The following is a 54,077-nucleotide window of genomic DNA, read 5'->3' on the forward strand; positions in this document are numbered from 1 at the left end:
GTCGATGGCCAGGTTTTCCTGGATCTCATCAATGATTTCGAAGGTGTCGCGGGCTTCCCGATCCATCTTGTTGCAGAAGGTCAGGATCGGCAGGTCGCGCATCCGGCAAACCTCGAACAGCTTGCGGGTCTGCGATTCGACGCCCTTGGCCCCATCGATGACCATGATCGCCGCATCCACAGCCGTCAGCGTGCGATAGGTGTCTTCCGAAAAGTCGCTGTGGCCCGGCGTATCGACCAGGTTGAAGCGGTAACGGTCGAAGTCGAAGGACATGGCGGACGCGCTGACCGAGATCCCGCGATCCTGTTCCATCTTCATGAAGTCGGACCGCGTGCGCCGCGCCTCGCCCTTGGCGCGCACCTGCCCGGCCATCTGGATCGCCCCGCCGAACAGCAGGAACTTTTCGGTCAGCGTGGTCTTGCCGGCATCCGGGTGCGCGATGATCGCGAAGGTGCGGCGGCGGGCGATTTCGGGGGGAAGATCGGGGCGGTTTGTCATGGGCGGCCTGTAGCCTGCAAAACGGAATTGCGCAATCGCCAAGGGCATTGCGTCAGGGTGCAGGCGTTCTGAAGGATGGTGCTGCGAGAGAGGATTGAACTCTCGACCTCACCCTTACCAAGGGTGTGCTCTACCACTGAGCTACCGCAGCGCCGTGAGGGGGCGTTTAGACAAAGCGGCTGCCCCGCGCAAGGGGGATCGGCAGAAAAATCGCCCGTGGCGGACCCTGCGGCGGCGCGGGCTTTGCTGGACTGTTGCCGCGACCGGCGCTAACAGGTTGCGGATGAACGACCGCCCGGACGACACCAAGAAAGGGAACAGCCGCGAGGAACGGCTGCGCGCCGCCCTGCGCGCCAACCTGCAACGCCGCAAGGCACAGGCGCGCGCGCGGGCGCTCGATGACACGGACGGGCAGCAGGACAGCGATACAGGCAAGGACGACACCTAGATGGACCAGATCATCGTGCGCGGGAACGGCCCGCTTCAGGGCGAAATCCCGATTGCGGGGGCCAAGAACGCCTGCCTGACGCTGATGCCCGCGACGCTGCTGACCGACCAGCCGCTGACGCTGACCAATGCGCCGCGCCTGTCCGACATTCGCACCATGACCGCGCTGCTGCAAAGCCTGGGGGCCGAGGCCGCCAGCCTGCAGGACGGACAGGTGCTGGCCATGTCCAGCCATGCGCTGACCAGCCACCGCGCGGATTACGACATCGTGCGCAAGATGCGCGCCTCGATCCTGGTGCTGGGACCGATGCTGGCCCGCGACGGCCGGGCCGAAGTGTCGCTGCCCGGCGGCTGCGCCATCGGTGCGCGGCCCGTGGACCTGCACCTGAGGGCGTTGGAGGCGATGGGTGCCGAACTGGACCTGCGAGACGGCTACGTCCACGCCAAGGCGCCGACTGGCGGCCTGCGCGGCGCTGTCGTGGAATTCCCGCTGGTCTCCGTCGGCGCGACCGAGAACGCCTTGATGGCCGCGACGCTTGCCAAGGGCACGACCGTCCTGAAGAACGCCGCGCGAGAGCCCGAGATCGTGGACCTGGCCCGCTGCCTGCGCGCCATGGGCGCCCAGATCGACGGCGAGGGCACCAGCACCATCACCATCCAGGGCGTTGCGGCCCTGCACGGCGCGACCCATCCCGTCGTGACCGACCGGATAGAGCTTGGCACCTATATGCTGGCTCCCGCCATCTGCGGCGGCGAGGTCGAGTGCCTGGGCGGCCGGATCGAGCTGCTGTCGGCCTTCTGCGAAAAGCTGGACGAGGCCGGGATCGACGTCACAGAGACCCCGCGCGGCATCAAGGTCAGCCGCAGGAACGGCATCCGCGCCGTCAATGTCACGACCGAACCCTTCCCCGGCTTCCCGACCGACCTTCAGGCGCAGTTCATGGCGCTGATGTGCGTGGCCGAAGGCACCAGCGTGCTGGAGGAAACGATCTTCGAGAACCGCTTCATGCACGCCCCGGAACTGACCCGCATGGGCGCCCGGATCGAGGTTCACGGCGGCCATGCAACCGTGACCGGGGTTGACGGGTTGCGGGGTGCACCGGTGATGGCCACGGATCTGCGCGCCTCGGTCAGCCTGATCCTTGCGGGGCTTGCCGCCGAAGGCCAGACCACGGTCAGCCGCGTCTATCACCTTGACCGGGGCTATGAACATGTCGTGCGCAAGCTGCGCGGCGTGGGCGCCCATATCGAACGCGTGAAAGAGGAATAAGCCATGCCACAGGATGCCCGCTTTGCCGATGCCGATCCCGCGCCCCTGGCGCTGATGGCCGAGGACGAGCAGGATCTGCGCATCCTCTCGGCCCTGCTTCAGGATGCTATCCTGCCCGCGTCCGAAATGTCCTATGACCATCGGGGACGGTCGCTGGCCCTGCTGCTGAACCGGTTCCGCTGGGAAGATGCCGAACAGGCCTCGACCGAGGGGCGCGACTATGAACGCGTCCGCTCGGTCCTGCTGATCCGCGACGTTCAGCGCGTCCTGTCGGACGGGATCAACCGGGATGCGGATACCGTCCTGGAACTGCTGGCGATTGTCTGGCAGCCGGGCCAGGACGGAACGGGGCGGCTGCTGCTGGAATTCGCGGGCGACGGCACCCTGGTCGCCGAGGTCGAATGCATCAACATCGACCTGCGCGACGTGACGCGCCCCTATCGCGCAGTGTCCGGCAAGGCGCCCGTCCACCCCGACTGAAGCGCGGCTTGAGGCGCCGTCGGCTTGCGGCTAACAAGGCGTGACGCCAGGGGAAACACCATGCCGGTAACGCTTCGCACATCGCAGCCTGATTTCGAATCTCGGTTTGCCGACATGCTGTCGGCCAAGCGCGAGGATTCGACCGATGTGAATGACGCGGTGGCCGCGATCATCGCCGATGTGCGCAAGCGGGGGGATGCGGCGCTGTGCGACCTGACCCGCCGCTTTGACAGGCTGGATCTGCCCGCCGACCGCCTTCGCTTCTCGCCCGAGGAGATTGCGGCCCATGTGGCTCATGTCCCGGCCCAGGATCGCGCGGCGCTGACGCTGGCCGCAGACCGCATCCGCGCCTATCACGAACGCCAGGTGCCCGAAGATGCCAGTTGGATCGACCCCCAGGGCGCGACGCTGGGCTGGCGCTGGACGCCGGTTTCGGCGGCGGGGCTGTATGTGCCGGGGGGCCAGGCGGCCTATCCGTCGTCCGTCCTGATGAACGCGATCCCGGCACGGGTCGCGGGGGTCGAGCGGCTGGTGATCTGCGTGCCGACGCCGGGCGGCCATGTCAACCCGCTGGTCCTGCTGGCAGCGCAACTGTCGGGCGTGGACGAGATCTATCGCATCGGCGGCGCGCAGGCCGTGGCGGCCATGGCTTACGGCACCGACACGATCGCGCCGGTAGACAAGATCACCGGACCGGGCAATGCCTATGTCGCGGCGGCGAAGCGGCAAGTCTTCGGCAAGGTGGGCATCGACATGATCGCCGGCCCCTCCGAGGTTCTTGTGATTGCCGAGGGCGACCAGCATCCTGACTGGCTTGCGCTGGACCTGCTGGCGCAGGCGGAACATGACGCGGACGCCCAGTCGATCCTGATTACCACCGACGCGGCTTTGGGCCATGCTGTCGCGGGCGCCGTGGACCGCATCCTGCCCACCCTGCCCCGTGCCGCCATCGCGGGCGCAAGCTGGCGCGACTATGGCACCATCATCGTGGTGCGGGACCTGGACGAGGCAGCAAGCCTGTCGAACCGGATCGCGCCCGAACATCTGGAACTCTGCGTGGACGACCCCGAGGCCCTGGCCGCGAAATGCGTCCACGCGGGCGCGATCTTCCTGGGTCCGCACACGCCCGAAGCCGTGGGCGACTACGTCAGCGGTCCCAACCATGTCCTGCCCACGGCGCGGTCGGCGCGGTTTTCCTCGGGACTGTCGGTGCTGGACTTCCTCAAGCGCACGACGGTGGCCCGCCTGACTCCGGGCGCGCTGAACGCCGTGGGCCACGCCGCCATGCGGCTGGCCGCGGCCGAGGGTTTGCAGGCGCATGGCGAATCCATCCGCGTCCGGCTGGAGCAGCTGAACGAAAGGGCGCCGGAATGACCCGGATCATCCATATCCAGATCGACGATTCCCAGGCTCCGCCGGCCACGCCGGAGATGGAGCAGGAACGCCGCGTCGCGATCTTCGACCTGATCGAGGACAACAGCTTCAGCGTGCCGGGCCGCGACGGTCAGCCCGCGCCCCAGGGGCCGTTCCAACTAGACCTGTGCATCCGCGAACGCCGCCTGGTTTTCGACCTGGCTAGCGAAGGGGGCGACAAGGTGGCCGAATTCCACCTGTCGCTTGGGCCGTTCAGGCAGGTGACCAAGGACTATTTCCAGATCTGCCAAAGCTATTTCGACGCCGTGAAACGCCTGCCACCCGCCCAGATCGAGGCAATCGACATGGCCCGGCGCGGCATCCACAACGAAGGCGCGCGGACATTGCAGGAACGGCTGGAAGGCAAGGCCGAGCTGGACATCGACACCGCCCGGCGCCTGTTCACCCTGATCTGCGCCCTGGTGCCCCAAGGCTGACGATGGTGCAGAACACGATCCCCGCCTCGGTCCTGTTCTGTTGTGATCACAACTCCATCCGTTCGCCCATTGCCGAAGGCATGATGAAGAAGTTCTATGGACGGGCGGCTTACGTGCAGTCGGCGGGCGTCAAGAACGACATGGAGGTGGACGGCTTCGCCATCGCGGTCTGCGACGAAATCGGCATCAGGATCGAAAACCACCGCAGCCGCAGCTTCGAGGAAATGAAGGACTGGGGGGATGATCTGGGCGGATTCGACCTGATCGTCGCGCTGTCCCCCGCCAGTCAGCGGCAAGCCCTGGAACTGACCCGCGTATTCCATCTGGATGTCGAATACTGGCCCATCATGGATCCCACTGGCCTTGCCGAGGGGCGCGAGGCCAGGCTGGCCGTCTATCGCCAGACGCGCGACCAGATCAAGGCCCGGATGATCGAACGCTTCGGCCCGCCCCTCCTTCCCGACGCCCAGGATGACGACCAGTCGTGACCCGGCGAAAAAACCGCGCCAGCCCATGATGGGCGGCGCGGCAGTTTGGCAATCCTGATGGGGTAAGATCAGCGACGCCAGTTCGCAGGCACGTCCCAGATCGGACGCGCAATTTCGGTCGCGACGTCGTCGCGGGTCAGCCCGATGTCGCGCAATTGTTCATCGCTGAGATGGGCAAGATCCAGGCGAGAGCGGCGCAGGCTCAGCATGGTCATGATACGCTTGCCCAGTGACGGGCGCGGAGAATGGCCGTGCCCGGCAACAAAGGGAAGCGAAGCGGCTGTCTTGGTGAACATCGTTCGTCTCCGGTGATGAAAAGCATCACCACGCGTGATGCTTTAAGAATTTCTAATTTCCATGATTGATAGATAGCTGACAGCGTTCTATCTTTGAAACGAATGTTTTTGATCCTTCCCATCAAGGGACGTGAATGATGCGCAACCTGGACATTTCCACCCTTCGTTCGCTTCAGGCAGTGGCAGAATACGGTGCCGTGACCCGCGCGGCCGAGGCGCTGAACATGACCCAAAGCGCGCTGTCGATGCAGATCAAGCGGCTGGACGACCTGTTTGGCGAATCGATGCTGCAAAAGCAGGGCCGTGGCGTGGTGCTGACGGATTTCGCGACCGAACTGTTGGTCGAGGCGCGCAAGCTGGTGGCCTTGAACGATGCCATCGTGTCCCGCTTTACCGGGGAACGGCCCGAATCGAGGCTGCGCGTCGGGCTGACCAGCGACTGGCTGTTCACCAAGGTGGCCCAGGCGGTGCGGGCCTTCCGCCAGGCGAATCCGCGCATCGAGTTGATCATCAACGATGGCCGCAGCAAGGACCTGCGCCAGCAGATGAAGCGCTGCGAACACGATGTCATCCTGACCACGGAATTCGAGACGCCGCCGGGCGCGATCCATCTGGCCAAGGTGGACCTGGCATGGTTCGGCGCGATCGGCGGCAATGCCTGGACCCAGCGTCCGCTGCCCTTGGCGAATTCGCCGCATTGCGCCTATTACCCGGTGGGACTGACGGCCTTGGATCGGGCGGGCATCGAATGGGTGCAGGCCGTGGCCGACGGCGGAAGCGATACATGGCGGGTCAGCGCGGCGGCCGACCTGGGCATCACCATCCTGCCGCGCGGCATCGCGCAGGCGGGGCTGGAACCGGTGGAACACGGCGGCGCACTGCCGCCCCTACCGCCCACATGGCTGAACGTCTATGTCGCCGACAGTCCGGCGCGGCGCGAAGCGACCGAGTTTGCGGGATATCTCCGACGGGCGGTCTGCGAAGTGGCCGCAATGGCCGCGTGATGGCTGACCCGCATTCCTGCGGATCAGCCGGGTTCTTCACGCCTGGGCCTTCTGGCGGCGGCGCATGACGCCCATGGCGCCGATCCCGGCACCCAGCAGCAGCGCACTTGCCGGCAGCGGCACGGCGGCAGGATCGACCGGCGGGGTAATGATCACGTCGCCGATCTTGGCACCGGCAAAAGCCATTCCGCTATCGAATGCGGTATCGTTCCAGTTGGTCACCCCGAACTGCAACGTATAGCTGCCTGCCTCGGTGATGGTATAGGTGGACTTGACCCATCCCGTCGCGCCGCATCCCTCGCCAATGGCGATATAGCAGGTGCCGCTGCTGCTTCCCAGCACGTCCCAGAATGTCGCACCGTCCTGGATATCGACGGACACGGGATCCAGCGTGGCCGCCGGAGCGGGCATTCCAAAGCCCGGGACGCTGGACCCCGTGGGCGTGGTGCGTGCCGTGAACAACAGGGCGACCTCGTCACTGGTCGTGGCATCCAGAAGCCTGGACCAGCCGTAATCCGCAAAGCCGGCCCCGTCGCTGGTCACATAGTTGAAATAGAACTCCAGCACGTCGCCCACTGCAGCGGTGAAGGCTGCGGTGATGACATTGCTGCCATTCCGGGCGACGCCGGTTCCACCAACGCCCGGAAGCGAGCCGCCACCCGTCACGCCTCCGGCCGTCGAAACGTAGTAATAGCCGGGCCCTTGGGCAGGGGGCGCCGACACGACGCCGTTGGGGCTGCCGGTGCCGGCGTTGCCTTCCGCCGTCCAGCCGGACGGCAAGGTGGCGGCATGCGCCCCGACGGCCAGCAAGGCGGTCGCAGCCGCCGTTGTAAGAAAGGTTCTGATCATCACTCAAAACTCCACTATCAAAGGATCGTCGCAACAACGGTTGCCTTTGAACGAATAGCAGATTTTCCGATCGCGAAGAATTTATTCTTTAGTCCAAGGCATCTAACAATTTCCAGATGCCGATCCGGGGGATTGCTCTACCGCGAATTGCGCCCGGTCCTGTCGGGCGGGACACTTGATCCCGCTGCCGAACTGGGACACACAGACTGGCATTCGCAAGAGGATGACCATGACCCGGATCGACGACACCTTTCAGCGCCTTCAGGCCCAGGGGCGCAAGGCCTTCGTGACCTATATCATGGCCTCGGATCCTGACGACGCCACGACGCTGGACATCATGCGCGGCCTGCCGGGCGCCGGGGTGGACATCATCGAACTGGGGATGCCCTTCACCGATCCGATGGCCGACGGCCCGACCATCCAGTCGGCGGGACAGCGTGCCCTTGCCGCCGGGGGCAGCGTCACGCGGACGCTGGCGATCCTGCGCGAATTCCGCAAGACCGACGACACCACGCCCGTCGTGCTGATGGGCTATTACAACCCGATCTATGCCCGCAGCGGCGGCGTCGAGCGGTTCCTGGCCGACGCCAGGGACGCCGGCGTGGACGGGCTGATCGTCGTTGACCTGCCGCCCGAGGAAGACGACGAACTGTGCATTCCCGCCCAACGCGCGGGCCTGAACTTCATCCGCCTTGCGACACCCACGACCGACGACCGGCGGCTGCCTGCGGTGGTCAGGAATACATCGGGCTTCGTCTATTATGTCAGCGTGACCGGCATCACCGGCGGCCCCGCCGCCAATGCCGCCGAGGTCGCCCCCGAGGTCGCGCGCATCCGCAAGGCCGCCAACCTGCCGGTGGTCGTGGGCTTCGGCATCTCGACCCCCGAGGCGGCAGAGAAGATCGCAAGCGTCGCGGATGGCTGCGTGGTGGGCAGCGCCATCGTCAAGAAGATCAGCGAAGGCCGTCCCGTCCCCGAGGTGCTGGACTTCGTGCGCGATCTGGCCGCCGGGGCGCATCGCGGCTGATGGTACTGCTGCGCGACGCCCGGCCGGACGACGTGCCCGCAATCGCGGCGATCTGGAACCCGATCATCCGGGACACGGTCGTCACCTTCTGGCCGACCGAGCGAAGCGACGCCGAGATTGCGGCCCTGGTCCACGACCGACAGGCGGATGGCCGTCCCTTTCTGGTGGCCGCGGCCGAAGACAGGATCCTTGGCTTCGCCACCTACAGCCAGTTCCGCAACGGCGGCGGTTACGCCCGCAGCATGGAGCATACGATCTATCTTGCCCCCCAGGCCCGAAACGGCGGCACGGGCAGGCTGTTGCTGGGCGCCCTGGAAGATCACGCCCGCGCCTGCGGACACCGGCTCTTGATCGGCGGGATCACGGCATCCAACGAAGGATCGCTGCGTTTCCACGCCCGTGCGGGATATGCGGAATGGGGGCGCATCCCTTGTGCCGGATGGAAATTCGGTGCCTTTCACGACCTGATCCTGATGGGAAAGGATCTGGACAGATGCGAACAAGGCGCGACACCCTGACACTACCCATGCGCCGCGTTAGCGGATAACCTGGAGGCATGGACATGCGCGCGACCGATACCCCCTGCCCCAGCCTGCCGAAGCCCCGCAGCTTCTGGCAGCGCATTGGCGACCGCCTGGCGGCCTTTCTGGGCAGCGCCAGGCCAGCGATCCCGCCTGAACGCTCCGTGGCCTTTACCATCGCCGTGATCGCGCTTGGCGCGAAGCTTGCCAAATCCGACGGCGACGTGGCCCGGTCCGAGGTCGCGGCCTTTCGCCGTGTCTTCATCATCCCGCGGGCCGAGGAAAAGAACGCGGCGCGCGTCTTCGACCTGGCCCGCCAGGACGTGGCGGGTTTCGACGCCTGGGCGCGCCGCATCGCCGCCATGTTCCCGGCGGGGGATCCGGTCCTGGCCGATGTGATCGAGGGCCTGTGCATCATCGCCGTCGCCGATGGCGGGATGCACGAGAACGAGATCCTGTTCATCGACGAGGTGGGGCGCATCTTCGGCCTGCCCGCCGAGCGCGTGGCCGCCATCCGCCTGCGCCATGACCGCCAGACCGGCTGCCCGCCCTGCGACGTGCTGGGCATCCCGCTCGACACCCCCCTGCCCGAGGCGCGCAAGCGCTTCCGCGCCCTGATCCTGGAAGCCCATCCAGACCGCGCCATCGCACGCGGCCTTCCGCCCGAAGCCGTGCGCCTGGCCGAGGCCCGCACACGCCGCCTGAACGAGGCTTGGGAGAAGTTCCGCCAGATGCGTCGCGGCACTGTTCCGCAGCCCGCCGAATAGGTCCGGCCCTTGCCGCGCAGGGGCGCAGCGACTAGGTTCCCCCTGACCCTGTGACGGACCCCACGATGCCTCAAGACGCTGCACCTGCCTATCAGGTCCTGGCCCGAAAATACCGGCCCGAGACCTTTGCCGACCTGGTCGGCCAGGACCCGATGGTGCGCACGCTGAAGAACGCCTTTGCCGCCGACCGCATCGCGCAGGCCTTCATCATGACGGGCATCCGCGGCACCGGAAAAACCACCACCGCGCGGATCATCGCCAAGGGCATGAACTGCATCGGCCCCGACGGCCAAGGCGGCCCCACGACCGAACCCTGCGGTGTCTGCGAGCATTGCGTGGCGATCAGCGAAGGCCGCCATGTCGATGTGCTGGAAATGGACGCGGCATCCCGCACCGGCGTCAACGACATCCGCGATATCATCGAAAGCGTGCATTACCGGGCCGCATCTGCGCGCTACAAGATCTACATCATCGACGAAGTCCACATGCTGTCCACAAGCGCCTTCAACGCGCTGCTGAAGACGCTGGAGGAACCGCCCCCGCATGTGAAGTTCATCTTCGCCACGACCGAGATCCGCAAGGTTCCCGTCACGGTCCTGTCGCGCTGCCAGCGCTTCGACCTGCGCCGGATCGAGCCCGAGGTGATGATCGCCCTGCTGCGCCGCATCGCCACGGCCGAGGGCGCGCAGATCACCGACGACGCCCTGGCTCTGATCACCCGCGCGGCGGAAGGATCGGCCCGCGACGCGACCAGCCTTCTGGACCAGGCGATCAGCCACGGCGCGGGGGAAACCACCGCCGAACAGGTCCGCGCCATGCTGGGCCTTGCCGACCGTGGCCGCGTCATCGACCTGTTCGAGATGATCCTGCGCGGCGATGCGGCATCCGCGCTGACCGAACTGCAATCGCAATATGCCGACGGCGCCGATCCGGTGGCAGTGCTGCGCGATCTGGCCGAGATCACGCACTGGATTTCCGTCGTGAAGATCACGCCGGATGCGGGCGACGATCCGACCATCGCGCCGGACGAACGGGTGCGCGGCAAGGAACTGGCCGACAAGCTGGCGATGCGCGTGCTGACCCGGCTGTGGCAGATGCTGCTGAAGGCGCTTGAGGAGGTCTCGGCGGCGCCGAACGCCATGATGGCTGCCGAAATGGCGATCATCCGTTTGACCCATGTGGCTGACCTGCCCGACCCCGAGGCGCTGATCCGCCGCGTCCAGCAGGCCCAGGCGGCGGGCGATTTCGCCCGGTCCGCGGCACCTGCGGCGCCTTCGCAGGCGCCCCGCGCGGCACGGCCCGCGCCGGTGATCGCACAGCGGTCGGGCGCGGCAACCGCGCTTGCCGTCAGCCCCGACGCCTTCGCGGCCTGGCCCGACTTCGCCTCGGTCCTGGATCTGATCCGGCGCATGGGTGACATGCTTTTGCTGGTGCAGGTGGAACGCCATGTGGGCCTTGTCCGCTACAGCCCCGGCCGGATCGAGTTCGAGCCGAAGGGCAACGCGCCCCGCGACCTGGCGCAGAAACTGGCCGAACGCCTGCGCGGCTGGACGGGCGGGCAGCGGTGGGCCGTCACCGTTACGAACGACGGCGGCGCACCGACCATCGCCGAACAACAGGCGGCCGAGCAGCGCGAACGCGAGGAACGCGCCATGCAACTGCCGATCGTGCAGCAGGTGCTGGCGACGTTTCCGGGCGCGAAACTGCGCGACGTGCGCCGCATTGCCCCCGAGGTCGAGGCCGTCGAGGCGGAAGGCGCGGCCAACCCGCACGAGCTGACCCAAGGCCCCGTGGCAGAGGTCGAGGAATGGGATCCCTTCGAGGATGAGGAATAAGAGATGATCAAGGGTTTGGGCGGCTTTGGCGACATGGCCAAGATGATGAAGGCCGCAAAGGACATGCAGGACCGGATGGCTCAGGTGCAGGCCAGTCTGGATACGATCACCGTTACCGGCGAATCCGGTGCGGGGCTGGTCAAGGCAACGGCCACGGCCAAGGGCGAGTTGACCGCACTTGATATCGATCCGTCGATCTTCGTGCCGTCCGAAAAGGAAGTGGTCGAGGATCTGATCCTGGCCGCGATCAAGGACGCGCAACGCAAGGCGCAGGAAAAGATGCAGTCGGAAATGGCCCGCATCACCCAGGAACTGGGCCTGCCCGCCGACATGAAGCTGCCCTTCTGAATGGCTGCCAAAGGATGACTGGCGACAGCGACGACATCCAGGCGCTTGTCGGGCTGATGTCCCGGCTGCCGGGGCTTGGCCCCCGGTCGGCTCGGCGCATCGTTCTGCACCTGATCCGCAAGCGCAGCGGACAGATGTCGCAACTGGCCGGGCTGCTGGATCGGGTGGCGGTCAATTCCCGCGAATGCGTGACCTGCGGCAACATCACCGACCGCGATGAATGCGCGATCTGCACGGATCCTGCGCGTGCAACGGGGGAAATCTGCGTGGTACAGGATGTGGCCGACCTGTGGGCCATGGAACGTGGGCACGCTTTTGGCGGACGCTATCACGTCCTTGGCGGCACATTGTCGGCCTTGGATGAGGTCGGGCCGGACGACCTTGGCATCCCGACCCTGATCGACCGGGTCGAGCGCGAGAAGATCCGCGAGGTGATCCTGGCCCTGAACGCCACCGTCGATGGCCAGACCACGGCGCATTACATCGCCGATGCCCTGGCGGATTCGGGCGCGACTGTGACAGGCCTGGCGCAGGGCGTGCCGATTGGCGGGGAACTGGACTATCTCGACGACGGCACGATCAGCGCGGCGCTGCGCGCGCGGCGGAAGCTTTAGCAGACCTGTGGCCCTTGACTGGGCGGGATCAGGAAACGCATGCGTTTCCCCCGACCGCGTGAGCGGGTTCCATCAGAGACATTTCGGTTCCGTGACCACGAGAGGCCAGCGCCAACCCAATGGGCGTGAAGCGCCCGCCGGTGGCGGGTCGGGCGCCGGGCCTTTGAGGCCCGGCGGCGTTGGTGGTTATGGAGTCACGTGGCGAAGGCGATGGCCTTCGCCAGTCACGGCCTCAAGCTTCGGCCAGCTCCCCCGCCAAGGCCCTCTCAATCAGCGCCCGCGTCTCATCAATCCCATAGAGCGCAATGAACCCGCCAAAGCGCGGTCCTTGGTCAGCACCCAGCAGCACCTGATAAAGCGCCGCGAACCAGTCGCGCAGGGGTTCGAAGCCGTGGTCCTTGCCGATGGCGAAGACCATCGACTGCAAGGCCTCGGCATCGGCGGGCTGGTCCCAGGCGGCCAGGCGCCCGGCCAGATCCTCCATCGCGCGGCGTTCCACCTCGGTCGGTTCGCGGAACTGGCGGGTTGGCGCAACGAAGTCGGTGAAATAGCGCACGGCAAAGCCCGCCGCCTGGTCCAGCCCCGGATGCGTCTCGGGGCTGGCTTCGGGCGCATAGCGGCGGATGAAGCCCCAAAGCCCGTCCTTGTCCTTGGCCCCCGCGACCGATGCTAGGTTCAGCAGCATCTGGAACGGCACCACCATGTCGGAGGCGGGCACCTCGCCGCCGTGGATATGCCAGACAGGGTTTGCCAACTGCTGATCGACCGTCTGGTCGGGATAGGCGCGCAGCTGCTGGTGATATTCATCGACGGCCTTGGGAATGACATCGAAATACATCCGCTTGGCTGTCTTCGGCTTCTGATACATGAAATAGGACAGGCTTTCGGTCGCCGCATAGGTCAGCCATTCGTCGATGGACAGCCCGTTGCCCTTGGACTTCGAGATCTTCTGGCCGTGCTGGTCCAGGAACAGTTCATAGGTGAAATGCTCGGGCGCGCGGCCGCCAAGGATCCGGCAGATGCCGTCATAGATCGGCGTGTTGGTGGAATGGTCCTTGCCATACATCTCGAAGTCCACGTCCAGCGCGGCCCAGCGGGCGCCGAAATCGGGCTTCCATTGCAGCTTCACCTGGCCTCCCGTGACCGGCAGGGTCAGTTCCTGCCCGTCCTCGTCGTCGAAGGTGATCGTGCCGTTCTTCGCATCCACATGCTTGATCGGCACATACAGCACCTTGCCCGTCTTGGGGCTGATCGGCAGGAAGCAGCTATAGGTCTGCTGGCGTTCTTCCCGCAGGGACGCCAGCATCACCTCCATGATCGCGTCGTAACGCTCGGCGGCCAGCAGCAGCGTGTCGTCGAACTGGCCCGACTTGTAGAATTCCGTCGCGCTGATGAATTCGTATTCGAACCCAAAGGTGTCCAGGAAGCGGCGCAGCATGGCGTTGTTGTGGCCGCCGAAGCTGTCGTATTCGCCAAAAGGGTCGGGCACCGTGGTCAGCGGTTCCTGAAGGTGCTGGCGCAGCATGTCCTGGTTCGGGACGTTTTCCGGGACCTTGCGCATCCCGTCCATGTCGTCGGAAAAGCAGAACAGCCGCGTCGGGATGTCGCTGATGATCTGGAACGCGCGGCGGATCATCGTCGTCCGCGCCACCTCACCGAAGGTGCCGATATGCGGCAGGCCCGAGGGGCCATAGCCCGTCTCGAACAGGACATAGCCCTTTTCGGGGTCTTTCTTTTCATAACGTTTCAGCACCCGGCGCGCCTCCTCGAACGGCCAGGCCTTCGATTGCAGTGCGGCGTCGCGCAGGGTGGTCATCGCATACTTCTCCTGTTCCAAGGCTTGACGCCTTATTGAAAGCGGGCTGAATGGTCAATAATTTGCACCCCAAGCATTATCCAGGGACCAGACATGACCATCGACCTGCCCTCGTTCTCGCCCTGCGATGCCTTGGTGGCGGTGATGGTTGCCGTGTCGGCGTCCGACCAGACCTACCGCACGGCGGAACTGGTGGCGATCCAGCGCAGCGTGGACCACACGCCGGTCTTTGCCAGTTACGACGACGACCGCATCCGCGCTGTCAGCCAGACAGTGATGACCCTGTTCGAGCACGAGGACGGCATCGACGCCCTGTTCGGCCTGATCCGCGATGCGCTGCCGGAAAAGCTGTATGAAACCGCCTATGCCTTGGCCTGCGACGTGGGCGCGGCGGATGGGCGGCTTTATGAAGGCGAGGTGGCGATGCTGGCCGAGATCCGGCACCAGCTGAACATCCCCCGCCTGCACGCCGCCGCGATCGAACTGTCCGCCCAGGTCCGCCACCGCGTCCTGTAGTCAGCCCCAGATCGCCAGCACATCGCGCTGAAGCCGCTTGGCATCGCGCGTCCAGGTCAGCACGCCCGCCGGCAGTTCCTGTCCCGACGTATCGGCCTGCCGCGTTGGATCGGCGGCAAGGATCGCAAAAGCCGACTGGCTGCCGTCCGGGCGGGTCAGATAGCCCGCCAGATTGGACACGAAGTTCAGCGTTCCGGTCTTGGCCCGGACCTGTCCTGTCTGCGTGGGATCGCGGCCCAGATCCTCATCCAGCGGATCGGGCTTCAGCAGACCGGGCAATCCTGCCGACAGCCCCGGCCCGGCCAGCAGCCGGACCATGCCCTGCGCCGTCACACGGCTTTCGGACGACAGGCCGGAATGATCGGCAAGGGTGAAATCAGCACCATGCCCCTGCGCCGCCAACCACGCCATCATCGCACGCGCCGAACCCGCCGGATCGGCGGCGCCGCTGGCGTGCAGGCCCACGACCTCGGCCGTCAGGTTGGTCGAGAAAGTGAGCATCCCGCGCAGGATCTCCTCCAGCGGCGGGCTGGAATGGTTGGCGACCACCTCGCCTGCAGGCAGGTCGCGGATGACCTTGGGCGCGGGCAGGACCAGGCCCTGCGCACGGCACAAGGTCTGGAAGACGTCGCCAGCATAGAGTTCCGGCTTGCGAACGGGCAGCCAGCGGCTGCCGGGGCGGGCGGTGGCGCTGCGCGAAACGCTCCAGCTTTCGCGGTTGCCATTGTCGCGCCAGGAAAACAGGTCGGCCTGATCGGCAGGCGCCGCCGTGACCGTATAGGCGCGCGGGGAATGGGACGCGGCCCGCGCCTCCAGCGACATCTGTGTGCCGCCTTGCCGCCAGCCCAGATGCACGCGGTTGAAGTTCAGGATCATTCCCGACAGCGCGGGGTTATAGGCCAGGTGATCGGCCTGCGGGGGCGCGATTTCCTCGATCTGAGGCAGCGCGCCGCCCCAGACGGCAAAACGCGCGGGCGCAGGCTGGCCTGGCGCGGCAAGGTCGGCGGCCAGCCGCGCCAGATCGTCGGTGGACAGAACCGGATCGCCGCCCCCCGCCAGCACCAGCATGTCGCCCGAACGGATGACGCGGGTGGCAAAGCTGCGGCTGCGGCCCAGCTTGGCCAAGGCATAGAGCGCCGTCACCGCCTTCAGCGTGCTGGCAGGCATCATTGGCGCGGCGGCCAGCGCGGCATCGGCCAGCGTGTCGCCCGGCAGGTCCATGCGGGCGTAGGCGACGACGCCCGGCAGCCCGGCCGTGGCGACGACCCGACCGGCGGTGAAGCGCGGCTTTGCAGGCGGGCGGCCCCAAGATGCCGTGGGCAGCACAGCCAAGCCTGCCAGAAGGCTGCGCCGGTGCATCATGGCCGTGCCCTCAGCGCGGTTGAGGACTGGCGCGACATGGGCAGGTTGACCAGCACCCAGGCCGGCGGCTTGCGCAGGGCCAGCGTCCCCGCCTGGGACTGCGGCAGGCGCGCGCGCGCCATGACCTGCGCGGCCTTCGTGTGGCGGGCGGCGGTGCGCGATCCGGGTCGGGCCAGCACGCCGATGGGGACGGCGGCGGCGATCTCACTCCAGCGGTCCCAGCGGTGGAACTGGACCAGGTTGTCCGACCCCATCAGCCAGACAAAGCGCACGCCTGGATAAAGGCGCCTCAGGGCGGCAAGGGTATCCGCCGTCATCCGTGTGCCAAGACGCCGTTCGATGTCGGTCACGACGACGCGCGGGTCGGTCAGAAGCCGCCGGGCATGTGCGATGCGCTGCGCCATCGGCGCGGGCCCCCGCGCCTTCAGCGGATTGCCGGGCGATACCAGCCACCAGACACGATCAAGCCGGAACCGGCGCAATGCGGCCTGTGTGATGGCCAGATGGCCTTCATGCGCGGGATCGAAGGATCCCCCCAGAAGGCCGATGCGCATTCCCGGCGCGGCGACCGGAAGACCCGCCCGGGTCACAGCGTGATGGCCGAGATCAGCCTGCCGTAATCGGCCTTGCTCTCGTGCGTGGCGCGGCGATAGCTGAAGAACTTGTCGGGGTCTGAATAGGTGCAGTGGCCGGACCATTCGGCCTCGACCCCCGCATCGCGCAGCCGCATCAGGCCAAAGGACGGCAGGTCGAACATCGGGCGCCCGTTCGGCCCGCCGCTGAAGAAGCGGTCGTAAGCCGGATCCTCGGCCAGAAAGCTGTCCATGAAGTCAGGCCCGACCTCATAGGCCCGCTGGCTGATGGTGGGGCCGATCACCGCGCGGATGCTGGTGGCGCCAATGGCGCGCATGGCCTCGACCGTTGCCTCGATGATGCCGTCCAGCGCGCCGCGCCAGCCGGCATGGCAAGCACCGATCACGCCCGCCTGCGCATCGGCCAACAGGATCGGCTGGCAATCCGCCGTCAGCACCGCAAGGGCGACATCGCGGCGGGCGGTGACGATGCCGTCGGCCTCGGTGCCGGCAATGGTTGGGATGTCGTCGGCTTCGGTCAGGGTGACAACGTCCGCCGAATGGACCTGCTTCACCGTCGCCAGCGCATTCGCAGGCACGCCCATGGCAGTTGCGACGCGGGCGCGGTTCAAGGCCACCACCTCGGTCTGGTCGGTAGACCTGCGGCCGCAGTTCAGACCCGCGAACAGACCCGATGAAGCCCCGCCCTTGCGGGTGAAGAACCCATGGCGGACATCGCGAAGAAGGGGATGTGTCAGGATCTCAAGCGTGGTCTGCATGAAGCCTCAGCGCGTCAAATCCGGGCACCGGGGGCGCCCCTTTCGGCCAGATGGCCATGGCCTTGAACAGGTGACCCATTTCGTCCGGGTGGGTCAAGCGCCGAAGCGCCGCCATCGCGCCCCCGTCGCCCGCCGCAGCCAGCCGTTCCGCCCGCTGCGCCGCGCCCAGCGACAGAAGCCAGTCCCCCTGGTGGATGGGACGAGAGGCGACCGCCCCCGCCCGGATCGCCGCCGCGGCAAGCGGCGCGAAATCGACATGGGCGGTCAGGTCGGCCTCGCCCGGACATGCCAGCGGATCCTCGGGGGCGTGGTTGCGCAGGGCCTGGAAGGTGTCGCCATACCCGTTCCAGCCGCCGTAATCGACGAAGATCGCCGCCCCGCCATGGCCGGCGATGCGGCGGGCGATGCCCTCGACAATGGCGGGCGCGGCGGGACATTCCTCGACCACGTCGCCGGGCTGGCCATCGCGGGGCAACTGCACCACGGGGCCGAGGCCAAGGCGCAGGCCTTCATCCGCCAGGCCGACCATGCGTTCGCACCAGCCGTCGGGAATGCGCTGGTATTGCCGGATCGGCAGGGCGTCGAAAAACTCGTTCGCCATCAGGAACAAGGGCTTCTCTGGCAGTTCCTCGACAGTGTCGAGATGCGCTACTGCCCCAAGCCTGTCCCGCTGGATCTGCCGCAGATGCGGGGAAGCCTCGATCAGCGCGACTTCCACCGCCTCACCCATGCCGGGCGCCTTGCGGATCGCGCGCAGCATGTCGGCCATCAGCGTGCCGCGCCCCGGCCCGATCTCGGCCAGGGTGAAGGGCGCGGGGCTGCCCTGGTCCATCCAGGCCTGGGCCAGGGCCAGGCCGCACAGTTCCCCGAACATCTGGTGGATCTCGGGCGCGGTGGTGAAATCGCCCTGGACGCCGAAGGGATCGCGCGTGGCATAGTAGCCGTATCGCGGATGCAGCAGGCAGATTTCCATGTAATCGGCCAGCGTGATCGGCCCCGTGGCCCGAATGCGCACTGCGATGATTTCGGCCAGGGGCGTCATGCGGGGGCAGCCACGGCCGGGCGGCGCATCGCGCGCCCAATGAAGAACAGCCCGACCAGCACCATCGGCAGCGACAGAAGCTGGCCCATGGTCAGCCCGATCACCGGACCGCCAACGACATGGCCCAGCGGGTTGTCGGGGGTGATGAACTGCACATCGGCCACGCGAAACAGTTCCACGAACATCCGCGCCAGCCCGTATCCGGCCAGAAAGACACCAAAGGCCAACCCCGGACGGCGCAGGCCGCCGCTGCGGACCAGTGCGAACAGGATCAGGCCCAGCAGCAGCCCTTCAAGCCCCGCCTCGTAAAGCTGGCTGGGGTGGCGGGCGCAGGGACCGACCACGCCGGGGCAGGTCTGCGCGGCCTCGCCCGGGAAGATGACGCCCCAGGGCAAGTCCATAGGGCGGCCCCACAGTTCGGCGTTGATGAAGTTCGCGATGCGCCCGAAGAAGAGGCCGATGGGCGCAACCACCGCCATGGCGTCGGCCAGCCGCAGGGTCGGAATGCCGTTCGCGCGGCAGAAGGCCCAGGTCGCAACGATCACCCCCGCGAAGCCGCCGTGGAAGCTCATGCCGCCCTGCCAGACCTTGATGATCTCGGCCGGGTTGGCAAGGTAGAAGCCCGGCTCGTAGAACAGCACGAAGCCCAGGCGGCCGCCAAGGATCACGCCCAGGATCACCCAGGTCAGCAGGTCGTCCACCCGGTCGGCAGCCATCGGCGCGCGGTCGCCCCAGATGCGGTCGCGCCGCATCATCGCCACGATGATCCGCCAGCCGATCAGCAGCCCTGCGAGATAGGCAAGGGCATACCACCGCAGCGACAGGGTCAATCCGCCCAGATGGATGGTAAAGATCTCAGGGGCGATATTCGGAAAAGGGATCATGGGGCCTCGGCTTCTGCGCCGCGCACGCTAGTCAGCGGGAACGCCGTGTCAACACGCCCCCACGTGGCGGCAACGTGCATTCGCAGCATCGCCCGCATTGAACCCCGCGGCCGTCCGGCCCATATAGGACGGCAACGACGCATCAGGGGCGAAGGCCAAATGACCACGCAAAACAAGTTCTTTGACGACATCTCGAAGCTGATGACCAATGCCATGGGCGTGGCCCACGGCGCCAAGTCCGAGGCTGAAACCGCGATGAAGGGGTGGATCGACCGCTGGCTGGCGGATCGCGACTTCGTGACCCGAGAGGAGTTCGAGGCCGTGCGCGAGATGGCGATCAAGGCCCGGACCGAGAATGCCGAGTTGAAGGCCCGGCTGGACGCGATGCAGGCGGGCCGTCAGGGCTGAACCCGGTCGCGCAGCGCGCCGGAACGGTCAAACAGCAGCACCTCGCCCGCGTCTGTGACGACGACGATCCAGTCGCGGGCGAAGGTGACGGCCTGGGCCTGCGCGCCATCCGGCAACGCGATTGCATCCGGCAGATCGGGAAGCGTCGGCTGGCCCAGGCGCAGCCACAGCAGCGCGACGATGGCGATCATGCCCAGGCCCATGACCAGGGCCAGCCCTGTCACCAGCCAGCGCAGCAGCCGCAGTTCCGGCACCGCTTTCGCAGCCGTTTTCCAGTCGCTATCATCCTGATCCATGTCGAACCTTGTCGTCACCATCCCGGCCAATCCGCCAGACCGTCTTGATAAGGCGCTTGCCCTTGCGGTGCCAGAGGCGGCGGCCCTGTCGCGGTCGCGCCTGGCGCGGCTGATCGCGGATGGCGCGGTCAGCGGTCCCGATGGCGTGGTCCGTGACGGCAAGGCCCGCGTGGCCGAGGGGCAGGACTATCTGATCCACGTTCCCGAACCCGAACCCGTGGAAACCCGCCCCGAGGCGATCCCCCTGGTTATCGCCTTCGAGGACGACGACCTGATCGTGATCGACAAGCCCGCAGGCATGGTCGTCCACCCCGCACCGGGATCGCCAAACGGCACGCTGGTCAACGCGCTGCTGGCCCATTGCGGCGACACGCTGTCCGGGATCGGCGGCGAAAGGCGGCCGGGCATCGTGCATCGGATCGACAAGGACACGTCGGGCCTGTTGGTGGTCGCCAAGTCCGACCGCGCCCATCACGGTCTGGCCGCCCAGTTCGAATCGCATACGGCACAACGCCGGTATCTGGCGCTGGCCCATGGGGTGATCGACGGGGCGGATGCCCGGTTGCGCGGCACGCCCGGCGTCAGCTTCGAGGACGGCGGAGTGCTGAAGATCACCTCGCGCCTGACGCGCCATGCGACGGACAGGCAGCGGCAGGCGGTCTATTTCGACAAGGGCCGGCACGCGGTGACGCGGGCGCGGATGCTGGAACGGTTTGGCAATCCTCCCTCCGCGATGCTGGTGGAGTGCCGTCTGGAAACCGGCCGGACCCATCAGATCAGGGTCCACATGGCCCATGCGGGATTGGGGCTGATCGGTGACCAGGTTTATGGCGGGGCGCGACGGGCCTCCATCAAGACGCTGGGGCCGGTCGCCGCCGATATCGCGGCCTTTCCACGCCAGGCGCTGCACGCCGCCCATCTGGGTTTCGATCACCCCGTCAGCGGACAGCCGCTGTCATTCGACAGCCCCTTGCCGGATGACATTCAAGGTCTGCTGGACCGGCTGCGGGCCGTGTCATGACGCAATCGTGAAGCGCCGCCACTGGTCCGTTCACGTTTTCAAAACAGAATGATACCACAAGCGTCGCCTGGGGTTGCAACGGCAAGCCGGAACCCTGCACTTGCAGGTTGCGTTCCCCGCATAGCTGCGAAAGGCCACAACATGGCAAATTATGGAAATCTTCCCGCCCCAAGCCCCGAACAGGGGCTGAACCGCTATCTGCAGGAGATCCGTAAGTTTCCCCTGCTGGAGCCGGAAGAGGAATACATGCTGGCAAAGGCCTGGGCCGATCACCAGGACAGCGAGGCTGCGCACAGGCTGGTGACGTCCCACCTGCGCTTGGCGGCCAAGATCGCCATGGGTTACCGCGGATACGGGTTGCCCCAGGCCGAGGTGATTTCCGAAGCCAACGTGGGCCTGATGCAGGCCGTCAAGCGGTTCGATCCCGAACGGGGCTTCCGACTGGCGACCTATGCGATGTGGTGGATCCGGGCATCGATCCAGGAATACATCCTGCGGTCCTGGTCCCTGGTCAAGATGGGCACCACGAGCGCGCAGAAGAAGCTGTTCTTCAACCTGCGCAAGGCCAAGTCGCGCATCGGCGCGCTGGAGGAAGGCGATCTTCGCCCCGAAAACGTCGCCCAGATCGCCAACGACCTGAATGTGACGGAACAGGAAGTCATCGACATGAACCGCCGCCTGTCGGGCGGGGACGCGTCGCTGAACGCCACAGTCGGCAGCGGCGAGGGCGAATCCGCGTCCCAGTGGCAGGACTGGCTGGAGGACGAGGACGCCAATCAGGCCGAAGCCTTTGCCGAATCCGAGGAGCTGGATACCCGCCGCCAGATGCTGATGCAGGCCATGGACGTGCTGAACGACCGTGAAAAGGATATCCTGATCGAACGTCGCCTGCGCGACGATCCCCTGACGCTGGAGGATCTGTCGTCGCGCTATGACGTGTCGCGCGAACGCATCCGCCAGATCGAGGTGCGCGCCTTCGAGAAGCTGCAGGACCGGATGCGCGTCCTGGCCCGCGACAAGGGCATGAGGGTGCCCGACACCGCACTGTAGTAGTCGGGCGTCCCGCCGCGGACTGGCGGGCGCGATTGACCTGCCGGGCGCGGTCGCTATGGTCCAAGGCAGGCTTGCAGATCAGACAAGATGACCGCGCTTACGGATTTTCAACGGCTCGAAGCCCAAGGCTCGTGGCGCTCTGCGCCCGATGCGCCGTTGCGCGAGGTGATCGTCTCCGTCGGCGAGGCGACGCTGGTCCTGTCCGACCCCAGGACCGACCGGCCATTGTCCCATTGGTCGCTGCCTGCCGTGGTCCAGTTGAACCCCGGCGACATGCCCGCGATCTATGCCCCCGGCATCGAGGGTGCCGATGAAACCGTGGCCATCGACGATCCGCTGATGATCCAGGCGATCACCCGCGTCCAGGGTGCCGTCGCCAGCCATCGCGCCCACACGGGGCGGCTGCGCAGCGGGCTGATCGTGCTGGCGATTCTGGCTGGCCTGGGGTGGCTGGTCTTCTGGCTTCCCGGGGCCCTGGTCACCCATGCTGCCCGAATCGCGCCACCCGCCCAGGCACGCGACCTGGGCATGGCGATCCTGGCCGATCTGGAACAGGAAGCGGGTGCGGTCTGCCGGCGCGACTCGGGTCAGGCGGTGCTGGACTGGCTGGCGCCGCAACTGCTTGGCGCCGACGCCGCGATCCGTGTCGTCCCCGGCCCTGTCGGGGGCGCTCGCCGCCTGCCGGGCCAGGTCTACGTCATGGGCAGCGACCTTCTGCAAACCGCCCCTGGTCCCGAGGCCGCAGCCGCGCATCTGATCGCGGCCCAACTCGCCACCGCCGACGAAGATTTGCGGCATGCTGCCGTGCATCATGCAGGGCTGCTGGCCTCCTTGGGGCTGATGACGCTGGGCCATTTGCCGGGTGACGCGATGCAAGGCTTTGGCGCGGCGATGCTGCGGGACCCGGCGCCCCGCCCTGCCGACGCCGATCTTCTGGCAGCCTTGGCGGAACGCGGCATCCCGGCGGAGCCCTATGCCCGGACCATCGACCCGACGGGGCAATCGGTGATCCCCCTGATCGAGGGCGATCCGTTCCGCGATGCACCCCCTGCCCGACCGCTTCTGACCGACGAGCAGTGGCTGGCCCTGCAACAGATCTGCGCGGGCTGACGGCCCCATATCGTTTTCGCCGTTGCGCCCCGCCCCCGCTGCGGTTATCACCGCCCCAGGCACCCGTAGCTCAGCTGGATAGAGCGCTGCCCTCCGAAGGCAGAGGCCAGGGGTTCGAATCCCTTCGGGTGCGCCATTAAAATCAGGATCTTGGAAGAAAATCGGCGGCTCTAGGTTTGTCGATCGCAATGTTTGCCCAAGGAAACCTAAATTCATGCTCGGTGATCAGGCTTTGATTTGAGGAGATCACCAGCCTTTCCCGCTGTCTTTTTCGTTCGACGACTGCCCGGATTGGCTGGCACCAAGTCCTTGAGGATGAAACTTTCGCGCCAAAACCTTCCTGGGCGACGGCCGCGTCGAGATCGACTCCAACAGTATCGAAAACCTGATCAGGCCGATTTCCTTGACCTGCAAGAATGCGCTCTTCGCCGGTCATGACAGAGCGGCCGATCCTGTTCTCATGTCGCATTCCTTATCGCCACCGCAAAGGCTAACGGTCGCGCGACATAGGCAGGTGCAGCGAGATGCTCCTCTCAAAGCGGCCTTCCCTGATGGGTAAGTTAAATGACATGAGCTACTGATGGCAGGGACACTCTGACTTCCCACTTGCTCGCCGTAGGCGTGGCTCTGACCGGCTCCCCTGCGCTCCTGCCTTCTGGAGACGGATTATTGAACCACGCCGACGGTGCGGAATCCTCGTGCCCTTGGCGCTCAACGGTTGACCAATTATTTCGATTATTCTAGTAATATTGTTTAAGGAGTTCTTCATGGATATCGATGTGGCCGCCTCCCGCCTTGCTGCGCTTGGCAATCCAACACGGCTACGACTTTACCGGCTGCTTGTCCGGGCCGGCGATCCGGGGCTGTCGGTGGGACAGATTCAGGAAGGGCTAGGCATCCCGGCCTCGACCCTGTCTCACCATTGCCGCGCCCTGGTTCAGGTTGAACTGATCCAGCAGGAGCGGGTTGGCACCTCCCTGATCTGCCGGACGAACTATCCTGTCATGCGCGGGCTGATCGACGATCTGGCGACGGAATGCTGCGCCGATGCCTGCGCCCCAAGGACCTGACCCATGCCCTTGCGCGCACCACATCTCGATATTCCTAACATAAAGGGGGATGTGTGATGACAAGGACAGTTGCCATTCTTGGCGCGGGACCGGTCGGGCTGGCAGCGGCGGCGCATGTGCTGGAACGCGGGATGCGGCCGCTGATCCTGGAACAGGGCGCTGAGGTCGGTCATTCCGTGCGGGCCTGGGGTCATGTGCCGATGTTCTCGAACTGGCGATCCAGTATTCGCGCGGCGGCAGCGCGGCGGCTGGAGCATGCGCGCTGGCAAGCGCCCGATCCCGAGGCGTATCCGACTGGCGCAGAGCTGGTGGAGGACTACCTCCAACCGCTCGGTCAAACGCTTGCCCCCTGGCTGCGCTTTGAACGCCATATCGTGGCGGTCTCCCGGGAGGGGATCGACAAGGTCAACAATGCGGGCCACGGCACAACGCCGTTCATGATCGACACCGAAGGCGCAACGGGCGAGGCGCGGAATGGTGCCGATGCGGTGACAGACGCAACCGGCACCTGGTTCCAGCCGAACCCCGGCGGTGCCGGCCGTCCTGTGCCGGGCGAGTTGGGCCATCTCCGATTCGGGTACGGCATGCCGGACGTCACAGGACAGGAACAGGCGCGCCGTGGGGGCAAGCGGGTCGCGGTGCTGGGTGGCGGCCATTCCGCCATGGGGACGCTGATCGCGCTGTCGAACCTGTCCGGCACGTCGCCAATCTGGCTTTGCCGCGCTTCCACGACAACTCGGGCACGGGGCGGCGGCGCGGCGGACCGGCTCGCGGCCCGCGGTGTGCTCGGCACCGGCATGGCGAGGTCGGTGGACGGCGGCGGCATTCGGCTTGAAAAGCGGGTTTCATCTTGCCGCCGTCTAAGGGACCACCCCGCTGATGGCCGTATCGGATGGCGGGGTCATCGAGGTGGATGAGTTGATCATCGCGACCGGCTTTTGTCCTGACCTGTCGTTCCTGCGCGAGCTTCGGGTCGCGCTCGGCCCGGCGCTGGAATGCCCGCCCGCTCTGGCCCCCCTGATCGACCCGAACCTCCACTCCTGCGGAACGGTGCATCCGCATGGCGCCGCAGAACTGGCACATCCAGAGCCGGGGTTCTACATTGCCGGAATGACGTCCTATGGCCGGGTGCCGACGTTCCTGTTGGCCACCGGACATGAGCAGGTCCGCTCGATCGTCACTGCCATTGCAGGGGATCCCGAAGCCGCCGCCCGGACAGAGCTTGTCCTGCCGGAGATCAGCGTTTGCAGCAACCCCGGTTCACGGGCCGCAAAGGCAGTCACCACCACCTGCTGCGGCGGCCCGGCCCGGACGCGTGCCGATGCCTGCTGTGCCGAAGACGAAGCGGCCAAGGACGGCGGCGCGTCGGGCTGCGGCTGCGGCACCTTGGTTAAGTCCGCGAAAGTCGCCGTATGCTGTTGAGACTATCGCCGGCCAGGCGGGGCGCGGTCGTGACCTGCCTTGGCACGGCGCAGACCATTGGCTGGGCCGCCAGCTATTACATCCCTGCGGTTCTGGCGGCACCAATGGCGGCCAGCTTTGGCTTGTCGACGGTCTGGGTCTTCGGCGCCTTCTCCATGGCGATGATCGTCTCGGCGATCATTGGTCCCTGGGCAGGTGCGCGGATCGACCGGATCGGCGGGCGGGGCGTGCTGATGTTGTCGAACCTCGTCTTTGCCGCTGGCCTGGCTCTGCTGGCCGTGGCGCCGTCGCCAGCGGTTCTGTTCCTGGGATGGGCGGTCGTGGGGCTGGGCATGGGGATGGGGCTTTATGAGGCTGCCTTTGCCGCGCTGGCCGGCATCTATGGCCGTGCCGCGCGCGGCCCGATCACCGGCATCACCCTGATCGCCGGATTTGCCAGCACTGTGGGCTGGCCCCTGTCCGGGCTTATGCTGGCCACCTGGGGCTGGCGCGAGGCCTGCCTGGGATGGGCGCTGATCCACCTGGGCGTCGCACTGCCGCTGAACGCACTTTTGCCCAAGGGGACGGCACGGATCACCGCATCGGCGCCGGCAGAACCCGAGGGTCCACCGCCACCTCGCCTTGCCTTGTGCCTGCTGGCCTTCGTCTTTGCGGCCACTTGGTTCAACTCCACTGCCATGGCGGCCCATCTGCCGGGCCTGTTGCAGGCATCGGGAGCCAGCCCGGCGGTTTCGATTGCAGCGGGCGCCCTGATCGGCCCGGCACAGGTCGCGGCACGGATGATCGAATTCGGGCTTCTGCGCCGGTTCCATCCGCTGGCTTCGGCCCGGCTGGCGGCGTTTTCCCACCCGATTGCGGCGATCTGCCTGACGACCTTCGGCGGACCTGCGGCCTATGCCTTTGCCATACTCCATGGGGCGGGCAATGGTATCCTGACCATCGCCAAGGGAACGCTGCCCCTCGCGCTGTTCGGAGCGGCAGGCTATGGCGCGCGCCTTGGCTGGCTGAATGCGCCTGCGCGCGTGCTCCAGGCAGCGGCGCCATTGCTGTTTGGCGCGGCTTTGACAGGCTGGGGCGCCTCGGCGATCTGGTTGACGGCGGCGATAGGCCTTATGGCGACGCTGGCACTTTTCTTCCTCAGACGGAACTGAGCCGCCGCGCGGCGAGCCAACTGGCAAGCGCCATCACCCCGGCGGTGACGAGGCATAGCGGCAACCCGCCAAGCTGGTAGCTGAGTCCCGACAGCAGCGTGCCGAGCAGGCGCCCCGCCGCATTGGCCATGTAGTAAAAGCCCACGTCCCGCGTGATCCGTTCCGCCGATCCGAAGGCGAGGATCAGGTAGGAATGGACCGAAGAGTTGACGGCGAAGACAAAACCGAAAGCCAGAAGCCCGGTGATCAGCGTCCCCGTCAGCCAGACCGACGGCCCGCCCGAGGTCCATGCCGCCCCCGCCAGCAGGAACGGGATCGGCACCAGCAAGCCAGACCAGAAGATCGCCTTGCGGGTCGTCTCGGTCTCGGGCTGACCCTTGCCCCCCAGAAGGCGCGGGGCAAAGGCCTGCACGGCGCCATAGGCGATGAGCCAGACCGCAAGGAAGCTGCCGATCAGGAAGAACGCCTCGCGCCGCCCCTCGACAGTGCCGTCCGAGAGCACCGACTGGAAATAGACCGGCACGCCCACGACGAACCAGACATCGCGGGCGCCGAAGAGAAACATGCGCGCAAGGCTGAGGCGGTTGACGCGTGTGTCGTTCGACCGCCAGCCGCTCCAAGCCTCGTCGGACTTCATGCGGCCGGGCAGGCCTGCGGGCAGGAACAGGACGACCGCAATCAGGATCAGGGACAGCATCCCGGCCATGCCCCAGACCGCCCCCTGGAACCCGGCGAAGGCCAGCAGCGCCGCGCCGACGAAGAAGCCCAGGCCCTTGACCGCGTTCTTCGACCCGGTCAGCGCCGCAACCCATCGGAACAGCCCACCGTTCCCCTGCGGCGCCAGAAGCTTGACGGCGGATTTCGACGACATCTTGGCCAGATCCTTGGCCACCCCCGACACGCCCTGCACTGCCATGACAAAAGCGCCAGATGCCGCGACACCCCATCCGGGGTCCAGTTGCGCCAGTGCGGCTAACGCCCCGATCTGCAGCGCCAACCCGCCATAAAGCGTCGCAGCCAACCCGAACCGGGCGGCCAGCCAGCCGGCGGCCAGGTTGGTGACGATACCCGCGATCTCGTAAAGCAGGAACAGCCAAGCCAGTTGCACGGGCGTGAAGCCCAGCGTGTTGAAGTGCAGCAGCACCAGCATCCGCAGGGCGCCGTCCGACAGCATGAAGGCCCAGTAGGCCGCCGTCACGGCCGCGTAGGCGCGCAAGGGATTGGGCGGTGGGGCAGCCCGGCTCACGGCGGTGCTCACAACGCCCCCGCGACCATGCGCACGATGTCGGCCAACCGGCAGGCATAGCCCCATTCGTTGTCATACCAAGCGTAGATCTTCACCTGCGTTCCGTCGATCACCATCGTGGAAGGCCCGTCGATGATCGACGAGCGCGGATCGTTGGTGAAGTCGCAGGACACCAGCGGCCGCGTCTCATAGCCGAGGATGCCTTTCAGCGGCCCCTCGGCCGCGGCGGCGAACAGGGCGTTCACCTCCTCGGCCGTTGTTGCCCGCTCCACCTCGAACACGCAGTCGGTCAGCGAAGCGTTCAGAAGCGGCACCCGCACCGCATGGCCGTTCAGGCGGCCCTTGAGTTCGGGATAGATCAGCGTGATCGCCGTGGCGCTGCCCGTTGTCGTGGGGATCAGGTTCATCAGGGCCGACCGCGCCCGGCGCATGTCCTTGGCGGGGCGGTCCACGATGGTCTGTGTGTTGGTGACATCGTGGATGGTCGTGATCGAGCCGTGGCGGATGCCAAGCGCTTCGTGGATCACCTTCACCACCGGGGCCAGGCAATTCGTGGTGCAGGAGGCCGCCGTGATCAGCGTCTGAGAGCCGTCGTAAAGATCGTGGTTCACCCCATAGACCAAGTTCAGCGCGCCCCTATCCTTGACCGGCGCGCTGACGACCACCTTCTTCACGCCGGCCGCGTAATAGGGTGCCACCTTGGCAGCGGTCTTGAACACGCCGGTGCAGTCGATCACCAGATCGACGCCCAACTCGGCCAGCGGCAGCGCCTCGATGGTCTTCTCATGCGTCAGGCGGATGGCGCGGCCATCCAGCACAAGCGCGTCCTCCTGATGGCTGACCGGCGTGCGCCAGCGGCCATGGACCGAGTCGAACTCCATCAGCAGCGCGTGCTGTTCGGCATTACCCCTCGGATCGTTCAGAAGCACGATCTCGCCAGCGGCACCGGTGTCGATCAGGTCGCGCAGGACAAGTTTTCCGATGCGGCCAAGGCCGTTCAGGGCGATGCGCGGCATGGGGTCAGCCTTTCACGGGAAGTTCGGTGCCGATGGCGTCGACATGGGCTTGCAGGGACATCCGGCTCAGGCTGGCGAAGGGCAGTTCAACGAACGCTTCCACCCGGCGGCGCAGTGCCGCGTAGGTTTGCGTGAAGGCAAGCGCCTTTCCCGCATCCGAACCAGTGGCCTTTGCAGGGTCCGGCAGCCCCCAGTGCCCGGTGATCGGCTGGCCCGGCCAGGGCGGGCACTCCTCGGCCGCTGCCGTGTCGCAAACGGTGAAGACGAAATCCATCACCGGCGCGTCCGGCTGCTGGAATTCCGAGACGTGCTTGGAGCGCAGCCCGACGGTGTCGTGGCCGTTGCGCGCCAGGACATCCAGGGCGAAGGGGTTGAGCGCGGTGCCAGGCTGCGTGCCGGCCGAGAGGGCCTGAAACTTGCCGCGGCCCAGATCGCGCAGCAGCGCCTCGGCAAAGATCGAACGGGCGGAGTTGCCCGAGCAGATGAACAGCACGTTGAACACGGTATCGCGCATGGCAGCGTCCTTTCGAGAGGTCAGCAAGGGGGCAAGAAGGTCGGGCCGGGCCCGGCCCACATCGAGGGCGAGGTAGCCGATCAGCCCCTCGGCCGTACCCAGATCGACTGCGTAGAACAGCGATCGCCCCTGACGCTCGACCTGCACCAGGCCGGAGGCGGTGAGGTCGGAAAGGTGATGGGACAGCGTGTTCTGCTTCAACCCGAGCGCCTCGGCAATCTCTGTCGGGCGCACGCCTCGGGGCGCGAAGCGCATCAGCAGGCGGAACACGGCTAAGCGGTCGGGATGGCCAAGAGTGGCAAAAGCAAGAGTGGCATGTTTGTTTTCCATAGTTCCTGATTTGCGGAAATCTGTTTCTGTGTCCAGTGAAGCTTTGGTGACACTTTGGCTGCGACCCCCTTCCGAAGACTGATCAGGATCAAGGCGGCGAGCCACTGAATGTGCGCAGATGCGCGTGTGGCGATATCTGAAGAGCATAGGGAATGATCGTGACGATCCTGAGGGCCGTGCTTGATCCGACCTTCGCGACCCGGAGCCGGATCAGGCGGCATATGCAGGTCATGACGCAGCTCCGGTCGCTGGTGATCCGGCGAGACGCGCCTTCGGCGCCCTGTCTGAACCCTGGTCACCTCGCGCCGGTTGCCCAGGAGACTGAGGCATGAGTGTCTTCGGGTGGATCAACGACCAGTTCCTGCGGATGACCTGGCTCAATGATCTGGTTGGCCAGGGGGTAGCCGGCATCGGCCTTGACCCCGCTTCGCGGCTTGGCGGGTCGGTGCAGTTCTTCGTCTATGACGTGATCAAGATCTTCCTGCTGCTGTCAGTGCTGATCTTTGCCATCTCCTATGTGCAAAGCCACTTTCCGCCCGAACGGACACGGGCCATGCTGGGTGGACGCTCTGGCCTTGGGGCAAATGTCCTTGCCGCACTGCTGGGCACGTTGACTCCCTTTTGCTCCTGCTCGTCAATCCCGCTCTTCATCGGCTTCACGGCCGCGGGATTGCCGCTGGCGATCACCTTTTCCTTTCTGATCTCCTCGCCCCTCGTAGACCTGGCCTCGGTGATCCTGCTCGCCTCGATCTTCAACTGGCCCACCGCCCTGGCCTATGTGGCAGTCGGGCTGGCTGTGGCGGTCCTTGGCGGCACGGTCATCGGGAAGCTGGGAATGAAGAACCAGGTTGCCGACTTCGTGCGGACGGTTCCTGTTTCCGGGAACGTCGAAACGATGACCCGCCGGCAGCGGGTGGCCTATGCCCGCGATCAGGTGGCCGAGATCATCCACCGGGTCTGGCCCTATGTGCTGATCGGTATCGGCATCGGGGCCGCGATCCACAACTGGATCCCGCAAGACACCATCACGGCCCTGCTGGGCCAGGACAAGTGGTGGGCCGTGCCGCTGGCCACCGTGGTCGGCATCCCCATGTATGCCGACATCTTCGGCACCCTGCCGATCGCCGAGGCGCTTGTCGGAAAGGGCGTGGGGCTGGGCACGGTGCTGGCCTTCATGATGGCGGTGACGGCGCTGTCCCTGCCCTCGATGATCATGCTCAAGCGTGTGGTGAGAATGCCGCTCCTGTTGACCTTCATCGGCGTGGTCAGCACGGGCATCCTGACCATCGGCTTTGCCTTCAACGAAATCACCCACTGGTTCATCTGACAGGAGACCTGCCATGATCATCAAGATCCTCGGATCTGGCTGCAAGAAATGCATAGCCCTCGGGGAAAACGCCAAAACCGCCGCTGCAGCGGTGGGCAAGGAGGCCGAGATCGTCAAGGTCACCGACATAGCCCAGATCGCTGCCTATGGCGTGATGTCGACGCCCGGTCTGGTGGTCGACGAAAAGGTCCTTTCGACCGGCAAGGTGCTGACTGCCGAAGAAATAGGAAAGCTGCTCTGAGGAAAGGGGACGCCTGCACCCGCCCGGCGTCAAGGGGCGCTGCTGTTTCGGAACCGGCTGCCTGCAGGGCAGCCCATGATGATGAGGGCCACAAGATGCGCACACTCCCGATTGTCTGGCAGCGGCTGGTCGGCACGCGGGGCACGACCTGTCCCCGGTGCCATGCCACGGGCAACGAGGTCAGGCGCGCCGTTGCGCAGCTTCGCACGGCTCTGGAGCCCCTGGGAATTGAGCCCGTGCTTGAAGAGCGGAGGATTGATCAGGCTGCGTTCCTGCAGGACCCGCTGCAATCGAACCAGGTGCTGATCTCGGGCAAGCCGCTGGATGAATGGCTTGGTGGCCAGACCGGCAGCAGCCGGTGTTGCAACGAATGCGGCGACAGGGATTGCCGCACCCTGGAGGTTGAAGGCCAAACCTACGACACCATCCCGGAAGACTTGGTGATCCGTGCGGGGCTGATCGCGGCAACGTACTTGCCCGAGGCCCTGTGCGAACAGGCCTGCTCTGCGGCGTGTTGCGATGCAGCGAAAGCGCCTCGCGATGCTGCCGCGGGACCCAGACAGGGTTGAAGTCGCCTTCGCAGGAGTGTCTGCCGCGTCTCGCAGGGGGCGGCTCCTGATCCCTCAGGTGGCGGCCGACAGGTTCACCCGCTTCGTCAGCGCCTCAGCGTTTTCCTTGCGCTCGGAGTAGCGGTCCACGAGGTAGTCGGCCCGGTCGCGAGTGAGCAGCGTGAACTTCATCAGTTCCTCCATCACGTCGACGATGCGGTCGTAAAGCGGCGAGGGGCGCATCCGCCCCGCCTCGTCGAACTCCTGAAACGCCTTTGGGACCGAGGACTGGTTGGGGATGGTCAGCATCCGCATCCAGCGGCCCAGGACGCGCATCTGGTTCACCGCGTTGAAGCTCTGCGAGCCGCCGGACACCTGCATGACGGCAAGCGCCTTGCCCTGGGTCGGCCGCACGGCACCCTCCGACAGCGGGATCCAGTCGATCTGGGTCTTCAACAGGCCGGACATCGCGCCATGGCGTTCGGGCGAGGACCAGACCATTCCCTCGCACCAGGCCACCAGATCACGCAACTCGCGCACCTTGGGATGTGCGGCATCCACACCGTCATCGACGAGCGGTAGGCCGGATGGGTTGAAGAACCGGACCTCTGCGCCCAGACGCGTCAGGATGCGTCCTGCCTCTTCGGCCGCCAGCCGCGAGAAGCTGCGGACGCGGAGCGAGCCATAGAGCAGCAGGATGCGCGGCGGGTGAGCGGCAGGGACGCGGGCAAACAGTCGGTCCGGGTCGATACCGGGAAACAGTGCGTCGTCGATATTGGGCGTATCTGTCATGCGGGAAACCTGTCACGGGTGCGGTTAGCAAAGGCGACCAGCGACAGCATCACCGGCACCTCGACCAGCACGCCGACGACCGTGGCAAGGGCCGCCCCGGAGTTGAGGCCGAAGAGCCCGATGGCCACGGCCACCGCCAGTTCGAAGAAGTTCGATGTCCCGATCAGCGCGCAGGGCGCCGCCACCTTGTGCGGCAGCCGCCACGCCCAAGCCCAGGCATAACCAAGCGCGAAGATGCCATAGGACTGGATCAGGATCGGAATCGCGATCAGCCCGATCAGCAGGGGCTGCGCCAGGATCACCTGTCCTTGAAACCCGAAGAGCAGCACCACGGTGAACAGCAGCCCCAAGACCGAGACAGGCTTGACCCGGGCGGTGAAGTCCGACACCGCGACCTTGCCACCCCCGGCGATCAGCGCCCGCCGCGTCAATGCCCCCGCAATCAGGGGGATGACGATGTAGAGCGCGACCGACAAGATCAGCGTCTCCCACGGCACGTTGATTTCGGTCACACCCAAGAGGAAGGCCACGATCGGCGCAAAGGCCACCACCATGACCAGGTCGTTCACCGAAACCTGCACCAGCGTGTAGTTCGGATCGCCCCGGGTCAGCTGCGACCAGACAAACACCATGGCCGTGCATGGCGCAGCGCCCAGAAGGATCAGCCCCGCGACGTATTCGGGTGCCCGCGCCGGATCGATCAGACCGACGAAGAGGTGGTTGAAGAACAGCACGCCAAGTGCTGCCATGGTGAAGGGCTTGATCAGCCAGTTGATGGCCAGTGTGATGACCAGTCCCTTCGGGCGCCGCCCCACATCCTTCAGCGAACCGAAGTCGATCGCGATCATCATCGGGTAGACCATGGCCCAGATCAGCATTGCGACAACCAGATTGACCGAGGCATATTCCAGACCGGCCAGAACCGCAAAGAGACCGGGCACGATGTTGCCCAAGATCAGGCCCGCAAGAATGCACAAGGCGACCCAGAGGGTCAGCCAGCGTTCAAAGAGGCTCATGACGTTTCTTCCCGGCCCGGCACCCCGCAAACGTCACCCACAGGTGGGGTCAGCATGTCGATGAAGGCGACAAGAGGCTGAAGCGCGCCCGGGTTGAGTGCGTAGCAAATGCGTGGACCGGCGATGTCCCCAGTGATGACGCCTGCTGTCTTGAGAATGCGCAGGTGCTCAGACACCGTGGATTGCGCCAGGCCCACGGCATCCACGATCTCGCCGCCAATACAGCCGGGCGTTGCCAGCAGGAGTCGCAGGATACGCAGCCGCGCGGGGTGCGCAAGTGCCTTGGCCAGTTCGGAGAGTTCGAGATCCTGGTCCTGCATCCACTGCCTCTAATTCGTTAATCGTCGATAGGCGATTGTAAGGGCGGATGCAAGGCGAGGTTACTTGCCGACTGCAGAGCGCAAACCCGCGAGAAGATGGCATTGTGAAAATTCGAAATCAGGCCCCTCGCATCCGCTGATTGGTCGCTGTCGATAAGCTGGAATGGCCCGCGCTTTCAGTGCGGCAAGCGCCTTCGGCGTCCATGCCTCGACTGGGTCCGCAATGGCAAAGATGGCGGCCACCTGCCCATCGACCCCCGTGAAGATCGACGTCGCTCCGTTCTGGCGCAACCTATTGGCCTGCTCTGCCAGAGGCGTGACATCGACCCCCTGCTCTGCAAGGAAGAACTTTGCGTTGCCAAGCGCGATGCGGCGTCCTTCCACAAAGCCGAGCGCGCCTTTTCCGGTGGAGGAGTCGAAGTCCGCGACCGGCGCGAGTGCGATTTTTCCTTCCTCTGCGGCCCGAACGACGGCGAGCGCCAGCGGATGCTCGCTTGATGCTCTCGGCCAGGCGCAGCACCTCGGCCTCGGCGTTGCCAGTGACCGGAACGATCGCGGTGACGGCGGGCCGCCCTTCGATCAGTGTTCCGGTCTTGTCGACAATGGTGTTGATCTTTTCCATATGCTCCATCGCCTCGGCTTTCTGGATGAGGACGCCAGCCTGGGCGCCACGACCTACACCGACCATGATCGACATGGGCGTTGCGAGCCCGAACGCACAGGGACAGGCGATGATCAGGACGGACGCGGCGGCAACGAGACCGAAGGAGAACCGCGTCTCGGGACCCCAGATCGACCATGCGATGAAGGCGATGAAGGCGACGACGATCACCGCCGGCACGAACCAGCCTGACACTTGGTCGGCAAGCCGCTGGATTGGGGCGCGCGAGCGCTGTGCTTCTGCGACAAGCTGGACGATCTGCGACAGCATGGTGTCGCGGCCGATCTTGCGTGCCTCGATTGCCAGGGCGCCTGACCGGTTCATGGTCCCGCCGATCGTCCTGGAGCGGATCTCTTTCGTCACCGGCATGGACTCTCCCCTCACCATCCACTCATCGACGGCACGCACTGCGGCCCTCGATCACTTCGCCATCGACCGGCACCTTTTCGCCGGGTCGGACCCGAAGGCGGTCGCCGACATGGACCGCATCGAGTTGGACCTCTTCCTCGTCCCATCCTCGTGAATGCGTCGGGCAGTCTTGGGGGCCAGGTCGAGCAGCGCGCGGATGGCACCGCTGGTGCTTTCGCGGGCGCGCAGTTCCAGCATCTACCCAGCAGCACGAGCACGGTAATGACCGCGGCAGCTTCGAAATAGACTGCGACAGACCCGTCATGCTGGCGGAAGGCGTCAGGGAAGATGCCGGCGCAACTGTCGCAACAGTCATGAAGGCCGCCGCAGCTTCAAGCCCCGGCGGCCAGGGTGCTTACTGCTGGCTGGTGTTCTTCTCGACCCAGGCCGTCATTTCCTCGATTTCCGGTCCTTGGGCATCGATGATCTTCTGGGCCATCGCTTTCGACTCCTCGTCGTCGCCATATTTCAACTCGACTTCGGCCATGGCGATGGCACCAGCATGATGCGCGATCATCCCGCAATGGAAAGCAAGGTCGGGATCCTTGATGGTGTGAGTGGCCATCATCGGGCCGTTCATCTTCATCATGGCGTCCATGGAGGCCTTCTGGGCCTCATCCATTCCTTCCATGCCGCCCATCATGCCGGACATGTCCATGCCGTGCATCATCCCCGACATTCCAGACTGCTGGATTGCGTTCTGGCAACCTTGGGGCAGGATCGAAAGGTCTGCCATCGAGGCTCCTTGTTCCGCCGTGTTCCCCGCCTGGTCCCCGGTCGCGCTGTCCTGAGCGAGAGCCGCGGGTGCGGCAAGAAGGGCGGCGAGGATGACGGCTGACTTAACCTTACGCATAAGGGTTCTCCTTTGATGTGGCTGGTTTCAATAACGATCAGGCGGCCATGTTCCGGCAGCTTTCGGCACACCGGCGGCAGGCATCGACGCATTCCTGCATGTCGCCGACCTGCTCGCAGCTTCGCGCGCACTCCTCGCAGACTTCAGCGCAGACCGCGCAGGTACGTTTGTGAAGATCGCTGCCCATCAGCATGACGTTTGCCGAGGTCTGGCAGATCTCGGCACATGCCATCATGAGCCGGAAATGCTTCGGCTCGACATGCCGGCTGCCTGCTTCCAGGCAATGGTTCATGGCCATACTGAGGCAAGTGCTGTGGCATCGCTGGCATTCGTCGATGCATCTCTGCAATTCAGGGGAAATATGGTGCATGTGGCTTCTCCGTTGCCAAAGCGCCGGAACCAGGAAGCGGCGAGCGCGGCGCCAGTCTCACCGCCCTTGAGGACGCGAGGTGAAAGCCTCGCCCTCATTGACCGCAATCCGCCCATTTAAAGCTTGAGAATGGCGCCGACCTTACGATCAGGTCTCGCGCTTCACTCCCGGTGGAATGCGATCGGATTCGATGGGGAGCCGTGGAGGACGATGCAGCCCATCAGGGTCGTGTCCTGCCAATGAGGAGACACCGAGCAGGGGTTTCGACCTTACCCCCCAAGGCTTGTTCAGATGAGTATCAATGTCCGGCATCAGCGCCAGCAGACATGCCTCTCCACAGCAGAGAGCAGTTCCATCCTTGGAAGTACCATGCTTGTGGCCGACCGCCGACGAATGCCCATGATTTCCACTTGGCTCAGCAGGAACATGACCTGTGGCGAGTGAGGTTTCGGCATGGGCAACGGGATGATCGTGACCATAGGGGAGTGCGCCCTTCGCTGCTGCACCATGCGCCACGAACATCGCGACCGCCAGAGTTGCGATGATACTCGCAAGCGTCTGCCAGACCGACGCAACTCTCGTCCTTGTGCCGGGTCGTCTCATGCCACTGGAACGCAGATGGTGAGGAGTCGTTCCCGATGGAGGCGCCGCGCGGTTCTTTCGGAGGATGCTATCGAGCGCACCCCCAAGCCTGCCATGTGGCAAAGGCCCTGGCTTCTTTCAGCCGAGCCAGGTCACCGCAGAAGACCAACTGCCCGGTGCGATGAAGGGCGAGCAACCCTTCCAGAGACAGGTGGCGAAAGAGCCGCAACAGCACATGAACACGTAGGAAGAAACCGCGGCGACGGGCGACCCACTTGGTGCCGTCCGGCGACAGGCCGCCGCCGGGGACGATCATGTGGATAGGGGGATGGTGGGTCAGCGCCGAACCCCAGGTATGCAGCACCGCCGTCATGCCGACCTTGGCGCCGAGACGCTTGGGATCGGCGGCGATGGTCATCACCGTCTCGGCCGAGGCGCGGAACACGCAGGTCATAGACCACCTTCTTGTTCCAGAACGCGGCCTGCTTGATCTGGGCCGACAGGGTGAAGACCACATGGAAATACTCCACCGGCAGCAGGTCTTGGGCGCGCGCGGCCATCCAGTCACGCGCCGCCGGACCCTGGCACTTGGGGCAGTGCCGGTTCTTGCAGAAGTTGTAGGCGATGCGCTGGTGGCCGCAATTGGCACATGCCGCCACATGCCCGCCGAGCGCCTCGGTCCGGCAGGCCTCGACCGCCGACATCACCTTGACCTCCGATACTCGGAGGCCTCCGGTCCAGTCAGGTGTGTCGTGGGGGTTCAGGTCCTGCACTTCAAGACAGGTGACTGCTTTCTCATCTTCGTCGCTGGAAGGAACGGTACGGCCGGTCCAACATCACCGATCTTCCGACCGCTCTAGAAAGCCCAGCCTTGATATGGGCAAAGCCCTCGACGGCGCCTCGCATAGAACAAAGCTGAAGCAAGTCACGCCACACGTCCTCAAGCACACAGCGATCAACCTGGAAATTCAGGTGGCCATGACCATGGAAGAGGCGAGCGAGTACTTCGGCACGAGCGTAGCCACGATCAGGGGGGGTTATTGGCACCACCCCTCGCACTACCAGTACCGGATGGCTGCAGTCATGTCCTCTCCGGGGCGCCGCCGCAAATTTCGCAATGAAATCGCAACACAATACTATGAAAAGCCGTATAATTATTACGGCGACCCGAAATAAAGATTTTATATCGGGTGCTTATTATAAGACCTGCGCGCTCGGAAGGCAGAGGCCAGAGGTTCGAATCCTCTCGCGTGCGCCAATCCCCTCTGGACGCCGCCCGTTCCGTCAGGTCTTCTGACCTGAAAAAGGGAGCGGCTCATGGACGAACTGGAACGGCGCATTGCACAGGCGCGCGGCGATGAACCCGCCGATCTGGTGCTGCGGGGCGGGCAGGTTCTTGATCTGATCACCGGCACGATGATCGAGGGCGATGTGTCCATTTGCGGCGATCGGATTGTGGGCATCGGCGATTATGAAGCGCGGCAGGTGATCGACGTATCCGGTCTGGTGCTGGTGCCGGGATTTATAGATACGCATCTGCATGTGGAAAGCAGCTTGGTCACGCCGCATGAATTCGACCGCTGTGTGACCCCCCGCGGCGTTACCACCGCCATCTGCGACCCGCACGAGATCGCGAATGTGATCGGCGCTGACGGCATCCGGTGGTTCCAGCGGGCCAGCGAATGCCTGCTGATGGACCTGCGGGTGCAATTGTCGTCCTGCGTGCCTTCGACCGACATGGAAACGGCGGGCGCGCGGATCGAGGCAGAGGATCTTGGACCCCTGATGGGGCATCCCTCGGGGATCGGCCTGGCCGAGTTCATGAACTATCCTGGCGTGATCCATCGGGATCCCGGTGCCATGGCCAAGCTGCGGCTGTTCGCGGGCGGGCATGTTGACGGCCATTGCCCGCAGCTTTCGGGCCGCGACCTGTCGGCCTATGTGGCGGCGGGGATCCGCACGGAACACGAAGCCACCACGGCGGACGAAGCGTTGGAAAAGCTGCGCATGGGGATGCGCGTCCTGATCCGCGAAGGGTCGGTCAGCAAGGATCTGGTCGCCTTGCAGCCGGTCCTGACAAACATCACCGCACCATACATGTGCCTTTGCACCGATGACCGGAACCCCCTGGACATCGCGGAATACGGCCATCTTGATCACATGATCCGCGAACTGATCCGGCGCGGCAGCCCGGTGCTGGCGGTCTATCGCGCCGCATCGCTGTCAGCGGCCGAGGCGTTCGGCTTGAAGGATCGCGGGCTGATCGCACCGGGGCTGCGGGCCGATATCGTGGCGCTGGACAGCCTGGAAAGCTGCCGGGCGCAGCTGGTGATCTGCGGCGGGCGCGTCGTGGATGACGCGGCCTTCGCCGCACGAAAGCCGCTGGACCCTGTGGGCCGCGCCTCGGTCAAGGCCCCGCAGGTCAGCGCCCAGGATTTCCGCTGCGCCGGAAACCGCAGCAAAACCCCGGTGATCGGCATCATCGAAGGCAAGATCATCACCACTCATCTGACCTGCGACATCGCGCCTGTGGACGGCGACAAGCGCCCCGATCCCAAACGCGACCTGGCCCGCATCGCGGTGATCGAACGGCACGGTCGGAACGGCAATATCGCGACCGGCTTCGTGCAGGGCTTTTCCCTCCGGCGCGGCGCCATTGCCTCGACGCTGTGTCACGATCATCACAACATTGCGGTTGTCGGGGTGGATTACAGGGACATGGCCTTGTCCGCTAACCACTTGTCGCGGATCGAGGGAGGTTTCGTGGTGGCGGAGGGGGGGCGCGTGATCGCCGACCTGCCCTTGCCCGTCGCCGGCCTGATGAGCCTTGATCCCTTTGAGGCCGTGCGCGACCGGCTGATCCTGCTGCGCGAGGCCGCCCGGACCCTGGGCGTAACGCTGGAAGAACCGTTCCTGCAACTGGCCTTTCTGGCCCTGCCGGTCATTCCTGCGCTGAAGATCACCGACCGGGGAATGATCGATGTAACAAGATTCGAGATCATCGCAGGATGAAGATCATCTTGAAATCAAATCTTTGGATGATTTGGCTGGGGCGGTAGGATTCGAACCTACGGTACACGGTACCAAAAACCGATGCCTTACCACTTGGCCACGCCCCAACTGTGTGGGGGTGAATAGCCAAGCCCGAGGAGGGGTGCAAGTCGAAAATTCACGAAACTTGTCTGTCTGGCGACGGCGCTTTATGCCGCCCGGATGGAACAGGTGGATCTTCTGATACTGGGCGCCGGGGCGGCGGGATTGTTTTGCGCGGGGTCCGCCCTGCGGCAAGGTCGGCGCGTGGTGGTGATCGACCACGCACGCGATCCGGGCGAGAAGATCCGAATCTCGGGGGGTGGCCGGTGCAACTTCACCAACCTGGCGACTGCCCCCGATCGCTTCCTGTCCCTGAACCCCCGCTTTGCCGCCAGTGCCCTATCCAGGTTCACGGCGTCCGATTTCGTGGACCTGGTGGACCGCGCAGGGATCGCCTGGCACGAAAAGACCCAAGGACAGCTTTTCTGCGACGGCAAGGCCACGCAGATCACCCGGATGCTTCTGGACAGGATGCAGGGGGCGGATCTGCGCATGCAGACCCTGCCCCAGTCGGTGACCCATGACGGAAGCGGCTTTATGGTGAACACTGCGCAGGGCACCATCCATGCGGCGCAACTGGTCATGGCCACGGGGGGCAAGTCGATTCCGAAGATCGGCGCGACCGGCATCGCCTATGACATCGCGACCCGGTTCGGGCTGCGGCTGGTGGAAACGCGCGCGGGCCTCGTGCCGCTGACCTTTGCCGAACAGGAACTGGCCTTGTGCCGTCCTTTGGCCGGGGTTTCGGTCGAAGCACGGATCAGCCACAGGGGCGGACAGTTCCGCGATGCGCTGCTGTTCACGCATCGCGGCCTCAGCGGGCCGGTGATCCTGCAGATTTCAAGCTTCTGGCAGCCGGGGGACAGCTTGCAGATCGACCTTGCGCCCGATCACGACGTTACGGCGGACCTGAAGGCTGCACGGTCTGGGGCCGGTCGTGTGTCCGTTTCATCCATTCTGGGGCGCAGGCTGCCCGCGCGGCTGGCGGCGGCAATTTGCGAGGAGATGGGACTGGCACAGGCGCGGCTGGCAGATCAGCCCAATACGCGGCTGGATGCCATCGGCGCGCGGGTGAACCGATGGCAGGTCCGCCCCGTGGGCACCGAAGGATATCGCACGGCCGAGGTCACGCTGGGCGGCGTCGATACCCGCGACCTGGATGCCCGCACCATGCAGGCGCGCAAGGTGCCGGGGCTGTTCTTCATCGGCGAATGCGTCGATGTCACCGGCTGGCTGGGCGGCTATAACTTCCAGTGGGCCTGGGCATCGGCTGATGCGGCGGGACGGGCCTAGCCCATCACCGGGTCAGCCTTGGCCAGCCGGTCGAACGCCATGAGCGAGGAGATCAGCGCGGACATTTGATCCAGCGGGATCATGTTCGGTCCGTCTGACGGGGCGCAATCGGGGTCCTCGTGCGTCTCGATGAACACGCCGGCCACCCCAAGGGCCACGGCCGCCCGCGCCATCACGGGCGCGAATTCGCGCTGCCCGCCCGACGATCCGCCCTGCCCGCCCGGCTGCTGCACGGAATGGGTGGCATCCATGATCACCGGATATCCCGTTCGCGCCATGATCGGCAGCGACCGCATGTCGGCAACCAGGGTATTGTAGCCGAAGCTGACCCCGCGTTCGGTCAAAAGGATGCTGTCGTTCCCGGTCGAAGCCACCTTGTCCGCGACATTCGCCATGTCCCAAGGGGCCAGGAACTGACCCTTCTTGATGTTGACGACGGCCCCTGTCTTGCCTGCAGCCAGCAGCAGGTCGGTCTGGCGGGACAGAAAGGCCGGAATCTGGATCACGTCCGCGACCTGCGCGGCGCGGACTGCCTGGTCGGCATCATGGACATCCGTCAGCACCGGGCAGCTCAGCCGGTCGCGGACCGTGGCCAGAATCTCCAACCCCTCGTCGATCCCGACTCCCCGACGGCCGGAAAGCGAGGTGCGATTGGCCTTGTCATAGCTGGCCTTGAACACATAGCCCGCGCCAGCACGCGCACAAACCTCTGCCATCCGTTCGCCGATCATCAGCGCATGGTCCAGCGTTTCCAACTGGCAAGGCCCGGCAATCACGACCAGGGGCAGATCGTTGCCGCAGGACAGGTCGCGGATGCGGATATGCTTGGGCGGGGTCATGTGGATACCTGTTCGCGAAGAATGGACGCCGTCAGCGACAGCATCAGATAGATACCCGAAAAGATCAGAAAGGCCACCAGCGTATTCTGGAAGGCCTTGGGATAGGTCGCTTCGTCCGGGGCAACGGGGGCCACCGACAGCGACAGGTAACGCACCTGCTTGTTGGCCTCTATCCGCGCCGCCTCCATCTGCGCCGCGGCCGTCGCCAGCAATTCCTGGCGCGTCAGCAGATCGCTTTCGGCGATCCGCAGTTCGCCCGAGATCAGCGCAAGGGAATTGCGATCCTCGCCCCCTTGGGTCAGTTGCTGGCGGGTTTCGGCGATCATCTCCTCGAGCCGGGTGATGTCGCCGCGCAGCGCGGCCACGCGGCTTTGCAGAGGCTGGGGATTGGACAGCAACTGGCCAAGTTCCAGCCGCTTGGTCGCCAGTTGCGTTTCAAGCGCCGATACCTGGTTCATCACCACGGTCCCTTCCGCCACCGGGTCCAGGACGCCCAACGTCTGCTGCAATTCCTGCACGCGGCGCTGCGCCGCCAGAACCTTGGCCTCGGCGTCCTGATAGATCTCGACGGCCCCCTCCATCTGGTCGTCGCGCAGCCGAGAGGTCATCTGGTCCACCTGTTCCTCGGCATAGGCGATCAGGGCCAGCGAGAAGTCGTGGCTTTGCTGCGGGTCGGGGGCGATCACCTCCATGTCGATCATGCCTTCGGTGGGGTCATAACCGATCTTGACCGACTTCTTGTACAGTTCGAACATCTCTTCGTTCGTGGCGTCGGGGGCCAGACGCTTGACGGGGTCTATGGCAGGATCCTGGAATGCCTGCCGGAAGCCCTTGTCAGCATCCAGCCGCAGCATCGCATCGCGAGAGGTCAGATAGCTTTGGACAGCGACGGAATCGGTGTTCGTCGCCAGCTGCGACCCCCCCAGCAACCCGCCCAGGCCGCCCGCGGCGGCGGCGCCCTGCCCTTCCGCCGACTGGATGCGGAACTGCGATACGGTGGCATAAAGGGGCGAGGCCACCCAGAAATAATACCATCCGGCCAAAGCCGTCGGCAGGATGACAAAGGCCAGAAGACGCAGAGCCAGCAAGCCCATCCGCCGCCTTCTGCGCCGGGCGATGTCCTGCTGGATGCGAAAGATTTCGGCCGCGCGCTTTTCCTCGGTCAAGGTTTCTCGTGAGGGAAGGTCGGGACGCGCCGGCGCCTGGGTGCCGGGCTGTGGCACCGGGGCGGGCTGCTTGCGCGGCATGATCGCGGGCGTGTTGGCGGCAGGCCTGGCCTGGGCGCGGCTTCCCTCGCTGGACAGGATCTGGCTCAGGGCCGCGCGATGCGATGGGTCGATGCCGCGCTGGCGCAGGCGCAGGACGGCTTCTTCGTCCGAGGCGACCTCGATCTGGTGCAGCGTGGCGATCCGCCGCGCGATGCGCAGTTGGCGATCGGACAGGTTTTCCTTGCGGACCAGCGCAAGCTGCGCGTCCAGATCACCGTCGGGTGCCTTTGCTTCGGCAGGGGCCGGGCCGACATGCGACAGCCCGTCATCGACCGGGTCGGTCCGCATCAGCCTTTCGCGTTCGCCTTCCTGCCCGGTGTTCGCAGGGCGCTTGCGGATTGTAACCTGGATATTGGCATCGGCCGAAGGCTGCGCCCCATCCTGTCCAAGAGGCCGGACGGATTCGGCGGCCGAGGCGTGATAACGGCGGACCTTAGGCGGTGTAGTCATAATACTGTTTCGCCTCAGCAAGAGATTCGAAATGGTAAAGCCGCCCGTCCCGCAGGATAGCGGCGGACCGGCAGAATTTCTCGATGGTGGCGGGCTGGTGGGACACGATCACCACGGTCGAGGTCTTCAGCCGGTCATAAAGCACCGCGCCCGCCTTGCGGTTGAATGCCGCATCGGTGGTCTGCGGCATCCCCTCGTCGATCAGATAGATGTCGAATTCCAGCGCCAGCAGAAGCGCGAATGTGAACCGCTGCCGCATCCCCGCCGAATAGGTGCCGACCGGCATGTCGAAATATTCGTCAATGTCGGTCAGCCACCGGGTGAAGGCGGACACATAATCGGGATCCAGGCCATAGATCCGGGCGATATATCGAGCGTTTTCGTTGGCCGAATGCTTCGTGACCACGCCGCCCATAAAGCCAAGGGGGAAAGAGATGCGGCAACTGCGCCGGATCGTGCCCTCATCGGGCTTTTCCAGCCCGCACATCATGTTGATCAGCGTGGTCTTGCCCGTGCCATTCGGCGCCAGGATGCCCAGGGAATTGCCAAGTTCGACCCGAAACGAGGCGCGGTCCAGGATCACCTTGCGCCGTGTTCCCGTCCAGAAGGACTTCGAGACGTTGTCGAATTCCAGCATCCGCCCTTCCCGCCGCCGCGCAACCCCAGCAACCCTTATGGGTGGGCGAGTGCGCTGTCCAGTTTTCCCCTTCGTGATGCATGTTCCACATTTGTTTGTCACCCTTCATTCCTGGCGCATTTTCACTATCTCTGCCTCATGTCGCTCGAACGCCTCATCCAGGACTGCCGCCTGTGCGCGCCGCGCTTTGCCGCGACCGCCACGGCCCACGAACCCCGCCCCGTAACCTGGTTCCAGCCAGCCGCCCGGATCCTGGTCGTGGGACAGGCGCCGGGGATGCGGGTGCATCTCAGCGGTCGGCCTTTCACCGACCGGTCCGGCGACCGGCTGCGCGACTGGATGGGGATCGGGGAATCGGTCTTCTATGACCGTGACCGCATTGCCATCGTGCCCATGGCCTTCTGCTTTCCGGGCTATGACGCGCGCGGGTCAGACCTGCCGCCCCCGCCCGTCTGCGCACGAACCTGGAGAGCCAGCGTCATGGCCGAACTGCAACCCCGGCTGACGCTTCTGGTCGGCGGCCATGCGATCCGCTGGCATCTGGGGCTGCGCGACGTGACGGGCGCGGTGGCGTCCTGGCGGGATCATGCCCCATCGGTCTTTCCCCTGCCCCATCCGTCGTGGCGCAACACCGGATGGCTGCGCCGCAATCCATGGTTCGCGGCCGACCTGCTGCCCGAACTGCGCGCTGCCGTCCGGGCCGAACTGACGCGCAACGACTGACCCCCGGCCTTTGGTAAGACGCCCGCGTGGTGCCGGTTGACAGGCGATGCGGGCCGGGCCATGCCCCGTCCCATGACAACCGACATCCAGATCGCCCGCGCCGCCCGCAAGCTGCCCATCACGGACATCGCCGCCAGGCTGGGCCTGGCCGAAGGCGATATCCTGAGATACGGTCCCGACAAGGCCAAGATTTCCCACCAGACGCTGGACGGACTGACATCCCGCGCCCGCGGCCATCTGGTCCTGGTGACGGCCATCAACCCCACCCCGGCCGGCGAGGGCAAGACCACCACGACCGTCGGCTTGGGCGATGGCCTGAACCGCATCGGCAAACGCGCGACCATCTGCATCCGGGAAGCCAGCCTGGGACCGAACTTCGGCATGAAGGGGGGTGCCGCGGGGGGCGGCCATGCCCAGATCGTCCCGATGGAGGACATGAACCTTCATTTCACCGGGGATTTCCACGCAATCACGGCGGCCCACAACCTGTTGGCCGCGATGATCGACAACCACATCTATTGGGGCAACGACCTGGACATCGACACGCGCCGGATCACCTGGCGGCGCGTGATGGACATGAACGACCGCGCGCTGCGCGACATCGTCGTGGGCCTTGGGGGCGTGTCCAACGGTTTTGCCCGCCAGACCGGCTTTGACATCACCGTCGCGTCCGAGGTGATGGCGATCCTGTGCCTGTCGCGTGATCTGGACGACCTGCACGCCCGCCTGGGGCGGATCGTCGTTGCCTATACCCGCGATCGCCGACCCGTGACCGCGCGCGACCTGAAGGCCGACGGTGCCATGACCGTGCTGCTGCGCGACGCCTTGCAGCCGAACCTCGTGCAGACGCTGGAAAACAACCCTGCCCTGGTCCATGGCGGGCCATTCGCCAATATCGCCCACGGCTGCAACAGCGTGATCGCCACCGATGCCGCGCTGCGCCTGTCGGATTATGTGGTCACCGAAGCGGGCTTCGGGGCCGATCTGGGGGCCGAGAAGTTTCTGGACATCAAATGTCGCCTGGCCGGCCTTTCCCCTGCCGCTGCGGTGCTGGTGGCGACCGTCCGGGCGCTGAAGATGAACGGCGGCGTCGCCAAGGACAACCTGGGGGCCGAGGATGTGGGCGCAGTCCGGCGTGGCTGCGCCAACCTGGGCCGCCACATTGAAAACCTGCGCAGCTTCGGCGTGCCGCTGGTCGTGGCGGTAAACCATTTCCAGGGCGACACCCCGGACGAGATTGCCGCCCTTCAGGACTATTGCAGCCGTCACGGCGTAACCGCGATCTTGTGCCAGCATTGGGCCAAGGGTGGGGCCGGTGCCGAAGACCTGGCCCGCCATGTGGTCACGTTGGTCGAGAAGGGGCAGGCCGATTTCCATACCTTGTATCCCGACTCCATGCCCCTTTGGCAGAAGATCGAGACGATCTGCACCCGCATCCACCGCGCCGCTCATGTCGAGGCCCTGCCCGGCATCCGCGCCCAGCTCGAAACCTGGGAAGCCGAGGGTCATGGCCACCTGCCCGTCTGCATCGCGAAGACGCAGTATTCCTTTTCCACCGATCCCGACCTGCGCGGCGCCCCCGAAGGCCATGTCATTCCGGTGCGAGAGGTCCGGCTGAACGCAGGCGCGGGCTTCGTGGTGGCGATCTGCGGCCAGATCATGACCATGCCGGGCCTACCGCGCCATCCCGCCGCAGAAACCATTGGCCTGAACGATCTGGGACAGATCGAGGGTCTGTTCTAGGCAGCCATCCGCAGACTGGGCCGGGGCGTACGCCAGCGGCGATGGATCGCCATGTGCAAGGCCACAACGGTCGCCAATGTCGGCCGCAACGCCTCATCACCCTGGTCCGCCGTTCCAAAACCGATGCGGGCCGGGAACGATCCGTCGGGCCGCTGGCTGGAAATGACATCGGCCAGCATTTCCCTGACATCATGGTCGGGGTCGATCAGGCAAAGGCAGAAGATCATCTGCACCAAGGGCAGCAGCTTGCCCTTGCGTTGCGCCCAGTCCGCCAGACGAAGGCAGTTGGCGAAGGCATCGCCATAGCTGCGAGCACTGGCAAAACGCGGCCGCTCTGCTCCGAACCGATAGGTGATGGCCAGAACCCAGGCATAGGTTTCGATCATGCCTTCGTCCAGCCGGTCGTCCGGGACGGGCTGCCGCAGAAAAGCCTCTGCCTGATCAGGCACCAAGGCATCAGGCTTGTCCGTCACGGGCGATCGAACCGCCGGCAAGGAAATGCCGGATGCGAGCATCGGAGGAGAGAAATCGCCCGATGCAACCAGACATGCCGCATGTCTGGAATTCGCGAAGCTCAGTTTATCCTTTTGAAATCTGCCAAGAAGAATATCGAAGTCATCATCTGAAATTCGGCTGCGGAGAAACGTCCTCAAGGGCGTTTCGGTCCCACGAAGGCCTGTGCAGATATGTGCTGCAATCGCGATTTCCGCCAATCCTTCGCAAGACGCGGGGGCGTTCGCCATCAGTCCGATCTGGGTGCGAAGCCATTGCTGGCCCCGGGCGGCAATCAAGTTCAGCAGCTGCTCATAGGCAGAGTCTTGCAGCATGATTGTTGTCCTCTCCGAAAGTCGTAACGGGATTAGAAACCCAGATTAACGGATTGGCAATAAATTCGAACGCATTCTGCCAACCTGATTGCTGCAAATGCCTGGAAAACTCGGTGCAATACTTTTTAAAAATGTCCATATACCGAAGCCGCTCCGACAGGCGATCGTAAGTTCGGGCAACGAACAACTTCCGAAAACAGGACCGGTTCCCTCGTTGCAGGAAAATTTCACGCGGAAATTTCACGCGACGGCGTTCGGATCCGAAACAATGCTGCGATGGTCAGGATGGCGGAGTGGAAGGGATTCGAACCCTCGAGACGGTTTCCCGCCTGCACCCTTAGCAGGGGTGTGCCTTCGACCACTCGGCCACCACTCCGCTGGCCGGTATAGGGATGGGCCGGGGTGGTGACAAGGGGCTTTTTGGACCCCGCGACATTCGCACTCAGTCCTTGCGGCGGAAGGTGGCATAATGCGGGACGCGCCCCTCGCGCAGGGCCTTCTGTTCATAGCGGGTGCTGAGCCAGTCGTCCCAGGCGACCGGACTGTCGCCCACCAGATCGAAGCCCGCCTGCGGGACCTCCTCCAGCGTTTGACGCATGTAGTCGGGAATGTCCGTCGCTACCCGGAACTCGGCGCCGGGCTTCATCACGCGGGCCAGCGGGATCAGGTGTTCGGGTGTCACGAAGCGGCGGCGGTGGTGGCGGGCCTTGGGCCACGGGTCGGGATAGTTGAGAAAGGCGCGGCTGATGGCGGCGTCGGGCAGCACGTCCATCAGGTCGCGCACGTCGCCGGGATGCACGCTGACATTCGTGACGCCCGCGTTGCGGATCTTTCCCAGCAGCATGGCGACACCGTTGATGAAAGGCTCGCAGCCGATGATGCCGATGTCCGGGTATCGGGCGGCCATGTGGACCATGTGCTCGCCCCCGCCGAAGCCGACCTCCAGCCAGATCGAGCGGTCGTCGCCGAAGATCGCCGCCGGATCGATCGGCAGCCGGTCCGGGTTGTCCTGCACGGTGATGCCGCGCGGGCGCAACTCGCCAAGATCCTCGGACAGATAGCCTTTCTGGCTTTGGCGCAGGGTCTTGCCGTGCCGCCGGCCATAGAAGTTGCGGCGCGGCGGGTTCGGGTCGAAGGTGGATTTAGGTGTGTCGGACATGGGCCGGAATTGCACCGGCGGCCATGCCGGGTCAACCCCTGCTGCTACTCTCCCATCAGGCGGCTGATGATCACCGTCACCTCGGGCTTCTTTCCGATCTCCTCCATCGCGACCTGGCGGGTGATCTTGCGGATCGCCTCGTCCATCTTGGCGTCGTCGCGCACCACGCGGGCATCGGCGCCCTCCAGGAACTCGGACAGTTCGCCTTCGATATGCGCGCCCAGATCCTCGCCGCTGCGGGTGCGGCCAGGCAGGCCCATCAGCTCGACCCAGGCGTCGGGCAGGACGTTGTCCTCCTCGTCCACGATCACGCTGACAAGGGCGTGCCCGTTCAGCGCCATGCGGATGCGGTCGCGGACGACGCCGTCCATGGCGCCGATCAGCACGGTGCCGTCCAGATACAGGCGGCCGGTTTCCACCTGATCCACCACGCGGGGCGTATCACCGGTCAGGTCCAGCATGGTGCCGTTGGTGGCAATCTCGGCCGCAATCCCCTTGGCGCGGGCCATCATGACATGCTCGCGCAGGTGCAGATGCTCGCCATGCATGGGAATCACGATCTGGGGTTTCAGCAACTCGTGCAGCGCCTCGATGTCGGGGCGGTTGGCGTGGCCCGAGACATGGTAAAGCCCGTCATCGGCGTCATAAACCTCGACCCCCAGTTCGCTGAGCGAGTTCATGATCCGCCCGACGGAGCGTTCATTGCCGGGGATGGTCTTGGAACTGAACAGGAAACTGTCGCCTTCCTTCAGCATCAGCCCAAGATAACGCCCCCGGGACAGCTGCGCGCTTGCAGCACGACGTTCGCCCTGGCTGCCGGTCGCCAGCAGCATGACCTGGTTGCGGGGCAGGCTGGCCGCTTCTTCGGGACCGATGGTATCGGGGAAATCGGTCAGGACGCCGGTCTCCAGACCCACGGCAACCATCTTGCGCATGGCCCGGCCCAGCAGGCACACCTTGCGGCCGCCGGCAATCGCCGCGTCGGACAGGGTCTTCAGCCGGGCAATGTTGCTGGCAAAGGTCGTGGCGACAACCATGTTCTTCTGCGCCATGACCCATTCCAAAATCGGATTGGCCAGCATCGCCTCGGACCGTCCGGGATGGGTCGAGAAGATGTTGGTGCTGTCGCAGGCCAGGACCTTGATGCCACGCCCCTCGGCCGCGATGTGGTGCCAGGCGATCGGGTCGAAGGGATCACCCACGACCGGCGTGCCGTCCAGCTTGAAGTCGCCGGTATGAACGACCCGGCCCGCGGGTGTGTCGATGATCAGCGCGGCGCTTTCGGGAATGGAATGGCTGACAGGAACGAACTGGACGGTGAACGGGCCGACCTGCGTCACTTCGGGTCGCGCGCCCACGATGGTGACGACCGAGGGCGAGTGACCCTGTTCCTCCAGCTTCAGACGCACCAGAGCGCCGGTGAACTGCCGGGCATAGATGGGAACTTTCAGGCGGCCATACAGGTGGCCCAGGGCGCCCAGGTGATCCTCGTGCCCGTGGGTAACGAAGATCGCCTCCAGCCGGTCGCGGTTCTGTTCCAGCCAGGACAGGTCGGGCATGATCAGGTCGATGCCGGGACTGCTGTCCATGTCGCCGAAGCTGACGCCCAGATCGACCAAAATCAGCCTTTCGCGCCCCGGCGTGCCATAGCCATAGACATAGGCGTTCATGCCGATTTCGCCCGCGCCGCCCAGCGGCAGATAGATCAGGCGCTCAGCCATTGCCCATCTCCTTGTTGTAATCGTGAATGAGCCGCAGCCCGTGCATCGTCAGATCGTCTTCGATTGCATCGAACAGGTCAAATCCCTGATCGAACAGCGGTGCCAGCCCCCCGGTGGCGATCACCTTCATCGGACGGTCCCGTTCGGCGCGAATCTGGCGGACGACCCCGTCCACCAGCCCGATATAGCCCCAGAAGATGCCCGACTGGATGCAGGCGACCGTGTTGGTGCCGATCACGCGGGCGGGCATGGTCACATCGACATGCGGCAGGCTGGCCGCGCCCATGTGCAGGGCTTCCAGCGACAGGTTCACGCCCGGCGCGATCACGCCGCCGATATAGGCGCCGTCCACGTCCACCACGTCGAATGTCGTGGCCGTCCCGAAATCCACGACGATCAGGTCCGGGCCATGGCGCGCGAAGGCCGCGACCGTGTTGACCAGGCGGTCGGGACCGACGACCGTGCCGGCATCGACGCGCGGACCCACCGGAAGCAGGCAATCGGGCTTGCCCACCACCAGCGGGCGGGTGTCGAAATAGCGGTTGCACAGCACGCGCAAGTTGAAGACCACGCGCGGCGCCGTCGAACTGATGATGCAGCCGTCGATGTCCAGGCCGAATTTCTGCCCCTCGATCAGGGTGGACAACCAGACGAAGTATTCATCCGCCGTCCGCCGGTGATCGGTCGAGATGCGCCAATGCGCCAGAAACCGTTCGCCGTTCCAGATCGAAAAGACCGTGTTCGTGTTGCCGGTGTCGATGCAGAGCAGCATGTCAGGCCCCCGAGAAATAGATGTCGGCGGCCGGGATCGCCTGGCGGCCACGCGGACCAGTCAGGATCAGCGCGCCGGTTTCGTCGATGCCTTCAAACCGGCCGGTCGTCTCGACGGCGCCCGTCCGGGCGGTGATCGTCTCGCCCAGCCTCGCGGCGCGGGCCAGCCAGGCAGTGCGGATGGGGGCGAAGCCAAAATCGCGCATCTGTCTATGCCATTGATCGAAGGCGGCTGCCAAGGCGTCAAGCAGATCACCCGGGGCAACCAGCAGCCCGGTCTCGCCTTGCAGGCTGACGGGCCGCACGGCGCCTGCCTCGGCGATGTCGGGGGCTGCGATCAGGTTCACTCCGATGCCGATGGCAAGCGCCTGGATCGCTCCGCCCGACCCGATGCTTTCCAGCAGGATGCCCGACAGCTTGCCGCCGTTCAGCAGCACGTCATTCGGCCATTTCAGAGCAACGTTCAGCTGCGGCCCGCAGAGCTGGCGCAGCGCGTCGTGGACGGCAAGCGCGGCGACAAAGGAAAGCCGCGCAGCGTCCGCCGGACCCCCTTCGGGACGCAAGACCAGGGTCGCCGCGAAATTGCCGGGCGGGTCGGTCCAGGCCCTGCCCCGTCGGCCGCGGCCCGCCGTTTGACGGCGTGCCATGATCCAGGTCGGCCCGGACAGCGCGGGTGCCATCCGCATCGCCTCGGCATTCGTGCTGTCAACCTGTTCCAGGACGTGGCGCGCCACGCCCTGCGGCCAGGCTGTCAGCGGCGCGCCGCTACTCAACGGCAGGAGTCTCGGCCGAGGTGTCGGGAAGAAGGGCCGCATCGGCAGGCACTGCCACAAGCGACTCCGCGGCGGTCGCCGCAGCGGTATCGACGCCCCACATGGATACCGCGCCGACCAGCAGCAAGGCTGCCGGAACGACCAGGGCCGCGTATTGCACCGCACCCATGCGGCTTTGGACGCCCTCGTTCTCGGCACCGAAGAACATGTAGTAGACGATGCGCAGATAGTAGAAGGCACCGATGACCGAGGCGATGACACCCAGCACCGCCAGCCATGACATTCCCGCCTGAACGGCAGCCGTCAGCACGCCGTATTTCGCGAAGAAGCCAAGGAAGGGCGGCACGCCGGCCAGGCTGAACATCAGGAACAGGACCGCGAAGCCCTTGATCGGCTCGGCCTGCGCAAAGCGATTCAGGCTTTCCAGGTCGGTGATCGGGCGGCCGTCGCGTTCCATCGACAGGATGAAGGCGAAGGAACCCACGTTCATCACGGCGTAGATCGCCATGTAGAGCAGCATCGACTGCACGCCGAAGGCCGTTCCCGCTGCAAGACCAACCAGGGCAAAGCCCATATGGGCGATCGAGGAATAGGCCATCAGACGCTTGATGTTGCGCTGCCCGATCCCGGCGATGGATCCCAGGAACATCGACAACACCGCCAGCGCCGCGATGATCTGGCCCCAGTCGCCCGGCACGTTGCCGAAGGCGTCGAACATCAGCCGCGCAATCAGCGCCATAGCCGCAACCTTGGGCGCGGTCGCGAAGAAGGCCGTCACCGGCGTCGGCGCGCCTTCGTAAACGTCAGGCGTCCACATGTGGAAGGGCACGGCCGAGACCTTGAAGGCCAGGCCCACCAGCAGGAAGACCAGGCCGAACAGCAGGCCCACCGACAATTGCCCGCCGACCACCACCTGAACGATCCCGGCAAAGCTGGTTGTCCCCGAGAAACCATAGACCAGCGAGGCGCCGTAAAGCAGCATCCCCGACGACAGCGATCCCAGGACGAAATACTTCAGCCCCGCCTCGGACGATTTCACGCTGTCCCGGCGCATGGCCGCGGCGACGTAAAGCGCAAGCGACTGCAACTCCAGCCCCATGTACAGCGACAGAAGGTCGCTGGCGGAAACCATCATCATCATGCCGATAGAGGCCAGGGTGATCAGGATCGGAAACTCGAACCGCAACAGGTTGTGCCGCTCCATGTAATCGGCGCTCATCGCCAGGACGGCAGCGGCGGAAACAAGGATGGTCACCTTGGCGAAGCGGGCGAAGGCGTCGTCGGTGAACATCCCAAAGAAGGCCACCTGCGCCGGGCGGTCTGCGAAGCCGACGTAAAGCCCGATCACCAGCAACGCGGCAACAGTCGCCCACAATATCGGACGGGCGATCGCGTCCTTGCCGAAATAGGCCCCGGCCATCAGCGCAGCCATGGCATAGATCGCCAGCACAAGTTCCGGCAGGATGGTCGAGAAATCGAGCGCGGTCATCGTGCGTCCCTCAATGGCTGGCAGGGGCTGCTTCCGCCTGCGCGGTCACAGCCAGCCCGTCGCGTCCGTCATGCGGCAGGGCTTCGTGATAGTTGACCAGCAACGCCTGGACGGCGGGGCCGGTGATGTCGGTGACGGCGCGCGGATAGACGCCCAGGAACAGCGTCATGACGATCAGCGGAACGAAGATCCATTTTTCGCGCGGGGTCATGTCGGTGATGGTCCGCAGGCTTTCCCGGACCAGAGCGCCCAGCGTCACGCGCCGGTAAAG

At 65.3% G+C, this 54,077-nt stretch carries 61 protein-coding genes, 4 tRNA genes and 2 pseudogenes (2 of these 67 only partly in view); 32 read left to right on the forward strand and 35 right to left on the reverse strand.

Annotated features, from left to right (window positions below; all coding sequences use genetic code 11):
• Both RAH32_RS01680 and RAH32_RS01685 read right to left on the reverse strand, forming a co-directional pair.
• Positions 1-498, reverse strand: the start of a protein-coding gene (locus tag RAH32_RS01680; protein WP_306604551.1) for a peptide chain release factor 3. It extends 1,098 nt beyond the left edge of the window; 498 of the gene's 1,596 nt are visible here — the first part of the coding sequence; it begins with the start codon at positions 496-498; the stop codon falls past the left edge of the window.
• 76 nt (positions 499-574) lie between these two features.
• Positions 575-649, reverse strand: a tRNA-Thr gene (locus tag RAH32_RS01685).
• Between the two features lie 132 nt (positions 650-781).
• On the opposite strand from RAH32_RS01685, the gene RAH32_RS01690 reads away from it, so the two are divergent.
• Genes RAH32_RS01690 through RAH32_RS01715 form a run of 6 tightly spaced genes read left to right on the forward strand, consistent with a single transcriptional unit; the run spans position 782 to position 5,033 of the window.
• Entirely contained in the window at positions 782-946 is a 165-nt protein-coding gene (locus tag RAH32_RS01690; protein WP_306604552.1) for a hypothetical protein, read from the forward strand.
• Complete coding sequence (murA, locus tag RAH32_RS01695) at positions 947-2,215, forward strand: UDP-N-acetylglucosamine 1-carboxyvinyltransferase (RefSeq protein WP_306604554.1); 1,269 nt, start codon at positions 947-949, stop codon at positions 2,213-2,215.
• A 3-nt stretch (positions 2,216-2,218) separates the two neighbouring features.
• On the forward strand, positions 2,219-2,695 hold the full coding sequence (locus RAH32_RS01700) for a DUF2948 family protein (RefSeq protein ID WP_306604555.1): 477 nt from the start codon (positions 2,219-2,221) through the stop codon (positions 2,693-2,695).
• A gap of 60 nt (positions 2,696-2,755) precedes the next feature.
• A complete protein-coding gene (hisD, locus tag RAH32_RS01705; protein WP_306604557.1) occupies positions 2,756-4,069 on the forward strand; it encodes a histidinol dehydrogenase in 1,314 nt (437 codons plus the stop codon).
• The gene (locus tag RAH32_RS01710; protein WP_306604559.1) at positions 4,066-4,545 is read left to right on the forward strand and encodes a UPF0262 family protein; all 480 of its coding nucleotides are present in this window, start codon (positions 4,066-4,068) and stop codon (positions 4,543-4,545) included. Before hisD ends, RAH32_RS01710 begins: the two co-directional genes overlap by 4 nt.
• Positions 4,546-4,547: 2 nt before the next feature.
• Entirely contained in the window at positions 4,548-5,033 is a 486-nt protein-coding gene (locus RAH32_RS01715) for an arsenate-mycothiol transferase ArsC (protein WP_306604561.1), read from the forward strand.
• 68 nt (positions 5,034-5,101) lie between these two features.
• On the opposite strand, the gene RAH32_RS01720 is transcribed toward RAH32_RS01715, so the two are convergent.
• Positions 5,102-5,329 (reverse strand): DUF1127 domain-containing protein, encoded by a 228-nt coding sequence (locus RAH32_RS01720; protein WP_306604562.1) that lies wholly within the window; start codon positions 5,327-5,329, stop codon positions 5,102-5,104.
• Between the two features lie 134 nt (positions 5,330-5,463).
• Between RAH32_RS01720 and RAH32_RS01725 the strand changes: the two genes are divergently transcribed.
• Positions 5,464-6,333, forward strand: coding sequence for a LysR family transcriptional regulator (locus RAH32_RS01725; protein WP_306604564.1), 870 nt, complete (start codon positions 5,464-5,466; stop codon positions 6,331-6,333).
• A 36-nt stretch (positions 6,334-6,369) separates the two neighbouring features.
• On the opposite strand, the gene RAH32_RS01730 is transcribed toward RAH32_RS01725, so the two are convergent.
• On the reverse strand, positions 6,370-7,182 hold the full coding sequence (locus RAH32_RS01730) for an NF038132 family protein (RefSeq protein ID WP_306605192.1): 813 nt from the start codon (positions 7,180-7,182) through the stop codon (positions 6,370-6,372).
• A gap of 229 nt (positions 7,183-7,411) precedes the next feature.
• On the opposite strand from RAH32_RS01730, the gene trpA reads away from it, so the two are divergent.
• The 6 genes from trpA to recR all read left to right on the forward strand — a co-directional run bounded on the left by trpA (position 7,412) and on the right by recR (position 12,294).
• A complete protein-coding gene (gene trpA / locus RAH32_RS01735) occupies positions 7,412-8,209 on the forward strand; it encodes a tryptophan synthase subunit alpha (protein WP_306604566.1) in 798 nt (265 codons plus the stop codon).
• A complete protein-coding gene (locus RAH32_RS01740) occupies positions 8,209-8,727 on the forward strand; it encodes a GNAT family N-acetyltransferase (RefSeq protein WP_306604568.1) in 519 nt (172 codons plus the stop codon). Before trpA ends, RAH32_RS01740 begins: the two co-directional genes overlap by 1 nt.
• Before the next feature lie 44 nt (positions 8,728-8,771).
• Entirely contained in the window at positions 8,772-9,497 is a 726-nt protein-coding gene (locus RAH32_RS01745; protein ID WP_306604570.1) for a molecular chaperone DjiA, read from the forward strand.
• Positions 9,498-9,562: 65 nt separating this feature from the next.
• On the forward strand, positions 9,563-11,332 hold the full coding sequence (locus RAH32_RS01750) for a DNA polymerase III subunit gamma/tau (protein ID WP_306604572.1): 1,770 nt from the start codon (positions 9,563-9,565) through the stop codon (positions 11,330-11,332).
• 3 nt (positions 11,333-11,335) lie between these two features.
• Entirely contained in the window at positions 11,336-11,680 is a 345-nt protein-coding gene (locus RAH32_RS01755) for a YbaB/EbfC family nucleoid-associated protein (RefSeq protein ID WP_306604574.1), read from the forward strand.
• Between the two features lie 14 nt (positions 11,681-11,694).
• Positions 11,695-12,294: a recombination mediator RecR gene (gene recR / locus RAH32_RS01760; RefSeq protein ID WP_306604576.1), complete on the forward strand. Its 600-nt coding sequence runs from the start codon at positions 11,695-11,697 to the stop codon at positions 12,292-12,294.
• Positions 12,295-12,526: 232 nt separating this feature from the next.
• Here recR and RAH32_RS01765 read toward each other — a convergent pair whose 3' ends face one another.
• Entirely contained in the window at positions 12,527-14,110 is a 1,584-nt protein-coding gene (locus RAH32_RS01765; protein WP_306605194.1) for a lysine--tRNA ligase, read from the reverse strand.
• Positions 14,111-14,203: 93 nt separating this feature from the next.
• Here RAH32_RS01765 and RAH32_RS01770 point away from each other — a divergent pair, with 93 nt between their 5' ends.
• Positions 14,204-14,626 carry a tellurite resistance TerB family protein gene (locus tag RAH32_RS01770; RefSeq protein ID WP_306604578.1) on the forward strand — a complete coding sequence of 141 codons (423 nt, stop codon included), beginning with the start codon at positions 14,204-14,206 and terminating at the stop codon, positions 14,624-14,626.
• Here the strand turns inward: RAH32_RS01770 and dacB are convergent, their stop codons facing one another.
• The 5 genes from dacB to lgt are packed head-to-tail and all read right to left on the reverse strand — an operon-like array spanning position 14,627 to position 19,265.
• Positions 14,627-15,988, reverse strand: coding sequence for a D-alanyl-D-alanine carboxypeptidase/D-alanyl-D-alanine endopeptidase (gene dacB / locus RAH32_RS01775; protein ID WP_306604580.1), 1,362 nt, complete (start codon positions 15,986-15,988; stop codon positions 14,627-14,629).
• Positions 15,985-16,542, reverse strand: coding sequence for a nicotinate-nucleotide adenylyltransferase (locus tag RAH32_RS01780; RefSeq protein WP_306604582.1), 558 nt, complete (start codon positions 16,540-16,542; stop codon positions 15,985-15,987). Before RAH32_RS01780 ends, dacB begins: the two co-directional genes overlap by 4 nt.
• Positions 16,543-16,574: 32 nt before the next feature.
• Positions 16,575-17,339: a peptidoglycan editing factor PgeF gene (gene pgeF, locus RAH32_RS01785; RefSeq protein ID WP_306604584.1), complete on the reverse strand. Its 765-nt coding sequence runs from the start codon at positions 17,337-17,339 to the stop codon at positions 16,575-16,577.
• Complete coding sequence (locus RAH32_RS01790; RefSeq protein ID WP_306604586.1) at positions 17,323-18,381, reverse strand: class I SAM-dependent methyltransferase; 1,059 nt, start codon at positions 18,379-18,381, stop codon at positions 17,323-17,325. Before RAH32_RS01790 ends, pgeF begins: the two co-directional genes overlap by 17 nt.
• Entirely contained in the window at positions 18,378-19,265 is an 888-nt protein-coding gene (gene lgt / locus RAH32_RS01795) for a prolipoprotein diacylglyceryl transferase (protein ID WP_306604588.1), read from the reverse strand. Before lgt ends, RAH32_RS01790 begins: the two co-directional genes overlap by 4 nt.
• Before the next feature lie 159 nt (positions 19,266-19,424).
• Between lgt and RAH32_RS01800 the strand changes: the two genes are divergently transcribed.
• Entirely contained in the window at positions 19,425-19,673 is a 249-nt protein-coding gene (locus tag RAH32_RS01800; RefSeq protein WP_234855465.1) for an accessory factor UbiK family protein, read from the forward strand.
• Here the strand turns inward: RAH32_RS01800 and RAH32_RS01805 are convergent.
• Positions 19,664-19,969, reverse strand: coding sequence for a DUF6476 family protein (locus tag RAH32_RS01805; RefSeq protein WP_306604591.1), 306 nt, complete (start codon positions 19,967-19,969; stop codon positions 19,664-19,666). The two genes, RAH32_RS01800 and RAH32_RS01805, sit on opposite strands and share 10 nt — an antisense overlap.
• Between RAH32_RS01805 and RAH32_RS01810 the strand changes: the two genes are divergently transcribed.
• The 9 genes and pseudogenes from RAH32_RS01810 to RAH32_RS01850 all read left to right on the forward strand — a co-directional run bounded on the left by RAH32_RS01810 (position 19,968) and on the right by RAH32_RS01850 (position 26,796).
• The gene (locus RAH32_RS01810; RefSeq protein ID WP_306604592.1) at positions 19,968-20,990 is read left to right on the forward strand and encodes an RluA family pseudouridine synthase; all 1,023 of its coding nucleotides are present in this window, start codon (positions 19,968-19,970) and stop codon (positions 20,988-20,990) included. The two genes, RAH32_RS01805 and RAH32_RS01810, sit on opposite strands and share 2 nt — an antisense overlap.
• A 141-nt stretch (positions 20,991-21,131) precedes the next feature.
• The gene (gene rpoH / locus RAH32_RS01815) at positions 21,132-22,040 is read left to right on the forward strand and encodes an RNA polymerase sigma factor RpoH (RefSeq protein ID WP_103172871.1); all 909 of its coding nucleotides are present in this window, start codon (positions 21,132-21,134) and stop codon (positions 22,038-22,040) included.
• A gap of 90 nt (positions 22,041-22,130) precedes the next feature.
• A complete protein-coding gene (locus tag RAH32_RS01820) occupies positions 22,131-23,153 on the forward strand; it encodes a hypothetical protein (RefSeq protein ID WP_306604596.1) in 1,023 nt (340 codons plus the stop codon).
• Between the two features lie 59 nt (positions 23,154-23,212).
• Positions 23,213-23,289: transfer RNA gene (locus RAH32_RS01825), tRNA-Arg, on the forward strand.
• A gap of 201 nt (positions 23,290-23,490) precedes the next feature.
• Positions 23,491-23,604 (forward strand): annotated as a pseudogene (locus RAH32_RS01830) (IS66 family transposase); the annotation flags it as partial.
• Between the two features lie 316 nt (positions 23,605-23,920).
• Positions 23,921-24,223, forward strand: a complete 303-nt coding sequence (locus RAH32_RS01835) for an ArsR/SmtB family transcription factor (RefSeq protein WP_306604597.1) — start codon at positions 23,921-23,923, stop codon at positions 24,221-24,223.
• A gap of 56 nt (positions 24,224-24,279) precedes the next feature.
• Positions 24,280-25,140 carry an FAD-binding protein gene (locus RAH32_RS01840; protein ID WP_306604600.1) on the forward strand — a complete coding sequence of 287 codons (861 nt, stop codon included), beginning with the start codon at positions 24,280-24,282 and terminating at the stop codon, positions 25,138-25,140.
• The gene (locus RAH32_RS01845; RefSeq protein WP_306604602.1) at positions 25,103-25,645 is read left to right on the forward strand and encodes an NAD(P)/FAD-dependent oxidoreductase; all 543 of its coding nucleotides are present in this window, start codon (positions 25,103-25,105) and stop codon (positions 25,643-25,645) included. The genes RAH32_RS01840 and RAH32_RS01845 overlap by 38 nt, the downstream gene beginning before the upstream one ends.
• A gap of 29 nt (positions 25,646-25,674) precedes the next feature.
• Complete coding sequence (locus RAH32_RS01850; RefSeq protein WP_306604604.1) at positions 25,675-26,796, forward strand: MFS transporter; 1,122 nt, start codon at positions 25,675-25,677, stop codon at positions 26,794-26,796.
• On the opposite strand, the gene arsJ is transcribed toward RAH32_RS01850, so the two are convergent.
• From arsJ to RAH32_RS01865, 3 genes are all read right to left on the reverse strand, one after another.
• Positions 26,783-27,970, reverse strand: a complete 1,188-nt coding sequence (gene arsJ / locus RAH32_RS01855; protein WP_373429657.1) for an organoarsenical effux MFS transporter ArsJ — start codon at positions 27,968-27,970, stop codon at positions 26,783-26,785. The genes RAH32_RS01850 and arsJ overlap by 14 nt on opposite strands.
• Positions 27,971-28,050: 80 nt before the next feature.
• On the reverse strand, positions 28,051-29,058 hold the full coding sequence (locus RAH32_RS01860; protein ID WP_306604608.1) for an ArsJ-associated glyceraldehyde-3-phosphate dehydrogenase: 1,008 nt from the start codon (positions 29,056-29,058) through the stop codon (positions 28,051-28,053).
• A 4-nt stretch (positions 29,059-29,062) separates the two neighbouring features.
• On the reverse strand, positions 29,063-29,902 hold the full coding sequence (locus RAH32_RS01865) for a metalloregulator ArsR/SmtB family transcription factor (RefSeq protein ID WP_306605196.1): 840 nt from the start codon (positions 29,900-29,902) through the stop codon (positions 29,063-29,065).
• A 328-nt stretch (positions 29,903-30,230) separates the two neighbouring features.
• Between RAH32_RS01865 and RAH32_RS01870 the strand changes: the two genes are divergently transcribed.
• The 3 genes from RAH32_RS01870 to RAH32_RS01880 all read left to right on the forward strand — a co-directional run bounded on the left by RAH32_RS01870 (position 30,231) and on the right by RAH32_RS01880 (position 32,039).
• A complete protein-coding gene (locus tag RAH32_RS01870) occupies positions 30,231-31,229 on the forward strand; it encodes a permease (RefSeq protein WP_306604610.1) in 999 nt (332 codons plus the stop codon).
• A 13-nt stretch (positions 31,230-31,242) separates the two neighbouring features.
• Entirely contained in the window at positions 31,243-31,470 is a 228-nt protein-coding gene (locus RAH32_RS01875) for a thioredoxin family protein (RefSeq protein ID WP_306604612.1), read from the forward strand.
• Positions 31,471-31,565: 95 nt separating this feature from the next.
• Complete coding sequence (locus tag RAH32_RS01880; RefSeq protein ID WP_306604613.1) at positions 31,566-32,039, forward strand: DUF2703 domain-containing protein; 474 nt, start codon at positions 31,566-31,568, stop codon at positions 32,037-32,039.
• A 54-nt stretch (positions 32,040-32,093) separates the two neighbouring features.
• Here RAH32_RS01880 and arsH read toward each other — a convergent pair whose 3' ends face one another.
• From arsH to RAH32_RS01920, 9 genes and pseudogenes are all read right to left on the reverse strand, one after another.
• Entirely contained in the window at positions 32,094-32,810 is a 717-nt protein-coding gene (arsH, locus tag RAH32_RS01885; protein ID WP_306604615.1) for an arsenical resistance protein ArsH, read from the reverse strand.
• On the reverse strand, positions 32,807-33,826 hold the full coding sequence (gene arsB, locus RAH32_RS01890) for an ACR3 family arsenite efflux transporter (RefSeq protein ID WP_306604617.1): 1,020 nt from the start codon (positions 33,824-33,826) through the stop codon (positions 32,807-32,809). Before arsB ends, arsH begins: the two co-directional genes overlap by 4 nt.
• Positions 33,823-34,146 carry an ArsR/SmtB family transcription factor gene (locus tag RAH32_RS01895; RefSeq protein ID WP_306604619.1) on the reverse strand — a complete coding sequence of 108 codons (324 nt, stop codon included), beginning with the start codon at positions 34,144-34,146 and terminating at the stop codon, positions 33,823-33,825. Before RAH32_RS01895 ends, arsB begins: the two co-directional genes overlap by 4 nt.
• Positions 34,147-34,206: 60 nt before the next feature.
• Positions 34,207-34,530: a hypothetical protein gene (locus tag RAH32_RS01900; protein WP_373429663.1), complete on the reverse strand. Its 324-nt coding sequence runs from the start codon at positions 34,528-34,530 to the stop codon at positions 34,207-34,209.
• On the reverse strand, positions 34,439-35,194 hold the full coding sequence (locus RAH32_RS21465) for an HAD-IC family P-type ATPase (RefSeq protein ID WP_373429659.1): 756 nt from the start codon (positions 35,192-35,194) through the stop codon (positions 34,439-34,441). Before RAH32_RS21465 ends, RAH32_RS01900 begins: the two co-directional genes overlap by 92 nt.
• Before the next feature lie 4 nt (positions 35,195-35,198).
• Positions 35,199-35,531, reverse strand: coding sequence for a P-type ATPase actuator domain-containing protein (locus RAH32_RS21470; protein WP_373429647.1), 333 nt, complete (start codon positions 35,529-35,531; stop codon positions 35,199-35,201).
• A 39-nt stretch (positions 35,532-35,570) separates the two neighbouring features.
• Positions 35,571-35,951 (reverse strand): CopM family metallochaperone, encoded by a 381-nt coding sequence (gene copM, locus RAH32_RS01910; protein ID WP_306604621.1) that lies wholly within the window; start codon positions 35,949-35,951, stop codon positions 35,571-35,573.
• A 154-nt stretch (positions 35,952-36,105) separates the two neighbouring features.
• The gene (locus tag RAH32_RS01915) at positions 36,106-36,438 is read right to left on the reverse strand and encodes a four-helix bundle copper-binding protein (protein WP_306604623.1); all 333 of its coding nucleotides are present in this window, start codon (positions 36,436-36,438) and stop codon (positions 36,106-36,108) included.
• Positions 36,439-37,138: 700 nt separating this feature from the next.
• A pseudogene (locus RAH32_RS01920) lies at positions 37,139-37,784 on the reverse strand (IS91 family transposase); the annotation flags it as partial.
• Between the two features lie 112 nt (positions 37,785-37,896).
• Here RAH32_RS01920 and RAH32_RS01925 point away from each other — a divergent pair.
• Both RAH32_RS01925 and ade read left to right on the forward strand, forming a co-directional pair.
• A complete protein-coding gene (locus RAH32_RS01925; protein ID WP_306604625.1) occupies positions 37,897-38,196 on the forward strand; it encodes a hypothetical protein in 300 nt (99 codons plus the stop codon).
• Positions 38,197-38,337: 141 nt separating this feature from the next.
• On the forward strand, positions 38,338-40,032 hold the full coding sequence (ade, locus tag RAH32_RS01930) for an adenine deaminase (RefSeq protein WP_306604627.1): 1,695 nt from the start codon (positions 38,338-38,340) through the stop codon (positions 40,030-40,032).
• 32 nt (positions 40,033-40,064) lie between these two features.
• Here the strand turns inward: ade and RAH32_RS01935 are convergent.
• A tRNA-Gln gene (locus RAH32_RS01935) sits at positions 40,065-40,139 on the reverse strand.
• A 94-nt stretch (positions 40,140-40,233) separates the two neighbouring features.
• Between RAH32_RS01935 and RAH32_RS01940 the strand changes: the two genes are divergently transcribed.
• Positions 40,234-41,406: a BaiN/RdsA family NAD(P)/FAD-dependent oxidoreductase gene (locus RAH32_RS01940; protein WP_306604629.1), complete on the forward strand. Its 1,173-nt coding sequence runs from the start codon at positions 40,234-40,236 to the stop codon at positions 41,404-41,406.
• Here the strand turns inward: RAH32_RS01940 and kdsA are convergent.
• The 3 genes from kdsA to RAH32_RS01955 are packed head-to-tail and all read right to left on the reverse strand — an operon-like array spanning position 41,403 to position 44,600.
• Entirely contained in the window at positions 41,403-42,245 is an 843-nt protein-coding gene (gene kdsA / locus RAH32_RS01945; RefSeq protein WP_306604631.1) for a 3-deoxy-8-phosphooctulonate synthase, read from the reverse strand. The two genes, RAH32_RS01940 and kdsA, sit on opposite strands and share 4 nt — an antisense overlap.
• Positions 42,242-43,963, reverse strand: a complete 1,722-nt coding sequence (locus RAH32_RS01950) for a KpsE/RkpR family capsule polysaccharide export protein (RefSeq protein WP_306604632.1) — start codon at positions 43,961-43,963, stop codon at positions 42,242-42,244. Before RAH32_RS01950 ends, kdsA begins: the two co-directional genes overlap by 4 nt.
• Positions 43,947-44,600: an ABC transporter ATP-binding protein gene (locus RAH32_RS01955; RefSeq protein ID WP_103173167.1), complete on the reverse strand. Its 654-nt coding sequence runs from the start codon at positions 44,598-44,600 to the stop codon at positions 43,947-43,949. Before RAH32_RS01955 ends, RAH32_RS01950 begins: the two co-directional genes overlap by 17 nt.
• Before the next feature lie 138 nt (positions 44,601-44,738).
• On the opposite strand from RAH32_RS01955, the gene RAH32_RS01960 reads away from it, so the two are divergent.
• Positions 44,739-45,323 (forward strand): uracil-DNA glycosylase family protein, encoded by a 585-nt coding sequence (locus RAH32_RS01960; RefSeq protein WP_306604634.1) that lies wholly within the window; start codon positions 44,739-44,741, stop codon positions 45,321-45,323.
• Between the two features lie 72 nt (positions 45,324-45,395).
• Complete coding sequence (locus RAH32_RS01965; protein WP_306604636.1) at positions 45,396-47,066, forward strand: formate--tetrahydrofolate ligase; 1,671 nt, start codon at positions 45,396-45,398, stop codon at positions 47,064-47,066.
• On the opposite strand, the gene RAH32_RS01970 is transcribed toward RAH32_RS01965, so the two are convergent.
• From RAH32_RS01970 to RAH32_RS02005, 8 genes are all read right to left on the reverse strand, one after another.
• A complete protein-coding gene (locus RAH32_RS01970) occupies positions 47,063-47,779 on the reverse strand; it encodes a hypothetical protein (RefSeq protein ID WP_306604638.1) in 717 nt (238 codons plus the stop codon). The genes RAH32_RS01965 and RAH32_RS01970 overlap by 4 nt on opposite strands.
• Before the next feature lie 400 nt (positions 47,780-48,179).
• Positions 48,180-48,269, reverse strand: a tRNA-Ser gene (locus RAH32_RS01975).
• A gap of 66 nt (positions 48,270-48,335) precedes the next feature.
• Positions 48,336-49,052, reverse strand: a complete 717-nt coding sequence (gene trmB, locus RAH32_RS01980) for a tRNA (guanine(46)-N(7))-methyltransferase TrmB (RefSeq protein WP_306604640.1) — start codon at positions 49,050-49,052, stop codon at positions 48,336-48,338.
• Positions 49,053-49,096: 44 nt separating this feature from the next.
• The gene (locus tag RAH32_RS01985; protein ID WP_306604641.1) at positions 49,097-50,773 is read right to left on the reverse strand and encodes a ribonuclease J; all 1,677 of its coding nucleotides are present in this window, start codon (positions 50,771-50,773) and stop codon (positions 49,097-49,099) included.
• Positions 50,766-51,545, reverse strand: a complete 780-nt coding sequence (locus tag RAH32_RS01990; protein ID WP_306604643.1) for a type III pantothenate kinase — start codon at positions 51,543-51,545, stop codon at positions 50,766-50,768. The genes RAH32_RS01985 and RAH32_RS01990 overlap by 8 nt, the downstream gene beginning before the upstream one ends.
• A gap of 1 nt (position 51,546) precedes the next feature.
• Positions 51,547-52,299: a biotin--[acetyl-CoA-carboxylase] ligase gene (locus tag RAH32_RS01995; protein WP_306605200.1), complete on the reverse strand. Its 753-nt coding sequence runs from the start codon at positions 52,297-52,299 to the stop codon at positions 51,547-51,549.
• A gap of 10 nt (positions 52,300-52,309) precedes the next feature.
• Positions 52,310-53,806, reverse strand: coding sequence for an NADH-quinone oxidoreductase subunit NuoN (nuoN, locus tag RAH32_RS02000; protein ID WP_306604645.1), 1,497 nt, complete (start codon positions 53,804-53,806; stop codon positions 52,310-52,312).
• A gap of 10 nt (positions 53,807-53,816) precedes the next feature.
• Positions 53,817-54,077: the 3' portion of an NADH-quinone oxidoreductase subunit M gene (locus RAH32_RS02005; protein WP_306604647.1), read on the reverse strand. Its footprint extends 1,308 nt past the window's final position; the window shows 261 of its 1,569 coding nt (coding positions 1,309-1,569); its start codon lies beyond the right edge, outside the window; the stop codon is at positions 53,817-53,819.

The organism is Paracoccus yibinensis, assembly GCF_030846195.1.
Taxonomy (GTDB): Bacteria; Pseudomonadota; Alphaproteobacteria; order Rhodobacterales; family Rhodobacteraceae; genus Paracoccus; species Paracoccus yibinensis.

Excerpts from the sequence above, each read along its gene's own strand:
- RAH32_RS01955 (WP_103173167.1), bottom strand. The coding sequence starts at position 44,600 with ATGCTGGAATTCGACAACGTCTCGAAGTCCTTCTGGACGGGAACACGG.
- RAH32_RS01990 (WP_306604643.1), bottom strand. The coding sequence starts at position 51,545 with ATGCTGCTCTGCATCGACACCGGCAACACGAACACGGTCTTTTCGATC.
- RAH32_RS01765 (WP_306605194.1), bottom strand. The coding sequence starts at position 14,110 with ATGACCACCCTGCGCGACGCCGCACTGCAATCGAAGGCCTGGCCGTTC.
- RAH32_RS01710 (WP_306604559.1), top strand. The coding sequence starts at position 4,066 with ATGACCCGGATCATCCATATCCAGATCGACGATTCCCAGGCTCCGCCG.
- RAH32_RS01835 (WP_306604597.1), top strand. The coding sequence starts at position 23,921 with ATGGATATCGATGTGGCCGCCTCCCGCCTTGCTGCGCTTGGCAATCCA.
- RAH32_RS01770 (WP_306604578.1), top strand. The coding sequence starts at position 14,204 with ATGACCATCGACCTGCCCTCGTTCTCGCCCTGCGATGCCTTGGTGGCG.
- RAH32_RS01700 (WP_306604555.1), top strand. The coding sequence starts at position 2,219 with ATGCCACAGGATGCCCGCTTTGCCGATGCCGATCCCGCGCCCCTGGCG.
- RAH32_RS01870 (WP_306604610.1), top strand. The coding sequence starts at position 30,231 with ATGAGTGTCTTCGGGTGGATCAACGACCAGTTCCTGCGGATGACCTGG.
- RAH32_RS21470 (WP_373429647.1), bottom strand. The coding sequence starts at position 35,531 with ATGACTGTTGCGACAGTTGCGCCGGCATCTTCCCTGACGCCTTCCGCC.
- kdsA (WP_306604631.1), bottom strand. The coding sequence starts at position 42,245 with ATGACCCCGCCCAAGCATATCCGCATCCGCGACCTGTCCTGCGGCAAC.
- RAH32_RS01820 (WP_306604596.1), top strand. The coding sequence starts at position 22,131 with ATGACCGCGCTTACGGATTTTCAACGGCTCGAAGCCCAAGGCTCGTGG.
- RAH32_RS01985 (WP_306604641.1), bottom strand. The coding sequence starts at position 50,773 with ATGGCTGAGCGCCTGATCTATCTGCCGCTGGGCGGCGCGGGCGAAATC.
- pgeF (WP_306604584.1), bottom strand. The coding sequence starts at position 17,339 with ATGCAGACCACGCTTGAGATCCTGACACATCCCCTTCTTCGCGATGTC.
- ade (WP_306604627.1), top strand. The coding sequence starts at position 38,338 with ATGGACGAACTGGAACGGCGCATTGCACAGGCGCGCGGCGATGAACCC.
- RAH32_RS01840 (WP_306604600.1), top strand. The coding sequence starts at position 24,280 with ATGACAAGGACAGTTGCCATTCTTGGCGCGGGACCGGTCGGGCTGGCA.
- RAH32_RS01800 (WP_234855465.1), top strand. The coding sequence starts at position 19,425 with ATGACCACGCAAAACAAGTTCTTTGACGACATCTCGAAGCTGATGACC.
- RAH32_RS01925 (WP_306604625.1), top strand. The coding sequence starts at position 37,897 with ATGGGCAAAGCCCTCGACGGCGCCTCGCATAGAACAAAGCTGAAGCAA.
- RAH32_RS01950 (WP_306604632.1), bottom strand. The coding sequence starts at position 43,963 with ATGACTACACCGCCTAAGGTCCGCCGTTATCACGCCTCGGCCGCCGAA.
- RAH32_RS01790 (WP_306604586.1), bottom strand. The coding sequence starts at position 18,381 with ATGACGCCCCTGGCCGAAATCATCGCAGTGCGCATTCGGGCCACGGGG.
- RAH32_RS21465 (WP_373429659.1), bottom strand. The coding sequence starts at position 35,194 with ATGGTGAGGGGAGAGTCCATGCCGGTGACGAAAGAGATCCGCTCCAGG.
- dacB (WP_306604580.1), bottom strand. The coding sequence starts at position 15,988 with ATGATGCACCGGCGCAGCCTTCTGGCAGGCTTGGCTGTGCTGCCCACG.
- RAH32_RS01880 (WP_306604613.1), top strand. The coding sequence starts at position 31,566 with ATGCGCACACTCCCGATTGTCTGGCAGCGGCTGGTCGGCACGCGGGGC.
- trmB (WP_306604640.1), bottom strand. The coding sequence starts at position 49,052 with ATGTCCGACACACCTAAATCCACCTTCGACCCGAACCCGCCGCGCCGC.
- RAH32_RS01755 (WP_306604574.1), top strand. The coding sequence starts at position 11,336 with ATGATCAAGGGTTTGGGCGGCTTTGGCGACATGGCCAAGATGATGAAG.
- RAH32_RS01730 (WP_306605192.1), bottom strand. The coding sequence starts at position 7,182 with ATGATCAGAACCTTTCTTACAACGGCGGCTGCGACCGCCTTGCTGGCC.
- RAH32_RS01725 (WP_306604564.1), top strand. The coding sequence starts at position 5,464 with ATGATGCGCAACCTGGACATTTCCACCCTTCGTTCGCTTCAGGCAGTG.
- arsJ (WP_373429657.1), bottom strand. The coding sequence starts at position 27,970 with ATGCTGTCGGACGGCGCCCTGCGGATGCTGGTGCTGCTGCACTTCAAC.
- RAH32_RS01845 (WP_306604602.1), top strand. The coding sequence starts at position 25,103 with ATGGCCGTATCGGATGGCGGGGTCATCGAGGTGGATGAGTTGATCATC.
- RAH32_RS01865 (WP_306605196.1), bottom strand. The coding sequence starts at position 29,902 with ATGGAAAACAAACATGCCACTCTTGCTTTTGCCACTCTTGGCCATCCC.
- RAH32_RS01805 (WP_306604591.1), bottom strand. The coding sequence starts at position 19,969 with ATGGATCAGGATGATAGCGACTGGAAAACGGCTGCGAAAGCGGTGCCG.
- nuoN (WP_306604645.1), bottom strand. The coding sequence starts at position 53,806 with ATGACCGCGCTCGATTTCTCGACCATCCTGCCGGAACTTGTGCTGGCG.
- hisD (WP_306604557.1), top strand. The coding sequence starts at position 2,756 with ATGCCGGTAACGCTTCGCACATCGCAGCCTGATTTCGAATCTCGGTTT.
- RAH32_RS01895 (WP_306604619.1), bottom strand. The coding sequence starts at position 34,146 with ATGCAGGACCAGGATCTCGAACTCTCCGAACTGGCCAAGGCACTTGCG.
- RAH32_RS01715 (WP_306604561.1), top strand. The coding sequence starts at position 4,548 with ATGGTGCAGAACACGATCCCCGCCTCGGTCCTGTTCTGTTGTGATCAC.
- RAH32_RS01780 (WP_306604582.1), bottom strand. The coding sequence starts at position 16,542 with ATGCGCATCGGCCTTCTGGGGGGATCCTTCGATCCCGCGCATGAAGGC.
- RAH32_RS01750 (WP_306604572.1), top strand. The coding sequence starts at position 9,563 with ATGCCTCAAGACGCTGCACCTGCCTATCAGGTCCTGGCCCGAAAATAC.
- RAH32_RS01960 (WP_306604634.1), top strand. The coding sequence starts at position 44,739 with ATGTCGCTCGAACGCCTCATCCAGGACTGCCGCCTGTGCGCGCCGCGC.
- RAH32_RS01720 (WP_306604562.1), bottom strand. The coding sequence starts at position 5,329 with ATGTTCACCAAGACAGCCGCTTCGCTTCCCTTTGTTGCCGGGCACGGC.
- RAH32_RS01875 (WP_306604612.1), top strand. The coding sequence starts at position 31,243 with ATGATCATCAAGATCCTCGGATCTGGCTGCAAGAAATGCATAGCCCTC.
- copM (WP_306604621.1), bottom strand. The coding sequence starts at position 35,951 with ATGGCAGACCTTTCGATCCTGCCCCAAGGTTGCCAGAACGCAATCCAG.
- RAH32_RS01745 (WP_306604570.1), top strand. The coding sequence starts at position 8,772 with ATGCGCGCGACCGATACCCCCTGCCCCAGCCTGCCGAAGCCCCGCAGC.
- rpoH (WP_103172871.1), top strand. The coding sequence starts at position 21,132 with ATGGCAAATTATGGAAATCTTCCCGCCCCAAGCCCCGAACAGGGGCTG.
- murA (WP_306604554.1), top strand. The coding sequence starts at position 947 with ATGGACCAGATCATCGTGCGCGGGAACGGCCCGCTTCAGGGCGAAATC.
- RAH32_RS01915 (WP_306604623.1), bottom strand. The coding sequence starts at position 36,438 with ATGCACCATATTTCCCCTGAATTGCAGAGATGCATCGACGAATGCCAG.
- trpA (WP_306604566.1), top strand. The coding sequence starts at position 7,412 with ATGACCCGGATCGACGACACCTTTCAGCGCCTTCAGGCCCAGGGGCGC.
- RAH32_RS01860 (WP_306604608.1), bottom strand. The coding sequence starts at position 29,058 with ATGCCGCGCATCGCCCTGAACGGCCTTGGCCGCATCGGAAAACTTGTC.
- RAH32_RS01690 (WP_306604552.1), top strand. The coding sequence starts at position 782 with ATGAACGACCGCCCGGACGACACCAAGAAAGGGAACAGCCGCGAGGAA.
- RAH32_RS01810 (WP_306604592.1), top strand. The coding sequence starts at position 19,968 with ATGTCGAACCTTGTCGTCACCATCCCGGCCAATCCGCCAGACCGTCTT.
- recR (WP_306604576.1), top strand. The coding sequence starts at position 11,695 with ATGACTGGCGACAGCGACGACATCCAGGCGCTTGTCGGGCTGATGTCC.
- arsB (WP_306604617.1), bottom strand. The coding sequence starts at position 33,826 with ATGAGCCTCTTTGAACGCTGGCTGACCCTCTGGGTCGCCTTGTGCATT.
- RAH32_RS01940 (WP_306604629.1), top strand. The coding sequence starts at position 40,234 with ATGGAACAGGTGGATCTTCTGATACTGGGCGCCGGGGCGGCGGGATTG.
- RAH32_RS01965 (WP_306604636.1), top strand. The coding sequence starts at position 45,396 with ATGACAACCGACATCCAGATCGCCCGCGCCGCCCGCAAGCTGCCCATC.
- arsH (WP_306604615.1), bottom strand. The coding sequence starts at position 32,810 with ATGACAGATACGCCCAATATCGACGACGCACTGTTTCCCGGTATCGAC.
- lgt (WP_306604588.1), bottom strand. The coding sequence starts at position 19,265 with ATGATCCCTTTTCCGAATATCGCCCCTGAGATCTTTACCATCCATCTG.
- RAH32_RS01740 (WP_306604568.1), top strand. The coding sequence starts at position 8,209 with ATGGTACTGCTGCGCGACGCCCGGCCGGACGACGTGCCCGCAATCGCG.